Raw genomic sequence first — 49,112 nt, forward strand, 5'->3', positions numbered from 1 at the left:
GGACTGCCTGGTCTACGCAGTAGCCATCGCAAAGGCTTTGAAGAACTCGCAGGCCGCGAGCGTCTTGCCTGCACCGTCCACACCACCCAAACCTTCCTTCGCAGAGTCGGCAAAGCGAATTGCCGCGCTCTCACAGCCCATGAGGTAACTACACCATGCGTGAATATAAGAAGCCTGCCGCCGTCACTGGCGAGGCGAACGCCGCAATCGCCAGCGAGCGTATGCGGATCAGGGACATTTAGGAAAGTGCTGAAGCAAAGCGCAATCCAGCGATGGCGCAAAAGCTGGCGTTAGACGCCGCGCTCGATGCTGAGACCGCGAAGAGCATTCTAGCCGCAGCGCCTGCCGCTAATCCGTACCTCGCTGCGATGGAGCGCGAAGGCCAAGTCGGTATCGGAGCTGCAAGCGTCGAGATCGCGGACGACCCGAAAGCCGTGCGGCTGAAAGAGATCGAAGGAAGCATGAAGGTCTTCAACGCCACAAACCGCCGCGCGTCGGGCCGTGTCGCGAAGGAATAAGCAGCCATGCCCAAAACTAAACTACATAAGACTGCCCCTAAAGTCGGCCGAGCTTCCAGCTCCGGCGCTCGGCTGAGATCAAGCGCGGGGACTAAACGGATTGCGGCTCTTACAAGCGCGAGGGGTGAGCTCCCTTCCGCTGCGATCAGGTCGGCACAAGCGGGCATTCTCGACGGGACTGACGGGAAGCCGTCGCTCGTCTGGGCACGGTACGACGCTCGCCCGTTCACGTCGGGGTATCTTGGGGGCTGGCAGCCTTATTGGGGCATGCCCGGCAACGAGGTAGCGCGAGAACGCGCGCTGGTCTCACAAATCACCTTCGATTTGCTAGCTGGCAATCCCGTCATCGCAGCGTTGGTCGAAGGCTTTGCGACTTACGCAGTAGGCAATGGACTCACGTTGTCTTCGCAACCGAACTACGCCGCGCTAGGCATCTCGCGCGAAGCAGCGCGTGAGTTGGCTCACCAGATCGAAACTGCGTGGAGTGGGTGGATAACAACGCCCGCCGAGTGCGATGCTTCCGGCAGACATTCTTTGCACCAGCTCGCGACAGCCGTCTATAAAAGCTATCTGCTCACGGGCGAAGCCGCGTTCGCTCTCGATTGGCGGCCTGGCCAAGGTGCGGTAACCCGTACCAAGGTCAACCTGTTGGACCCGAGGCAGATCGATCAGAGCATCACGCGCGTCGCTGAAGGCAACAACGGCGCGAGCATCTTCCAGGGCATCCAATTCGATAAGCGCGGCCAAATTGAAGGGTACTGGATCAGGCCGTTCGTTCTCGGTAACGCTGTGACCGCGCCTCAGCCGATCTTCGTCAAGGCTCGCACGTCGTGGGGCCGCCTTCGTGTCGGCCATCTCTTCGACCTCATAATCCCTGGCCAGATTCGCGGCACCTCACCGCTGGCGGCTGCGCTCACACCAGCGCATTCCAAGTCTACGCTTCGCGAGTTTGCGCTTGCGCAGGCTCTAGTTCAGTCAATGGTCGCAACCACCGTCGAGTCCGATTTGCCAGCCCGCGAAGCGCTGAACTCGCTTGCGGTTCCGGACCTCTTGCAACAGTCGCCTGCCGGTGTTTCACCGGATGATTGGGTGCAAAAGCGTGCCGAGTATTATGAGAACGTGAAGATCAACTTGCAGCCTGGTGTGGTGTCGCACCTACTGAAAGGCGACAAGCTGACCATGCACCGGACACAGTCGCCTAACAGCACGTACGATGCGTTCGACAAGAGCTTGTCGCGGGAGGCGGCCAAAGCGGCGGGCGGCAGCTATGAGGATTCTAGTGGCGACTACGCAAACACTTCATTCAGCGCTTCGCGTCTCGCGCAAGAGCTGCCCTGGCGGATCAACAAGCGCCGTCGTGCCGCAATCGTTGAGCCATTCTACCGCGCAGCTTTCAGCGCTTGGTTGGAGGAAGCATGCGAGACTGGACGTATTGAGTTACCGGAAGGTGCTCCCGCATTTTGGGAGGCACCGAACGCGTACGCGCAGAGCACTTGGCGCGGCGACGCGAAGCCCGTTGCTGATCCGCTGAAGGCCGCACAGGCTGACATTCTCGAAGTTGAGAATGGCCTGGCCACTCTCGAATCCAAGCTTGGAGAACGCGGGCTCGACTTCGAGGAAGTTCTGGCGCAGCGCAAAAGCGAGCGCGAGCAATACGAAGCGGCTGGGTTGCACTATCCCGTGCCGAAGAACCGCGACGACTGGACGGCTGAAGCCGATCCGCCGACAGACTAAGGGACCTTACACACCATGAACTACGCACCGAGCGGGACGAACGTTCCCGCTATCGACACTCCGTGCGCCATGCTAGCTCAGCTTCGGGCCGCCTATTACCAGCTCCTAGCGGGCAAAGCGCTCGCGCAGGTGAGGAACGGCGATATGTGGACGACATGGCATCGCTCCGACGCGAAGGCCTTGCAGCATGAAATCCGCCGCCTCGAAGTCATCTGTGAGTCCGGTATCAACACCGGCCGCGCTGTTCGCGTGGGACCGCTCCACATGCACCATCCGCGCGTTCGCTATTGAGGATCAGACAATGACTACCGTGTACGAACACCCTGAACAGCGCCGCAGCGTGCTGACAGCCTCCGGCGAATCCATGTCGCGGGTGGACGCGGAAGCGTTGGGCTACGCCATCGCCCCGTATGCCGATCTAGTCGCACAATCCGCCCGGATCGCGACACGGCATCCCGAATACACCGACCTTGTGAGTTTGCCGCCGTTTGGACTGACGGTCCAACCCGGAACAGCGAAAGCATTGGGGTTCTCGGTATCGAAGGTCACGGCCGCTTCACCGCGTGCCGTCCCATCGCGACCTGACCCGAAAGCCTCTTGGCGGTCTTCGGTCTACGCGCTGACAGAAGCGCAAGAGCGACCGGCCGCGACGGCAGAGCTTCTCACGTCGCGCACCCCGCTAAACCTCACGCTAGACCAGGCCCGCGCGTTCTTGCGGGGCCTGCCCGTCGAAGCCGATCACACCGACACCACGGAAGAGACCACCATGACGACCACTGACGATCCGCGCTCCAAGCGCCTCGCGGAGATTTCCAACTCTATGTCCGCTTTCAACCGGGCCAATGGATACAAGGCCGCGAAGGCGAAGCCGTCGCTCAGCGACATCGAGCCCGCGAAGCTGAAGCGGCTTGCAGAGATGAGACTGTCGGCTCTCGCCGCGAAAGGTCAGGCGCACTACAGCGAAGCGAAAGCTATTCGTTGGGCGTTGGATACCCACGACAAGATGGGTACTCCGCTGACCAAAGCGTTTGCTCAGAGCGGCTTCGACGTTTCAACTTTACTCCCGTCCAACCTCTAATCCCACGAAAGGCTACGCCGATATGGCCACCACTTTCAAACTTTCCGAGCCCCTGAAAACCCATGATGGGGACGTTACCGAACTGAAGCTAAAATCGCCGAAGGCCCGATTGATCGTCAAGTATGGCGACCCGTTCACCATCCGGCCGATCAAGAATGCCAAGGGAGAGAACGAAGGCTACGAGTACATCTACGACAACGAAGCAATGATGAAGTTCGCTTCAGACATGACCGGAGTCGACGACCTTCTACTCTCCGACCTGTCTGTCTCCGATTTCATGAAGCTCCGTGGTGAGATCACCAACGTTGTTATGGGGCTTGTGTCAGACAAAAACCCTTCCGAACAGCCCGTCGCTTGATCGCTTGGATGATTAGCACCCATGGCCTCGACATGCGCAGTGTCAAGGCCATGCGGCTGGCTGAACTAATTCGCTGCGCCGACATGTTCGCGGACTTCGATAAATTCAACCGCGACCAAATGAAGGGGATGGGGCGATGAGCAACCCGTCAGTTACAGCAACAATTTCCGCCAACGACCTCGCGAGCCCAAAGATTCGCGAGTTGATGGCCACTCTTAAGCAGGCCGAAAAGCTCGCTAAGGACGCCTTCGACGGCGGCAACATTGGCGGCAGGTACGCCAACAATATCAATCAAGCGACGCTTGCCGCACAAAAGCACGTTGGCGTCCTGAATCAGATGCATGCTGCCCACAAGGCCATCGCTGCGACGGTCGCAGGCTACGCGGGAATGAAGATGGTGCATGGTGGCGTTGATGCCATCAAGCACGCGTTGCCCTATCTGCGCGAGGATACCGCGATCAAAGCTCGCACGGGCTACAGCGAGACGGACATGGCCGCGCTGCGCAAGCAGCAAAACGAGCTGGCGTCGATTTACGGGGCGACCGTCGAAGCGACGCAGAAGGCTCATGAGACGTTCGGACGCCTGAAGTACGACGCCGCGACCAATCTCGCTATCACGCGCCCAACGGCCATCGGCGCGCGGGCGATGGGCGTCACGCCCGAGCAGAACGCCGAGTTGATGGAATCCATGATTTCGCAGTACGGCGTTCATTTCGATGGTCCGTCAGACGCTCAACGGAAGGTGACACTCCTAAACGACCTCGCCGCAGTCGCGACGAAGAAATCGAATATGAAATTTGAGGACGTGCTGGAATACGAAAAATATTCCGCTGCGGCCTCTAACGCAGTGGGCGTCAGCCCCGAGCAATCGCTTGCAATGGGGATGGCGCTTCGTCGTGGCGGCATCGTTGGAAGCGAGGCGGGTGTGTTCGCTCGCCAGTTCTATGCGCGAATGCTCGCGCCCACTCGAAAGGGTCGCGAGGCGGCTGCACAGGAAGGCATCAACCTTGACGAATACGCTTCTCACGGCCTCATCACCGGAGAGGGGCTAAGCGACAAGCTCGCGCGGACGTTCGGCAAGCGCCTGAGCAAGGAAGCTGTTGCGGGCATCAATAAGGAGCTTGAGGAAAACGGCGGCGAAGTGTTGTCAGATCGCGGCAAGTTCGCGGAGATGGTGCGGGGTGCTGCCGAGAAGAGCGGCGAGTCGCTTTCGAAGACCGATCAGAAGAATCTCGCTAAGGCCGCAAACGAATATTTCGACATGACCAAGCAGGGATTGCAGGGCGGCGCTTTGCTACAGCGCTTCCTCGATGCCAACAATCCCACGCTTATGCAGAACTACCTTGGCGACAAGCAAGGCGCGCGGGGCGTCACGCTCTTGCAAGAACGGAATAAGTATTTCGAGGCGCTCAACGACCTCGGCCATGCGGGCGGGTTCTCTACGAAGGTCGCGGACGAAATGAACCAGGGGCTCGCGTCCGCAGTCGACAGGCTAACGGCGTCTGCTGAAGCGCTGTCCAATACGATGGTGAAGGCCAACGAAGGTTGGCTGACGGGCGTTGCTAACGCCGCGAACTCCGTTACGACAGCGCTCACCAACTTGAGCCCGGAGGCCCAAAGAGCCGCTGGAATCTTCGCGGGCATCGCGACCGTGGCGGCTGGGGGCGGCTTGGCCTACAGCATGGTTACGTTCATCGGTAGCGTCAATTCGGCTTCGGCCGCGTTGCAGGTATTGGCTGCGCGCGCAGCGATCCCCGGCGCACCAGGCGGCTTGCCTAGCGCAGTCGCCCCCATAGTGGGCGGCGGCACCGTGGTCGCTGGCATTGGCGTAACCGCCGCGCTCGCCGCAGCGACTGGCCTATATTTCCAGTCCAAGAGCATCCGGACCAGCACGGACGAACAGCTCGACCGCAACATAGCTGATTGGGCTGATCCGGACTGGGCCGTTGCGAATGCCATCGAAAGGCAGCGACGGCGGAAGGCCAATATATGGGATGGTGTATCCGTTCCGCAGTCCGGGCCGTTCGATAGGTTCCAGCGCCCGACGCTTGACGACGTGTCGAGCCGGTATCTCCGCAACGGCGGCGATGGGGACGTAACGTCGGCAGGCTGGCAGGACTCAACTCGTTCAATCGGTCAGTCGTCCGGCTTCAAAGACGTTGCGGTTAGCGGCACCGTGACCGGCGAAGCCGAGCTGCACAATAACATGCAGATCGAAGTGAGGCCGTCGCAATACTTCGAGGGCCTGGTGAAGCGAGCTGAGAGCATGGCGACGTTGTCGCTGAACGGCCAGCTCGGCACCAGCATGCAAGGCCCTGGCGACAACAGCACCAAGCCCGCAGCGGCAAACGCTCTTACAGGGACGAAGTAAATGACGACACTGTTTCCAGAAAACAATTGGCGCGACCTGATGCAGAATACGTGGGCGGCGATTGAAGCTACCATGGGTGAAGGCGTCACCGTTACGCCTGTCAGATCGGGCGGCGTGAACTTTCCTACGATACCGGAGCCGGAGAAGACCGTCACCGCTACTGCGGTATTCACACGAAAGGCAACGAGCGCCCTGGGTGGGGGCAGGCTGCACAATATGCAGGCGATCACTCCGCTTGTGTCGACCAGCAAGCCAATCTTCCAGTTTGGCTATAACGCCCTGCCATTCCCACTTCGCCAGTACTATCGCATCAAGCTGTTGCGTACGGGTGAGATATACGAAGTGACCGATATAAAGGCCGATGGGGTCGCGTGCATCACCGTTGATGTCGTGCAACTCGGTCGACAGAAAATAGACGGCCCGGGAATCGTTGCCACACCAGTCCCGCCAATCGTCATGGGGCCGTGATGAGCAACGTCATCAAGCTTCAATTCGCACCCCGGTCGGCCGCTGTTGATACTGAAATGCCGGACGTGCTCGCGCTTGCGCTCGCTAAGCTGAAAGTATGCAGGGACGCCATCGACGTGTTGCAGCTCACGGAGGCCTTGCCGGACAAGCTGCTTCCGTACCTCGCGTGGGCAGCATCGCGCCGACAGGACGTTCCTGCGCGTTACGTCAAAGTTCTCGTGAAGTGCTGTGGGGAGCTGCTTCTTGAACGTGCGCTTGGCCGTGCGCGTTTGAGACAACTGAAGCAACGATTTCCAGTGAGCGAACCCTTCGCGGCGCTGTGAGGCCGTCAGGACTGTCAGCTATTTCGCCTGACACATATCGTGTTGCGTCCTTACAAGTGTTCTGCCACGCTCAATTGAGCCGAAGGGGAGTCATCACCACCCGGAGAGCCTGGACGCCAACAGGCTCTCCACCCAAAGGCAGGGGCCATGCAGACCATCGCAATTCGACGATACGACAACTACGATCCCACAACCCAGCAAGCCTATCCGCTTGTGGACCGCATGGTCCGCAAGGCCTGCGGCTCTTTCTTCCTGATCGAAGGCCCGGAGCGGCCTGGTGATCCTGAAGTCGAAAAGCCTTACAGCCTTGAGCACGTGTTTGAGTGGTTGCGGGATTGTCCATGGCAGATCGAGCGGACGGTGATCGTCGCCTGAACGTGCCTTTACCCGCGGACCTGAAGCGCCTCATGGACCTGGTGGTGACCAGGCACGTGTGGGGCCGGAATCTCAACGCAGAGCAGATGCAAGAGAAGCTTGCGTCCGCTCTCGATGAGGGCCGCCGTCATCTAGTCACCGTCCATGAGCAGGAAGACGGACGGCTAGGCATCGAGTTCGCCCCCGAGCTGGGCGACGTGGGGCGCGCGTTCACTGAAGCATCCAAGAGCGCTCCGAGCAATCGGCCAAGTTAGATGCGAAACGTTATAGCGGGTTGGTTCGCAGGTAGTCCAACTCTTTGCCGCGTATCCTCCCGGTTACGACCAAGTATCGCGGCATGCCCATAAATGCGAACAAGCGTATCCCGATCAACAAATGCGGCACTCCGGTTACGATGCAAGCTTGAGGATACACGTCGTGTAGAGCGTCGGGCTGATCGACAAGCGGGGCTCCACTCTTGTCACCCCCAATGAGATAAGGGGCGTTAGCATCTTTCCCCAGGATCAAATCCGGAAGCAGTGGCTCAAACGTTGTCTCGCCCAATCGCGCTACCGCATAACTATGAGCGATCTTGGCGAGCATGCGTGCATAGTCGAGCGGTCGAACCCTAGCTATCTTGATCGCCTCACCATCCTTTATGTATTTTTCAATTTCCCCCTTTGGGTGGCGAACGACTAGTTCTCCCTCAAATTCTGTTGCAGGATCGATATGACGAAGAAGTCCAGCTTCAGCCCAGTTGAAGCCCAAACAGGAAGTCGGAAAATTTGCTAGTGGGACAACGCTGCTCTCTAACCGGCCGTCCTCGCGAAAATTCATTGTCCGTTCGACCGTAGATTTTGCTTTCCTGCGACTCTTCAAGTTTAGCTTTGCGCGAAACGGCCCCAGAGTGCCTTGCAGACAGGACCCTTCGAATCCCTTTGTAATGTTGGCGCACTTGTCGCAGCTAGCCTTCGGCAGGAACCAGTCACCACCCTTCGGCTGAAGGCCATAAGGGATGATGTGTTCGTCTGAAAGACTCTCGGTTGACCCACAGTAAATGCAATGCCCAACAGGAGGGTACTTTTTGGCGTGCCATTGCCCGAAGATCGCATCTGTCGACTTCTCTGGCATCGAGTCCACCACCTTCGAGTCTCATAAAAATCGTCCGGCCCTCAACAAACGTCGTAGCTGAACTCAACGTTTAGCTTTGGGCAGGTGGCGTAGCGGGGTCGAGTTCGAAATATTGGGGATATAACGGCCCCGTCTTCGCCGCTTCGCGTAGAGCATGTCTGGCGGAGTGTGCGAGGCCGCGCATCGGATTTAGAACTTCGTGAGCCATCTGCCGTACAGTAGCTTCAAGCGCGCCTTCGACCGGGAGAGATACTTCGCTATCCGCGCTCGGCTTGTATAGAAATCCGGTGCCTTTCACGTAGACGGCTAGATAGGTCTCATCCTTGATGTGGTCATCCAAGTGTGCCCCGCCGTCCTGGTCGCGCATAATCCGAACTACTTGAAGCCGGGTCAATGTAGTGGTGGCTCCGATGCCCGACAGAACCCCTTCGTTCCACCAATCCGGCACCGGGAGACGGCGGCCCGCACTGAGAGGCTCGTGGCCAAATGGAACCGATTCAATAAAATATCCGCCTTGCCCATCGTCTGTTGAGTACGGCGTCGCTTCGACTGCTATCAGCGCGGTACCATGGGGGCCGCGCGAGTCGGCTGTAGAGGGCACTGTAAGCTGTCCATCCAAAACACCCAATTGGCTGAGGACTGATTTGTGGTTTCTCATGTCAGGCCCGAGCAACACGAAGATCGCGTTGGCGATCCGCACGGCCTCACTGCGATGGCCTGCATCGAACATCGCAGACGAAAGGCAAAGGGCGTCATACTGAACGAGCAGCGAATATTGCAGACCCAGTCTCGTTCGCCTCAGCACGTTTTGTCTCCCGTTGATCGCAGCCGAACGGAACAAAGAAAAGCGATTCAACCGAGAGTATACTTTAAGGGAATGTGCGACAAGGCAGGTCTAGGCTATTCCGATGCCCTCGGGGAAAGAGTATCGCGAGGAGAGGGGACGTGTGGAAAGGGATGAAGTGCCTGCCGATAGTGTTGGCTCTCGCTGTGATAGGGACGACCAGCGGGACGCAAGCGGTTGCCGATAACGGAGCACAGTCTGCCGAGTGCAAAGAGATTACTGCGCGCCTCATCGAATTGACCGGCACGACTTTCGATCACTACTCGCCCTCCGGCGACAACGTCTTCTTTAAGAAGCCCGATATGCATCTGAGCTGCATGAACCATCGAATTACTGGCGTTTCGCTAAACTGGGACGACAGTGGCTTCCCACCAAACGCGTGGTTCACTCTGCTCGCAACGGCGGGCAAGGCGGTCACAGGTGTCGACGCTAGGACGTTGGAATCCGCGTCGCACAAGTGCCACCGTGCAGCGTTGAAAGAAAAATCTGAATTGGCAGACCTAGACATCCCGAATGCAAAAATCGAGTGTCAGGCGTTCACGCGCGACGGAGGCGGGGTGAACATCCATATTTGGATCAACGACCATGAAGCGCGAAAGGGCATCGAGGAGCCGAAATGACTGATGCTTGGGGAACGGTAGGGGTGTTTGCGTTGGGAGGCATCGGCTGGATTGTTACGTCGTTTGTCGGCCAGCCATTTAGACGCTTCTTTGACCTGCGAAACGAAGTGATCCACAAGAGCGTGCTTTACGCCAACGTCCGCGCGGCACAACAGGCGAAGGTTGATGGCACAACGGAGCCCGTCGACGTGGACGATGACGAGCGGGCGAGATTGCGCGAGGCCGAAGATACTTTCCGAGACCTCGCGGCTAGGATGCGTGCATTTGCACTCAATGAACGCTTTGCCGTTTGGTTCGTTAGACTTTGGAGATTCAACCCAATGACAGCCAGCACGGCTCTTCTTGCGGTCTCAAACACACTGCACAGCTACGGAAAAGATCGAGCCTCAGCGAAAAGCCAACTCGAAAATGAACTCCGCTTCAAAACTGTCGCGGATTAGGACGGTCGTTTTTTTAGAGCAGGGAAGCCCCATGTCGCCATTGGAAGAAATCGTCGGTTGGATAGAAAAGCAAGAGTCCGAAATACAAAGTGAGATCGCTGGCTGCGCCGCATACTTATTGTTTGAAACCGACGACGTTCTGGCGCTCGGTGGGCCGGAGCAACTTGAGGCAGTGAAGCGTTGGCTAGGTGAACCGCACCTTCCACCGTATAGGGCCGTAGGCCGCGGGGTAAGATTCCGGGCGTGCTTCGAGTACTTTGCGGAGGGCAGATTCACCGAGTCTGGTTGGAAGCTGTCGGAGGACTTGCTCCGTGAAACTATCGCAGAGGCTACACGTGATCCGAACTCAGAGGCCGCTCGGTTCGCTCTGAATGCTCAGCGAAGGCTAAACAACATTCCCGCTCGGAAAGAGAAGTGGCGTCAGGTGGGGCACTCCTGGCGCGAGCTTGTCCAAGCCCATCTGACCAACGAGGCGCTCAGCGATTGGAGCGCTTCCGAGACATCGAAAGGTATGCAACCGGAGCCCATCAACGTCACGGGCACCGTGATCAAGCCGGGCTCCTAGCCGCGCCGTCATGCGGGTGGTCAAGCAGCCCGGTAAGTCTTTGAAAACAAAGGCTCGAATTGTGTGGGGGACCGTACGTAGCGCTCCCCTGACTCGAACCCCCGACAGGCCAACTGCTGCTTCCACGAAGATGGAATTAGATTGCAATTTCAATTACATACGAGTTCGCAGTTTTATTCTGAATGGCGCGCTATTCAATTCAAGCCCTTCAAAAAATGACCGGACGTTAAAGCGGTTCTTCAAACGGCGGATCGTTGTGACGGCTTGCCGTGAGATCTCGCGCGATCAGTGGCGGACAGTTGCCCCAGTTAAGAAGCAAGTGCGTTGTGATTGGTTGTTCGGCGTTCGCCGTTTCAGGCTTCTGGTTTGGTGGCCGGCTGCAAAACGGGGGTTCGAATCCCTCCCTCTCCGCCGAGCATTACCCTAAGTGCCTGATTAATTGAATCCCTCGGGAAAATAAGGGCTTTCGTTACCGGCCGTTGGTACAAAAGGTTGGTACAACGCATGGTCCTGATCATGGCGCGCCCCTGGCCGCATCCCGCCACCGGCATTTTCTGGTTTCGCATGGCCGTGCCGCTCAAGCTACGGCCGATCGTCAACAAGCGCGAAGAGAAATGCTCGCTGAAGACGCGCGATCCCGAGGAAGCCAAGATCCGCCACGCGCTCAAGGCCGCCGAGGTGCGGCGACGCTGGAGCGGCCTGAAGGAGGGCGTGCGGTCGCTGAGCCAGAAGGAGGCGCCATTGGCGCTCCCAGCGCCGCGCCGGCCCTGGATTCTCCTCATGGCGTGCCACCATCTCGCGATAGAACTTGCCGGCCAGCGCGACCGCAACGCCAATGACGACTATTCGGAAGATCCAAAGGCGACGCGGTTTCCCGAATGGCAGGGCGGTGCCAAGCCTGAGGTCACATCGATCGTCGCCGCGTTCAAGGTCCACGGCTGAATGCCTTTTCGTATTGGATATTTCTGGCCGGCGGGGCAATGCTTTGGATTGCGTTCGCGCTCGACATGGGTCCCGACGTCGGTTGGTTCGCTTATGTGCCACTGTCCGGCCCGCAATATGGCGCTGGTAAGCGCGCCGACATCTGGGCACAGATGATTACTTTCACCGAGATTGCGGCGCTGGCGGTCGCAATAGAGATTGTGGTTGCCGTTCTCAAGCAGCGCGCGCCCGGAATGTCACTTGACCGCATTCCACTTTTCGTCTGGTCGATGCTTGTTACCTCGTTTGTTGTCATCATGGCGATGCCGGCCATCGTGCTCGCAAGCACGAGTCTCATTCTGGATCGGTTGGTTGGAACCCATTTCTTCAATCCGGCGGAAGGCGGTGATGTGCTGCTATGGCAGCATCTGTTCTGGTTCTTCGGACATCCCGAGGTCTACATCATCTTCCTTCCGGGGGCCGGAATGGTGTCGACTATCGTCGCGACGTTCGCCCGACGCCCGCTGTTTGGCTATCTAGCCATGGTCATGGCGCTGATCGCGACAGCTGTCCTGGCGTTCGGATTGTGGGTCCACCACATGTTCGTGACGGGATTGCCGCGGCTTGGCGAAAGCTTCTTCACGGCATCCAGCATGTCGATCGCGATCCCTGCCAGCATCCAGGTTTTCTGCTGGCTGGCGACACTTTGGGATGGTGCGCTCACATTCAGGACTCCGCTGCTGTTTGTGATCGGCTTCATCGTGACCTTTGTCATCGGTGGCTTGACGGGCGTCATGGTGGCCTCCGTGCCCTTCGATACCCAGGTGCATGACACCTACTTCGTTGTGGCCCACTTCCACTACGTGCTGGTCGGCGGTGCCGTATTCCCGTTGCTGGGCGGCATCCATTACTGGTTTCCAAAAATCACCGGCCGGATGATGAGCGAAGGCCTCGGCAATGGGCATTCTGGTTGATCTTTGTCGGCTTCAACCTGACGTTCTTCCCGATGCACATCCTGGGCCTTCAGGGTATGCCGCGCCGGATATACACTTATCAGCCAGATATGCCCTGGCACGGTCTCAACATCTTCGTGAGTGCGAGCTCGGTCATTCTTGTCATTGGATTTCTCATCGTCTTCGCCGACGCGATCCGCTCGGCGCGCGCCGGCGCATCTGCGGGTGAAAATCCCTGGCACGCGCCGACGCTCGAATGGGCAACCGCGTCACCGCCGCCCAGCTACAATTTTTCGCAAATTCCGGTCGTTGACGGATCAAATCCGCTTTGGGATCGGCCCCGCAATCTTGCGGTAGCGAGCGGGCTCCGCGCGGATCGCCGCGAGTTGATCGTGAGCACCGTAGCAGCAGCAAGCCCGCAGGTGCGCGAGGCCTCGCCGAGAAATTCGATCTGGCCGTTCTTGGCTGCCGTCGCGACCACGGTGATGCTGATCGCGCCGATCTTCACGCCATGGGCGGTCGTCTGGGGATCCATACCGGTGGCCGTGGCTCTGATCGGCTGGTTCTGGCCCAAGGCAACGCCTGAGGATGAATCATGAAGGTGCAAGTTGTTGCCGATCTTTCCAAACTGCCCATGCATGGCTTGCGCACTGCGAGCGTGACTTGGTGGGGTACTCTCGCCTTTGTGCTGATCGAAGGGACCGGCTTCGCGCTCACGATTGCCGTTTATTTCTATCTGATGAACCTCGCGTCGACGTGGCCGATCAATGCGCCGAAACCGAACCTGCTGCCCGGAACGCTGGTGACAGCGATCCTTCTGGTCAGCGTTGTACCCAACTATTTCATCTCGCAATGGGCTGAGAGGGAGGACTTGCGCAAGGTCAGAATCGGCATCGTCGTAATGTCCGTTTTGGGAATATTGCCGGTAGTCGTTCGGGTCTTCGAATTTCCAGCGCTTAACATCAATTGGGACAGCAATGCGTACGGCTCAGTCATATGGACGTTGCTGGGTCTGCATACGACTCACTTGGTAACCGATCTGATCGACACCTTTGTATTGGCGGCACTGATGTTTACACAACGCGGCAATAGTTCGCGCCGCTTCGGCGATGTCCAGGACAACGCAATGTATTGGAACTTTGTCGTTCTGACGTGGCTTCCGATATATGGCTGCATCTATTGGATTCCCCGCCTATGAACCTCAATAGAAACCGTCTTGCTCTGGAGGTTTGCGCCGGCTTTTCAGTTGCGGCTGCGGCCTGGATCGTTAACACCCAACTGGGGCAGATCCTGCCCTATGTCGATTGCCAGCATCAGGCGCGCTACTCCGCGGCAGCATCATTCGCAGGCGCGATCGCCGCTTGCGCAGCGGGGGCGCTGTCGTGGCGCGCGGTGCGCCGCTCGTCCACGGCGGAGCCACTGCCGCCCGTACTGAGCTTCCTCGGGGCAATGAGTGCGTTGTCGGTATCGATTTTCGCTTTTGCTCTCTTGATGCAGGGGATGGCTTCATTGGTGCTCAGCGGATGCGAACGATAGTCATCGCAATCGTCATACTGGCTTCATCGATTGGCCGCATCTTTGCGCATGGCCAGGAGATACACCACAGCGGCCCGAGTTGGACGTTCGATCCCTGGGTTGTCGTTTCCTTGCTTGTTCTGGCCGCACCTTACGCCATCGGCAGCTTGGTTCTTTGGCAGCGCACCTTGATTGGATGGAGACATCAAGGACGGCAAACATTGACCTTTCTCGCCGGTTGGCTGACGCTCGTTGCTGCGTTGGTGTCGCCATTGCATTGGCTCGGCGAGCGTCTCCTTAGCTTTCATATGATCGAGCACGAGATCCTGATGGCCGTTTCGGCGCCATTGCTGGTAATGGGCCGGCCCATTGCAGCATTGTTGTGGTCGCTGCCCCGCGGTATTCGGATTGCAGTTGGCCGATTTCTGAGGCGGCCTGCGATCAGTCGGACATGGGCATGGCTGAGTGCCGGGCGTAGTGCGACGGTTCTCCACGGTGTCGCGATCTGGGGCTGGCATGCTCCGATTCTGTTCAATGCGGCGGTGACCAACGAAGCGATCCATCGCCTGCAGCATCTGAGCTTTCTGCTCACCGCTGTCTTGTTTTGGTGGTCAGTCCTTCAACGTGATAGGGCCGGTCCGGCGGCCTAGCATCTGTTCATCACTATGCTGCATACGAGTGCTCTGGGCGCGCTTATGGCGCTCGCGCCACGCGTTCTCTATCAGCCCGAGACCACAGCAGTCGCAGCCTGGGGCCTTACTCCGCTGGAGGATCAGCAGCTTGCCGGGCTTATCATGTGGGTGCCGGCAGGGACGATCTATGCCGGTGCTGCGCTGGCGCTGATCGCCCTGTGGATCAGGCACTCAAGCGAGGTCGGCGGAGGTGGCGATGCCGCCCGCGCAATCTAGCCGTCGATGGGCAGCCTGCGGTGCACTGGGGGTCGTCATTGCGTCCGGAGCGACGATTGGAGTGATTTGGAGTTCGCGGCTTCAATCCGAGACGGTTGCCCGTGCCATGGCCGGCGGCGATCCGGCGCGAGCGCCGTCGATCATCAGGCGTTACGGTTGCTCGGGCTGCCACGTCATTCTGGGTATTCCCGGCGGTGACGGCCGGGTCGGTGGACCCCTGTCCGGAATCAAGCACCGCGTCTACATTGGTGGCGTTGCACCGAATTCGCCGGACAACCCGGTGCGATGGATCGTCTCGCCACAAACATTTTCGCCGCGATCGGCAATGCCACGACTGGAATTTCGGAGCCCGAAGCGCGCGACGTCGCGACTTACCTCTATTCGCGATGAACATTGCTATGGCCTTGGCGTCTCGCGCGACGGCAGTGACTTGATGTAAACCGCAATGGCATTGCGGTCGCTCTGAGGCAGCATTGCAGTGTTGGTTACAACGTCGGTCATCGAGGATCCGATACGGCCATGGTTCGGCGTATTGCCAGACTTCAGCAGCTCGGCGATGTCCGCAGTGGTCCAGCCGCCAATCCGTCCTGGTGTTATGTTGGGGATATAGCCGACACCTTCCGGATCCACGCCGCCCGCGAATCGCGTGTCGGGCCGGATGGCCCCGAGCAGGTTTCGGGACGAATGGCATTCCGCGCAATGCGCCACGGCTTCGGCAAGATATTGGCCGCGATTCCAAGCAGCATCTCGCTCCTTATCGGCAACGATCGGCTCCTTGTCGAGAAACAGGAGCTTCCAAAGGCCAATCAGGCGTCGAACGCGGAACGGCGGAGAAAGAGCATGGGGAGGCGGCTTGCCAGATACCGCGGGCAGGGTTCTCAAATAGGCCATGAGGTCTCGGATATCGCCGACCTGCATTTTAGAGTAGCTCGAATATGGGAACACCGGATAATAGTGAAATCCGTCCGGAGACACTCCGCTCAGCAGGGCGTTGGCGAGATCGACCGTGCGCCACGAGCCGATTCCATCCTTGGGATCCATCGATATGTTGGGCACTCGAAAGGTTCCGTAAGGCGAGGCCAACGCCAATCCCCCGCCGAGGCGAAGTCGGTTCGACTGCCCCGGCGATGCATGGCACGACGCGCAGTCGCCGGCTACAAAGATGAGTCGTCCTTTGGCCGGGTCGCCGCCTTCGTTGAACGCAGCGTCCGAACTGTGCGAAAACGCGGGGCGCGGTTCGGTGAGAACCCAGACCGCGGCTATCGCACCGACAGCACCCGCCGCAAGCAGGATCGCCAGCCAGGAGCCCGCACGCACCATATAGCCTCGCTCAAAAAACAGACTGCTCAAGAATGCGGCTGCCGCCGTCGGGTTCGCGAGCGAGGGCGGCAGTTCTAGGCGATGAAGTCCTCCGGTCGGCTGGTGCACCAATGCGCTAACAAGGACCCGAGCGGGGACACCTCATTACCGCGCCAAGGCTGGGCGCGACAGTGCGTTCGACCGCTGTCGTGACCTGGTATGCGATCCGCTGTCCGGTCGCCGTCGGACTCGTTCGTCAGTGAAAAGCCTTAGCGAGAAATAGTTGATGGTCGCGCGCAGTCCCTCGTCAAGACTGATCTTCGGACTCCAACCGAGTACATCGCGCGCGCGTGAAATGGCGGGGCGGCGACGTCTGGGGTCATCACGAGGTAGCGGATGATACTCGATCGTGGACTTCGACCGCGTTTGCGCGACGATCAGATCGGCAATCTGTCTGACAGTTTGCTCCTCGGGATTGCCGAGATTGAACGGGCCGATGATCTCCGGTGGACTTTCCATCAGAAGCTGGAGACCGGCCAATAGATCGTCGATGTAGCAAAAGGATCGTGTCTGCGAGCCATCGCCATAGACTGTAATGGGCTCGCCTTTGAGAGCCTGCACGACGAAGTTCGAGATGATACGGCCGTCGTTCTCCAGCATGCGCGGACCGTAGGTATTGAAGATGCGCGCGACCTTGATCGGTATGCGATAAATGTGATGACAATCAAAAAAGACAGTCTCCGCAGCACGCTTGCCTTCATCATAGCATGCGCGAGGCCCAACTGGATTGACGTTTCCAAAATAAGTCTCCGGCTGCGGATGAATATCCGGATCGCCGTAGACCTCGCTGGTCGAAGCTTGTAGGGCTCGTGCCCGCTTCTCTCTGGCCAGCTCGATGACATGGCCTGCACCAATGACGCAGGTGTGCAAAGTGCCAATCGGATCGCGCTGATAATGACGAGGAGAGGCCGGACACGCCAGATTGTAGATACGGTCGATCCGACCGGCTATCTCCAAAGGATCGCGAATATCGTGCTCGATGAACTCGAAATCGGGATGATTCAGCAGAGGCCGAACGTTGGAGAACGTTCCCGTTACGAGGTTGTCGACACAGTATACGCGATGACCTTGTTGGATGAGCCGGTCGCATAGGTGCGAGCCTATGAAGCCTGCTCCTCCTGTCACGACAATATTCAGCTTCGAGGCGAAGCCCATTATGCTTCCCTTTCTTCGTTTGCAAGCCACCTGCAACAACATTTGCGATCGATCGACACGTCCGCGTTGCGGAGGCTTGGTCGCCGTCCACAATGTACAAACGAATATTTCGTGCGACCGTTCCTAACCTCGATCCAAGCCGCTGCGTGGAATGGAATTTCGGAAGATGTCGCCCTATGCAGGGTGTGCACGGATGACAACATCCCGACGAAACGGGAAGGACGGGCGGACTGGACTAGTGTAGCAACTACACCGCCGCGACGGATGGTATATCGGCGGGCCGGCTGATTGCCGTTCTCACGTATTGTTCAAATTCGATCGCCCGCGCTTCGGCCGTGTGGCCGTTAAGGACACGCTCGCGTGCGGCAGCCGCAAGGTTGAGGCGCTGGCGGTCGTCCGATCGTGAAAGGATTCTCACAACGTCGTCGGCATTGCTCGCGAGGAGAATCTCACGATCTGGGACGAAGAACTCCTGAATGCCTGGCCAGTGATCGCTGATCACCGGGACGCCGCATGCTGCAGCCTCGAACAGTCGAACGCTCGGCGAATAGCCCACCGCCGCCATGTGCTGCCGCGTCACATTCAGCGTGTACCGTAGGCTGCAATAGAAGGTCGAATGCGAGCCAGGCGGCAGATGTTCGATATGCTGGACATTGTCCGGCCAGGCCACAGTGCTTGGATACTGAGCTCCCACCACGACGAACCTGTGCTTCGGCAGCCGGCGGGCGGGTTCCACGAGAAGCTGCTCCAGGAGCGGTTGCCGATCCTCGCTGTACGTGCCGATGTAGCCGAGCGTCCACTGCGTTGGCACATTGACGGGTCTGTGAACGTCAGTGTCCGCAGCGCAGTAGAGTGCGTGTGCCCGCGGGCTTCCGTACATGCCCTTTATCAACTCGAGGATTGGACCTCCGGTGAACGACAGATACAGGTCAAAACGAGGAACGATCGCAGCGCTGATATATTCCGCAGTATTGGTTGCGAGCTTGCTGACGGTTACGGGAGTGTCGATGTCATAGAAGACGGTGACGCCTCGCGCGATACTGGTAATCCATTCGCCGAGAGCGGCGCCATCCGGCACGAATGAGCCAAGCACGACGACGTCGGCCGCCGACACCGTCGAGCCACACTGTTGCGATACGTCTTTCAACGAATCGTAGAGCTTGATGCGACAATGCGCTGAGCTGGTTAGGTCCCGATTGTCGCGATACCAGGGCACGTCGCGTTCGAGAAACGTTATGCGATGGCCTCGTGCGGCAAGCGCTTTGATCAGCGCACGATATGTAGTGGCATGACCATTACCCCATGAGGAGGTTATGGAAAGTCCTAACATCACGATGTCGAGCTTCATTCCGCTGCCTCGCTGTTGCTGATTGCGACGTTTAGGACCTCCATCAACTGCTTGGCTCGCTGCGAGTAGGTGTGCTGACTCAGAATGCGCTTCCGCGCGGACTGACCGATACGCTTTGCCTGCTCTGACCCGAGCCCGTCGAGCAGTTCGACCACGTCGTGGCTGCCCCTCACGACGAGAATTTCCTTGCCCGGCTCGAGGAAGTTGTCGATGCCTATCCAGGCGTCGGTAACGATGCACGCACCGGCGCCGGCGGCTTCAAAAATCCGTGTCGGTGGCGAAAACCCGAAGCGTGCCATGCTGTCGCGATTGATGTTCAATGTGGCAAGTCCGGAGCAAAGGAACACGTTATGTTCGCCGCTGCCGACGTGGCCTGCTATCCTGACGTTAGCCGGTACTGCCTTGCGGTCCCAACCCGCGCCGCCAAGCAGAAACTTGCGATGAGGACGCATTTGCGCGGGCGTGAGGAAGAACTCGTCGACCCGTGCCTCGCGATCCGGAAGTCGGTTGCCGAGGAAGCTAAGATCACATGCACAGTCGCTTCGAGCGGGGACAGGATAATGGGTCTGAGGGTCCAACGCGTTGTACACGGGGACACATTGGCGTGCGCCAAAGCGGCGATAGCTCTCGACCACCGGATCGCCGCCGCCATAAGTCAGGACCAGGTCATAACGGGGAACTGCCCGGTGCAGGTGATGAAGTGGGTCGCTCGCCATGCTTTCGAGGGTCGCCGGAGCGTCGACATCCCAGTAGACTTTCATCAGCCCGGCGCGCGTGAGTTCGGAGACCGCCACGTCGAGTTCTTTGTCGAATACGCCGACACCGCTTGCCTTCGCGATCAAATCGGCGTCGCGCACCGCTTCGTCCAGCGAGCGATGCCACCCGTCGTCCGCTGCAGGATAGACCACGACTCGGGCCCATTCCGGGTCTGGAATATCCCGATGCTGCTGGCGGCCGAATGCATCGGGTTCGTAGAAGGTGATCTGCTGGCCGAGCGCGGCAAGCGCCTTGAGTAAACCGCGATAGTAGGTTGCAGCACCGTTCCAGTAGGACGACACCAGGCTCGATCCAAAAAAAGCGATCTTCATGACGAAACCATCCGTTCTGCTACGGGGCCGGCGTCGCTTCGCGTCTGATTGCCTTTGATCCCAAGCGCTCGCGCGATCGCAAGCAGCTCGTGGGCGCGATGAGCACACGTGTGACGCGCGCGGATCGTATCCAACCCTCTGCTTGCAATCTCGGCGGCAAATTCACCATCCTGCACCAGCTTGCGGAGAGCTGCAGCCGCCGTTTGCCCATTCTTCACCGGGACGAAACTTCCCGGCGGAAACAGCCCTTCCGCATCATCCCACGGTGCGCTGACGAGCGGGATTGCGCAGGCGAGAGCCTCGAACATGCGTATGGTCGGAATGCCGGGAAGCGCCTCGACATAGGGGCGGCGGGGTACATGAACAGTCGTCCGGGCGCGGGCAAATGCATCCGGCACGCGATGGTTCGGAAGCCAGCCGTGGAAGTCGATTCCGGCAGCTTGCAACCGATCGCGCGCGGGCTTGGGATAGCGTACGCCAAAGGCTTGCGTCCTGAGGCCTGTTTCCACGACCGGCCCGACAAGGAATTCCTGCAGCTCACGGTCCCGTTCATCGTCGCCCCAGTTTCCGATCCAGATCAGATCGAATTCCTTGGTCGTGTACGGCCGAGGTCTGAACAGCGCGACGTCGGCCGCTTCATGCCAGGTGAATGCTCGCCGGCCCCAACCTAGGCGCTCATACACCTGGCGCAGCACCTCGCCGAAGGCGAGAACTGCATCGTAGTCGCCAAGCTGGAATCGACCGATCTGGTGGGGCGCCGTTATGGCACGGTGATGCGTGTCATGGAACAATAGGATAAATCGTCCGCCGCCGCGCCGCTTCGCACCGAGCCATTCGATCAGGATAGGGTCATTCCATTCGTGCGCGATAACGAGATCGGCTTGATCCAGCGCTTCATCGAGGTCGAGGGTCGCCAGATCGTAGCTCCGTAGAACTGCGCCAGGTACAAGCAAGGCGGCTTCACGCAGGTACTCGCTGCCTCCGTTCTGAATCGCATTGAGTCGGCTCCAGCCGTCGCGCGGCTCGTATACCGTGACTTGATGTCCGAGCCCGAGCAACTCGCGGGCGATGCCACGCAAGAAGTGGGCATTCCCGTGATTCCAGCACGATGCGAGCGAGTGGTAGAACATGACGAATTTCACTGCAGCACCTCGGCAGACCGTTCATGGGGCTCCGATGTCTTGGCGTGACCGGCGCTTGCCAGTTCGTGATACAATTCGAGATGCGCATCGACCGTCGCCCTCAGCGGGTAGCGTTGCGCCCTCCGGACGGCGCGCGTTTGAAGGTCCGTGCGCAGGGCATCATTGCGGATCAAACGGGCGAGCGTCGTCCGAAAGCCGGCCTCGTCGCGAGGGGCCACGAACAGAGCCGCTCCGTCCCAAAGCTCACGAAAGCTTGAGATATCGGACAGGACCAGAGCACAGCCGGCCGCCGCGGCTTCGAGAACAGTAAGACCAAATGGTTCGTAGACGGCGGGTGACGCCAAGATTGAAGCCCGCCGCATCGTCTCGAGTAGCTCGAGACGCGACAGCTCAGGCGAGCTTCCGGTCGGACGATGTTTGTCGTGGCAAACGGCGAGCGCTCCGTTCGTCTGGATCGGCCAAGATAGTTGTGGTGCGAGGTCGGCCAGCATGGACAGGTTCTTGGCTTCGTCCCATTGTCGGCCGGCAGCGAGAATGAAAGGCTCCTTCCCGCTGGGCGCAAGGTGCTCCTCGAGTCCGTTCCGGATCACAAGGCCCGCCCTCTCGGGCTGGTAGAGCTCGGTCATCCTGTCGCGGAAACTCCGCGTCGGCGCAATCCATCGATCCGCCGCGGCGAGCCCGGCATGAACATTAGCCATGTAAGGGAACCACCGCGGTTCAGTCGGCTCTTCTCCGCGACAGGCAAGCCACCATGAGCGCACACAGGAATGGGCGGCGACAATGACGGGAGCGTGCCAGGCGCTCATGGCCTCGCGGTAGCTGTTCAAATGCACGACGTCCGGCCTGACGCGATCCTCGATCGACGCAAGCCGCTCGGCGGCGCGCGACAGATCCAGACCTTCCGGATCGATCCATTCGAGCGCGAGATCGGTTGTCTCCAACGTCAGGCCGGGAGTGCCGCTGACGACCTCGACCTGGTCGCTACGTGCCGCAGGACCGAGCGTCACAAGCGAGACTTCTAGTCCCCTTCGGCACAGCCCGCGTGCCAAGGTCGACGCGTAGACCCAGACGCCGCCGACCGTATCGGTCGTCATCAGGATCCGGAGCTGTCGACACGGTGGCATCATCGCCTCAGCTCCGAGGCCAGCCTGCGAGCCATGCGGGAAGTCGCCGCCATCATATCCGCGCCTCCAGCAGTTCCGGAGACAGGGCGCTGGTGCTCACGTGGCCATCCAGCCAACGCTCCAGGCGTTGCAGGCCCTGCCGTACCGGCACCAGCGGTTTCCAGTTGAGCGCCTGCGATGCCGCGCGAACGTCGGAGACGTACCACGGCTGATCTCCGGGCCGCCAACTATCGAGGCGGACATCCGGCCGGTTGCCGCGCAATTCGGTAATGAACTCGAGCAAGTCCCAAAGGCTGATTGCGTTGGCAGGCCCTCCGCCGAGATTGAAGATGCGGCCAGGAACCTCATCAATGTTGTCGAGCGCTCCGATCCAGGCATTGACGGCGTCATCGACAAACAGGGCGTCGCGCACTTGGTGTCCGTCTCCGTAAATCGTAATCGGCCGCTGCTGAATGGCCTGGAGCAGAAAATGCGCGATCCAGCCCTGATCCTCGTTACCGAACTGCCGCGGGCCGTAGATGCAGCTCATGCGGAGTACGACCGACCGCAGTTCGAAGACGCGGGCATAATCGCGAACGTACTGGTCCGCCGCCCCCTTCGAACATCCGTAGGGGCTGTACAGATCGAGCGGCGTGTCCTCTCCCACACCATGAGCGAGTCGCGGCTCGTCGGGTACGTAGCGGCCATCGACGTGGTGCACCTGAGAAGGGTCGAGCAACTTGCCGTAGACTTTGTTGGTCGATGCAAAGATGACCGGCGCACGCGGATTGTGCCGACGGATCGCTTCCAGCACATTGAGCGTGCCGCGCCCATTGACCTCGAAGTCCGAGATCGGATCGGCGAGACTGGTGGTAACTGCCACCTGGGCCGCGAGATGCATGACGGCACTGCTCGCCGAGACCAACGCGTCGACGGCCTCTGTGTCGCGGGTATCGGCCACCTCGATCGCAACGTTGTTGCCGTGTCGGTGCCTCAGCCAGTCGGCGTTCTCTCGGGATCCTCGACGCGACAGGTTGTCCATTGCCAGGACGCTGTGCCCGCGCGCAGCAAGGCTGGCTGCGATATTGCAGCCGAGAAATCCGCAGCCGCCGGTCACCAGCACGCGATCGGACGTTGTCTTGATGTTGGGAGCGACCAAGCTCATGCCACCAGCCCCCGATTCTCCAGCTCTCGCGTGGCGGCCTCAACCGAATCGGTGGCCGCTTGACCGGTGAGCCATTCCGCGAGCTCCCTCAATCCGGTGTCGAAATCGACTTTCGGCGCATAGCCAAGCTGATTACGCGCCTTGGTGATGTCGGCAAAGCAATGGCGAATGTCGCCCGCCCGATACTTGCCGGTCACGCAGGGAGCAATATGCGGTCGATCGGTGACGCGGGCGAGATCGATTGCGACGGAGTTGATCGTGCGGCGCTCACCCGAGCCGATGTTGTAGACTTCATTGACGCCATCTCGACATTCAAGCGCAAGCTTGCACGCACGCGCGACGTCCTGCACATGCACAAAGTCGCGGCATTGGTTGCCGTCCTCGAAGATCAGGGGAGTGCGGTCGTTCAACAGTCGCGACGCAAATATCGATAGAACTCCGGTGTAGGGATTGGAGAGCGACTGCCGTGGTCCATAGACATTGAAGAACCGCAGCGCCACGGTCGGAATGCCATAGGCGCTGCCGACAATCAGGCATTGACGCTCCTGATTGTATTTGCCCAGGGCGTAGATCGAACTCAACGAAGGCGATTTGCTTTCGGGAGTCGGCAATGGGTTCAGCGGTGCGCCGTCGTTATCCAGGACCTCCCAAACGCCGCGACGAAGTTGTTCGATCGATCGCTGCTGTGGCGCGATTTCGTCTCCACCGTTGCGGCTCGCCAGACCTTCGCCATAGACACTCATTGAGGATGCGCAGACGAGCTTCTCGACCGGCCGCGCGGCGATCGCTTGCATCAGCACGGCAGTGCCGAGATCGTTCGCACTCGTATATGAGACAATCTCGTACATGCTCTGACCGACGCCGACCGCAGCGGCGAGATGAATTACGATGTCCGCGCCGACAAGCGCCCGCTCGACATCGCTCTCGTTCCGTACATCGCCGACGATAAGTTCGACCTCCGAATTAAGATAGATCGGAGGCGCGCCATCTCGGTGGACTTGCGAAGTGAGCGCGTCCAGCACCCGCACCGAATAGCCGGACGAGAGCAGAAGGTCGGCGACATGGGAGCCGATGAATCCGGCGCCGCCTGTGATCAATACGCGTTTCGACATCGTCGCTCCTGAAACTGCTGTCCTGATATTCATCAAAGGGAATTCGTCGATCCGAGAAAGAACGCGCTAGTCTCATGAAAGGCGCATGTTCTGGTCGCAAAGCCGACGCAGCCTCGCGGAGCACACAGGCGTCGAACGCGGAGCAAAATTGTTCGTTCCTGAATTTGTGATGAGGATTGCGCGCGGCTGACGGGAGCTGCTCGCGCGGCACTAGAACTCAGATGCTAGTCGGGTTCAAATTCATTATCATATGTTAGCTGGCCATCGACCGTAATTGCGCGATCCTCAGTTATGCAACATGCCGCGCGCCGTTCCCGCCGACATTGGCGCGAGCGCCAAATGTGCGGATACGGCCGCAGCGACATCGGCATAGGTCTCGCGCCGGCCCAGTGAACCGGATCCGGTCGATGGTCCGAACAACAGCACCGGAACCTGTTCACGCGTGTGATCGGTACCGCGCCAGGTTGGATCGCAGCCGTGATCGGCGGTGATAACAATGATGTCATCCGGGCGCATCATCTTGCGGATGGCCGGGATGCGCGCATCGAAATCCTCCAGCGCCGCGGCATAACCGGCCGGATCGCGGCGATGGCCGTGAATGGTGTCGAAATCAACAAAATTTGCAAACAGCAATCCGCCATCAGGCAGCGCGTTCATTCCTTCGAGGGTCCGGTCAAACAATGCACCATTGCCGTTCGCCTTGAGCACGCGCCCGGTGCTGCGGTGCGCAAAGATATCGCCGATCTTGCCGACGCTGAGGACACAGCGGCCGGCCATAGAGGCGTGATCGAGCACCGTTGGAGCAGGTGGTGGAACGGAGTAGTCGCGCCGATTTCCTGTGCGGACGAAGCCTTCGGTTGACGAGCCGACGAAGGGTCGCGCGATGACCCGCCCGATCCGAAGCGGGTCGACCAGCTTTCGGGCGACGGCGCAGACGTCGTAAAGTCGCGCCAATCCGAAGCTCGTCTCGTGCGCGGCGATCTGAAAAACGCTGTCGGCTGAGGTATAACAGATCGGCTTGCCTGTCGTGACATGTTCGTTGCCGAGTTCGGCGATAATTGCGGTACCCGACGCGTGGCAGTTTCCCAGAAGGCCGGGAACGTTCGCCTGCTGACACAGCGCCGAGATGAGCTCTGGCGCGAAGCATGGCACTTGACGCGGAAAATAGCCCCAGTCGAAGAGAACGGGCGCGCCAGCCAATTCCCAATGGCCCGACGGCGTGTCTTTCCCTTTCGAGATCTCTGCCGCGCAGCCGTACCGTCCAATCGGAGCGGCGTCACCTTCCAGTCCGGGCGGCACGCGGCCGGTGGCCATCCGGCACGCCTCTCCCAGGCCCAGCTCAACCAAGTTCGGCAACCGGAGCCGACCGGCGCGCAGGGACACTCGATCGGCCTCCCCACGCGCGCAGACCTCGGCGATATGGCCAATCGTATCCGCGCCCTCGTCGCCGTAACGAGCGGCGTCTGGGGCGGCGCCGATGCCGACGGAATCCATCACGAGAATGAGGGCGCGAGCCATCCCAATTTCTCTATTCGCACACAATCTGAGGCCAACTCCCGATCATCTTGAACGTTCCTACGCGCCGAAGTTCTGCATCAGGAAGCACGTGCCGTCCCAGAGCGTGAATTCTCGGGACGCGCTATACTGCAAGCTGAGCCCCGAATTCTGCGCGAGGTGCCGCAACTTGCCTCTCTCTGCGACTGGATCGCTATCGTACGCAAAGTTCAATATGATCAGATGGCCGCCAGGCCGCAGGACGCGTGCAGCTTCGCTGAAGTGGCGCTGCGCGACGCCGGACATGACGAAATAGGGAAACACGTCGACGGCACAAGCGAGGTCGACGGAGGCGTCCTTGAAGACGGAGAGACCGTGTCCCGAGGTACGCACGAAGTGAGTGTTGGGCAGGTCGGCACAGCGCTCATGTGCAGCCTGAAGCATCTGCATCGAAACGTCGGTGCCGATCACGGCTTTGACATGGGGTGCAAGCACTTCGGTCATGCGTCCGCTGCCGCAGCCGATGTCGAGGACGCAAGCCCGAGGCGCCAGTAGATTCCGCGAGCGCATCCATTCCACGATTTCATCGGACGCGGCGCGTAACAGGTCCGCACGACCAAGACTATACAAGGCGACACTCGCTTCGTGTGAGACACTCGCGGCGGCATCGAAGATCGTACCCCATGTTGCCGGTGCCGGGTGCGGATCGCGAGCGTTCGGGTGATCGAGCGTGCGCGTGACCGCCTTGACGTTGGCAAATGCGTCGGGCGTCTGATCCCATAGCTCGCGCATCCGCTCAAGCCGCGTCAGACCTCCGCTAGTCGCGCGCGGATCGGAGGTGATTTCGCGGATGGCTGCATCGAGTGCGCGGCTGGCGTCGTTCGCGCAGGAGGCGGCCATGAAGAGCTGAACCAGCGCCACATTTTCGGGTGTGTGGCCGTGCGCGCAGCGAAGAGCGGGCGAAAGCAGCCGCCCGACGATGGGGTCGTCAGTCTCGTCGTGCGATGTCATGGCAGCTCGCCTTGCTACGATGAAACACGCGACACTTGTTCCAGCAATCGCGTGCTCCCCATCCATACTTGTATGGTTCCCGGCCGCGAAGAAAGTGGTACTCGCGCGTGGCCTCGCGACTCGCCTCGTCAAGGACGAACCCAAGCAGGATGACGCTGGGGGACTCATAGGCGTAGGCCGGGTCGAAACCAGTAAGGTAGCCATACGCCTGGTTGCGATGCACTAAGCCGTAATAGGCCGCAGCGGCGTGGCCCGCAATCTGCAGGACATAAAGTCGCAGCAGACCTGCATCCATCAGAGCCGGCAATGCATCACGGTGAAATTGCCGCACGCGGGAGTCGGCAAGGACACCCGGTTCGCCGCGCGAGTTCCAACGCTGTCGGTGAAGCGCAACAAGGATCTCGAAACTCTCCAGAACGGAATTGCGATCGGCCGCCAGGATCTGCAAAGAACCCCGCCGCTCGGCGCGGTTGCGGGCGGTGCGAAGTGCGCGACGCGTTCTTGCCGGAATGACCCGCGGCGGTCCATCAAACACATCCGGTAGACCGAGGACAGGACACGCACTGGCGTTGGCAGTGCGCTCACCATAACCGCCCGGAGCTGGCATCCGCAGTGCGGAAGCATTGGGCGGCAGCTCGGCCAGTTCGAGCACGTCCCAGAAGTCGGCGTCCGTAAGGTGCGACCTCAGCACCGCCAATGCCGGGCCCTCAAGCGTGGGAGCGATCAGGAAATCTTGATAGTCCGTCACCGGGAACCCCATCAATCGAACGAGCCGACCCTGCGCTCTCCGTTCGCAGTACAGGGGCGCGAGTCCGACCAGCCGTTTGCCCGTTCGAATGGCGAGAACGCAAGCCTCACCGTCCGCCAGGTTATTCCACCACGGCAGCAGCCACGCCGGCGACTGGAAAGGCGTCGCCGCCGGCGAGGTTCGCCACAACTCCCACCATTCGGGCGCAAGGGCCGCGAGCTCGGCTGCGTCGGTAATCATCCGGCAAGTGAACGGAGCCGTCATGCCACACCCGGTATCGTCACACGACTGAGCTTTTGGTAGACGGAAAGGTAGCTCTCCGTCATCCGCTCAAGAGAAAATCGCTCGCGCGCCGAACGTCGACAAGCGCCCGAATCAAGTTCAGAGGCGCGTTCGATCGCTTGCGCCATCTGGCTCTCATCACCGACCAGAAAGCCCGTCCGACCGTTCTCGATAATTTCCGCGAGCGCGCCCCGGTCAAATGCGATGACGGGCGTACCGCACGCAAGCGCCTCGCGGGCAACCAGCGAGCTGGTCTCGGACGCGAGTGAAGGTATGAGCACGCATCTGGCCATCGCGAGCAGCCGGCGCTTGCGTGCGAGATCGACGGGGCCGATGAAGCGACGCCACCGGTCGAGGGCCGGCTCGACCTGCGTCTCGAAATAGCGCTGATGCGCGGCGTAAGGAAACACTTCCCCGCCGATAATAAGCGCGATGTTCGCGCGCTTGGCTGCTTCGATCGCGAGGTGAACGCCCTTTTCGGGACAGATGCGCGCGAGCATCAAGGCGAACTTGCGTTTGGCGCCATCCGCTTCAAAGAAATGGTCCGCGATTCCATTTTCAATCGGTGCCAGCATGTGCGGCTTGGACGCCGAGGTCACATGCTGATATCGCGAGACAGAGTTGAACCAGACGTTGGATCGGCGCGGGGTAAGGGCCTCTCCCGGATACCAATCCACCGGAAGATGAAGCGTCACGAGCGCGGGCGGACCATCTCGCGGCAGGTAAGTATGAAAGTCGATCCCATGCAGGTGAACAACATCGATCGGCCAACGGGTGAGCGCAAGAGCTATGGCCTGGCGGTGCCGGCGTTGCGCGGCCTCGATCTCGATCTGGTGCAGGCTTTCGGACGCGCGGCGAACGCAGACGTGTGTGCCCGCTGAACGAGAGCCCGCGCACGCGACCAGGATCGAGCGATGACCGGAATGCACCAGCGCCTCGTCGAGCTGATGGATAACCTGCTCTGCACCGCCAACCGAATCGGGGCCCACTGGCGCAAAGGGATACGCGACGTTGAGCACCGTCAGAACCATCGTTCATCCGCCAGATCGAGCTCGCCCAGTGCGGCGCGGGACAGTTCAAGCCAACGCTCACCGGCGAGCCCCCAATCGTAAGCTTCGTAGAGCAGCTCTCCTCCATTGGGCAGCGAGAGGAAATCATAGGCCGGCGCCAATCGGAAACACTCGAACTCGGCATTGAACAATGACAGGGTCGCGCGTTGGCTTGTATGTGCCGCCAGCATGCGACGCTTCCAGCGCTGCTCGGTGGGACTCAGTCGGACGGTGGTCGCCGGCTGTTTGAGGTGACGAGAAAAGCACTGCGTCATCCAGCCGTCGTCTTCCCGGTGATAGAACGGCATCTCGATCACGTCCAATGCTTGTCTGCGGCGTCGTCTCAATACGGCGGCTGCGTGCACGGCGAACGCCGTGGCGTCATGGTCGGGATGTCCCCCTTCAAATGCGTGCGTCAGCACAACTCTGATATCTCGGGCCGCAACGAGAACATGGATCGCACGCACCAGATCGGCCAAATGAAGCGCCGCTGCCTGATCGGAAAGGCCGATCTCTACAATTCTGCTCTTCGGCAAGTTCGCCAGAGCCAGGGCATCACAGAGTTCGCGTTCGCGGGCGGCCGCATAAGAAGCCCTGCTTGCATAACCGTGCGCCAGGGCATCTTCGCCGTCACGCGGCGCACCATTCGTCGCGACCACGACCGTCACGTTGTCGAGCCGGTGGAGCTGAGCGCCGCAGCCGATGGTTTCATCGTCGGGATGGGCGACGATGACGGCGACGCGATCTGCCGCGGCGTGAGCGCGGCGCCGATTGGCCAGGATGTCAAGCAGCGCCGCGCCGGTTCCTTCTCGCCGGGCAACGTCCCGCTCTGCAATCGCCATAGCTGCCATGGCGCCGTTCCGTCTACTCGGCCACAGCCGACCGCAAAGGTCGAGCCGCAAAGGTCTGCCCGTGCGCATAGCGTTCCGTCATCGCGGCACAGAATTCGGCGAACTCTTCCGGTATTTGAGGTGCGCTCGTATGATGCGGTGCGATTCCGCGATGCTCGGGCGTGAAACAGTACGTCAGTGTAAGATCGAATTCCGACAGCGCCTCCATTTGACGGTCAAACCATGAAAGCGCGTTTGGACGGAAACTATCGGACCATGAGAGGCCGGTACGCAGATATCGGACTCCCAGGCGCTTCATCCAGGCAACGGCGTCGTCGAGCCGATGATCGTCGAAATGAAACCACTGACAGATGCCAAGAGCGGGTGCGTGGGACGGAAAGCGCTCGGCGGCTATCTTCGGTGATCCATCCTCCCGCAACAGGCCCATCGAGAAATGGCGGTAGTAAGATGAACCCTCGGCCTCCTTGTGCCGTGTCGTGGCCGGCCATGCTCGGGGCAGGTCGTAGAGACTGTACCAATGGATGCGCGGCGATTCTCCGATCAGCAGCTGCGCGGTGCGGTCCAGCCCCCACGCCTGCACCTCCTCGGCGCCGAAGCTGGATACGCCGACCTCTGATACCCAGATCGGGAGATCAGTGACCGTCTTGATCTCGCGGACCTTGGCTGGCCATTCATCGATCTGCCACAAATTCCAGTCGAGTGGAAAGCCGTGCACGGCCACCGCATCGACGTGATCGAGCACACCCTTTCCAATCATATTGGCGATGAAGGAAGGATCGATCGGCGAGATGCCGCCGAGCACGCGAGGTAGTGAGGGGTTGACTTGTTCTATCGCCCTGCCGGCGCCGATCGCCATCCGGGCAAACAGATCCCAATCGGGATCGATTTCCGGATCCCAATGCGATTTGTTGTTGGGCTCGTTCCAAATCATGATGGCTTCGATCATGTCGGGCGACCCTTCGTCGGGTAGACTGCGCCGGCGCCGGCTGGCGCCTCGGTCCGGCGACAGATGTAGACTTCGTCCTCGGGATGCAGCTCTATCTCGAACCCGCTACTGCGCAGCATCGCCTCGACACAGGCGTTGTTTGGGATCCACCAGTTTGTTGGATCATTCGCATATCGACGTTCGACGAAGTGCAATTTTGGATAGCCGGGACGGCTGAAGTGATCGTCTTCCCAAAAGTCATAGTCCTCGCTTGGCCGCTCCACTTCGGAGCTGCCGCGCAGCATTGACTGGAATACAAGGAGATTGCCCGCGACATGCTCGTGTATCAGATCCAGCGCGAGCAGCGGATGGCGCAAATGATAGAGCACTCCGAGAAACAGCACGATGTCGAAGCGCTCTCTCAGCATGCCAACGTCGTAAACGGAGATGTTGCGGAATTCGATGTCAAGGTCGTTCACCTCGGCGGCAAAGCGCGCCTGGCGCAGATAATCTTCGTCATTGTCGATGCCGAGCACACGCGCCGCGCCGCGTCGTTTCATTTCGATCGAATAGAAACCTGCGTTGCAGCCGATATCGAGGACGGTGTGGCCTTCGATCTCCGGTATGATCGACTGAGAAAATTGGCGCCATTTGACGGACGGGTAGTCGCCGAGAAAGTGCGTTGGCGCGGTTCTAACGCCCCTGAGCTCCATGTTGTGGAACCATGGTCCCAGTTGCTCGATCCGGAGACGGATATCGTCCGTCGTAAAATGTCGATTGCTCATCACATTCGCCCCCTCTCGTTGACAAGCGAGTGGTCGCCGTGCCGCCTTCGAGGCGCTGCCGCAGGACCACTGCCGTTCGGCGGCGAGCTACCCTGAACGTCCTCGAGCAAACTCATTGCGGCCCGATATCCGTGCAGGGTTCCGACATCGACATAGGCGCGGCCGCTTTTCGCTGCTACCGCCTTGCCGCCCTGGACAAGGTAGGCATTCACAAGTGTGCCGAAGTATTCGTCCGCTCTGTTCCGCGCCAGCCACAGCAGACGCAGTTCCTCGAATACGTGTCCCGGCATCTTGAAAGCACCCCAGATCCAGTGCGAGGCGGGGTTGGCTTGCTTGACCTGGATCTCGCGCACGTGCTCTCCGTTGAGGACGACGGCGTCGAAGAATTGGGGTCGTTCGACAGGAAACAAGAGGAAGGACAGAACGTCATCGGGCAGTGCGGCCAGGCCGTTCTCAGGAAACCAGACGGTGTCCGGCAGACCAATGACCACAGGCGCCTTGCAGTCGATGACCGGCTCGGCGGAAAACACCGCATCGCACAGCCCGACCGGCTGTTGCTGCACCACGTAGACGATCGGTGTTGAGCCGTAACTCGCGCCGAAATATTCCATGATGTCGGATTTGCCGGGCGATATGACGAAGCAGATCTTGTCGGCACCCCCGCAAACCATGCGTTCGACAAGATATTCGCTGACGGCACAGGGGCGCTCGACGCCGTCTTCGATGCAACTGCCGACCGGGAGCAATTCCTTTGAGAATGCAAGCGGTTGAATCCGGCTTCCGCGTCCTGCTGCGGGCACGATACCCCACATGACTATGCCCTTTCCAGTTCATCGCGCGCCGGCATCGGCGTCGTCGCGGACAGCGCGGCGATCAATTCGTGGGCTCGACGTTCCGATGTGTGAGCGGCAAGCGTATGCTCACGTGCGGACGTCGCAATACGCCGAATCTCAGCATCGGACAGTTCAAGCGCAGCGAGTGCGTCGGCCGTGTTGCGGGCCACCAGGATTTCATTCCCCGGAGTAAAGAAGGTCTCCAGCCCCGCCCACGCGTCGGACAGAACCGCCACGCCGCAGGCGGCCGCCTCGAACAGCCGCCCTTGGGGGCACCAACCGAGATCGACCATGGGCCGGCGAGTGACATTCAGGGTAAGGCGAGACGAGCCGTAGAATGCCGGATGATCGGTGGGAGGCAGATGATGAAGGAAGAAGATATTTGGACACCACGGAAAGTCCTGCGGATACTGCGCGCCGCCGATCACGAATCGTAGATCGGGTCGCGCCCTCGCGGCGGCGGTGAACAGCTCATCAAGTGCACCCTGCCGATCGGCGGAATAGGTTCCGAGATATGACAACGCGAACTTGCGTTCCGGCATTGCTTCCGCCGGGCGGTGCACGTCAGGATCGACATGACCATAGATCGGAACGACCCGGCGCGCGCCGAGATCGTCGCGAAGTGCCTCGAGCGCCGCGCCCCCTGTGTAGCTGAGCACGAGATCGAAATCTGCCAGCCCTCTTGGGCCGATATACGGAATGGCTTCGCCGCGGCGAAGCCGCGACAGCGTAACAGGCGTATCGAGATCATAGAAAACAGTGAGTGCGCGCCCCGCAGACATCACGAGGTCAGTTGCAGCCAAGGCATCGGGGGCATACGACGTGATAATCGCAGCGTCTGCCTCACGCAGCTCGCGCTGAACTCTTGATTGGACGGAGCTCCAATCGGGGTAGATCACGAGTTCACCGCCAGGCAAGGCGAAGAGATCACGATTCATCGCATAATAGGGCATATCGCGCTCGAAGAAGACGACATGATGGCCTTGCCGGGTCAGCGCTGAGCACAGTCCGCGCCAAAGCGTGGCGTGGCCGTTTCCCCAAGATGAGCTAAACGTTAGGCCGAATATGACGAGCTTCATGACGCAACCGATTGGTTCAGCGCGACGACTGCAATGGCACGTCGATCAACTTCGAGGGTGCTGATCGTGGCGGGAGCAATTTCCACGCGGTGATAGTCGTCGAGTGAGAGCTTCAGAGCATGCAAGACGACGGCGCGGATTACTTCGGCGTGGCTGCACAGGGCGACGTGTCCGTGCGGCAGCCAAGTCGCAATTCTGTTGAGATGGTCGAGCGTCCGTGCCTGCAGCTCCAACATACTCTCGCCGTTCGGCGGGCGCGTTGCGCCGCGCCTCGTATTCCACGAAGACCAGAGCGGGTCTCTGCCCAGCGATGCGAAGGAGCGGCCTGTCCATTCGCCCACGTTCAGCTCGTCTATTGCAGCGACGAGTTCGATCGAAAGCCCCAGTCGTCGCGCCAGCGGTTCGACTGTTTCCCGCGACCGCAGTTGCGGACTCGACTGCACTGCTACGATCTGCTCGCCGCACAGCCAGTCGGCGATCCTCTGAGCCTGGTTGCGCCCGCACGCGTTCAACCTGATGTCGGCCATGCGTCCAACGAGCATACGGCCGACGGCGTCGTGGGTCCCGTGCCTGATCAGCGAGAATGTCGTCATGGCCGACTCCGGCTCAGCCGGTCCCTGCGATGAAATCCAGGGTTCTGCCGCGAGCTTCGTGATCCGAAAATTGCTGCGGCGGTGACTTCATGAAGTAGCTCGAGGGGCCCACCAGCGCGCCGCCGATGCCACGGTCGAGCGCAAGCTTGGCGCAGCGCACGGCATCGATGACGACACCGGCAGAGTTAGGAGAATCCCATACCTCGAGCTTCAGCTCGAGGTTGAGCGGCACGCCTCCAAAGGTTGTGCCCTCCAGCCGGATATAGGCCCATTTCCGATCTGCAAGCCAGGGAACGTGATCGCTCGGGCCGACATGAATGCCGCCATCGGCCATAGGTACGTCGAGCTGACTGAGAACAGACTGTGTTTTCGAGATCTTTTTCGACTCCAGTCGCTCGCGTTCCAGCATGTTCTTGAAGTCGGAGTTTCCACCGAAATTGAGCTGATAGGTGCGATCGAGTTGGACGCCGCGCTCGCGAAAGAGATTGACCAGCATGCGATGCAGGATGGTCGCGCCGACCTGGCTCTTGATGTCGTCACCGACAAGCGGAAGCTCGCGATCTTCGAACCTGCGGCGCCAGACCGGGTTCGAGGCGATGAACACCGGGATGCAGTTGACGAAGGCGCATCCGGCCTTCAGCGCACAGTTCGCGTACCATTCGCTAGCGCGTTGCGATCCAACGGGAAGATAGGAGACGAGCACATCCGTCCGCGTGCTCGCGAGGCGATCCGCTACGTTGACGGGAGGCCGGTCCGATTCTTCGATCTCTTCGCGAAGATAGCGTCCCAATCCGTCCAGCGTAGGACCGCGCTCGACGGTGACGCCGGTCAGCTTGGCGTCGGCGAAACGGAATGTGTTATTAGGTGGAGCGTAGATTGCCTCGCAGACATCACGTCCCACCTTCCTTGCGCTGACGTCGAACGCGGATGCTATCTCGATGTCGCGAACATGGTAGCCGCCGAGGTCAACGTTCATTAGGCCGGGAAGCGGCTCGTTGGCCTGAGCATCTGCGTAGTGGCTGAGACCTTGCACGAAAGAAGAAGCGCAGTTGCCGACGCCGACGAGTCCGACGCGAACCTTCTGAGATGATGTTGCTTGTTGCATTTGCGGGCCCGGGTCGCTGGATGCGAGTGCTGCGGTCCGTAACGCATGCGAAGGATTGTTTGTTCCTCATTGTCCGGGCGGAGCATGCGAGCTCTCTACCAGGTTGCATCGGAAGAAGACGATGATGAGGAAGCTTGTGACGGCGAAGAAGATGATGAAGAAGAAGGTGATGAAGAAGAAGGTGAACAAGAGGAAGAAGAACACGAAGATGACAGCTCATCGATCGCAGCTGGAGTGATGGCCGAGATCTCGAAATAGGAGGCCGGGTAAGTCCTGTAGTCAGGAACGCCTTTTGCAGTCATCGAATTGAAGCCGATATCGACTGACGACTGCGAGGAGGCATTCCCCGAGCGGGTCGAGAAGAAGGCAGGTAGATGAGGAGACGGATCATGTCGAAAGGTAATGTCACAACGGACCACAAGAAGATCCAGCACTGGGCTGAGGAACGCGGCGGCATACCGGCAACTGTCAGGCGAACGAAGGGAGAGGGCGAGCCGGGAGTCCTTCGCCTCGACTTTGAGCCACGCGACAAAAGCCTCGATCCGATTGGATGGGATGAGTTCTTCGACAAGTTCGACAAGGAGGGTCTTGCATTTCTCCATCAGGACCGAACAGAAGCCGGTGAACTGAGCCGCTTCCACAAGTTCGTGAACCGCTCATCAAGCAAGTAAGCGACCGATCATCGGACCCGTGTCCGACGCCGCGTGAAGTGACATGACGGGTTGAACCGGGAGATGCGCGGGGTGGGATCCTTGTTGCCGGTTCCGTGGGGGTCGATGGGCAGGCGGACAATTCGGTTATGTCTACTGGGATGAGGGCCACGCTTGCGAGGTGGCTCTCCACGGCACCTGCAACACTGTCGCGCGGAGACGGGAACGCGGGGCGGGGACAGAAGGTGCCTGGCTCGCGACGGACCTGCAGGAGAACAAGCCGAGGCGATTGTACCAGGCGGTGCGGTTTACGCGGCCGCAGAGGCACGCGATCGCCGTCATCATAGGGCGCACCCTCACCATCGCAGTGCTCAATGCCGTCGAACCTCTCGTGATCAAGACGGTATTCGACGAGTTGATGGCGCAGTGCGCCAAGGTGCTTGTGCTGAGCATCGTCGCCTTGTGCTGCTTGGCGCTGTCACCTGAGGTTCGCGACGGTGCGGCAGACTGGCTGACCTGGCGTACGCGCATTGGTCTGCAATATGCGCTTCTCGAGGCAACTATCGGCAAGCTTCACAAGATGCTGCTGGATCCATCCGCCTTGATGGAACCGAGCATACCGATTATTCCGCTCCGGTCCCGCGGGGGCGGGGATGATGGCTGTCCGGCGTGCGTGTGCGTCGATCGGCAGAGAAGGCGGTTCATCAGTTTGCGGCCCCACATGCGCTGTTTGCATCTGACGCGCGCCGGGGTGCTTGCCACGGCGCTCTTGCTTGCGGGTGCGGTCGCCACCGGTCAGGTTCCGCTCTCGTTCGGGACGGCCGGTGGCGATGCATGGGCCTTCTCCAAGTCGATCGTCATCACGATTCCCGAAGCCCGCTGTGATCAGATCGTGGTGACGTCGCCCGTCTCGTCCGTGACACTGCCGGCCGAGCGCGGACGGGTCCACGCGCTAGTTTCGCTTCAGCCTGGCGACAATCGGATCAGAGCCGAATGTCGTGAGCACGGCGTCACACGCGGCGCGGCGCAGCAGACCTGGAATGTGCGTCTCCGCAACGTCCCGACCGCATCTGTTCGCGTCTCCGAGAGCGACCGCGGCCTGACGCTGGATGCGCAAGGAAGTGTACCGGCGGCGGTGCGAGCCAGCGCGATCAGTCGTTACGAGTGGCGGGCGCGCGACGGCAACCCGGCACAGCTCGCCGATTTTCCGGCGAGTCGGCCACGCATCGAACTCTCGGACGGGGTGCCCGACGGCGAGTACTACGTCACGCTCAAGGTCACCGACCACGACGGCCGTTCCGATGAAACGACAATCATGTTTCGTGCGCTGGGCGGTATCCTGCGAGCCGTAGATGTCGATCGCGAGCATGCCCTCTGGATCGACCGCGCGGTAATCTACGGTGTCGTTCCGGCCCTGTTTGGCCCTCGCGGCCTCGCCGATGTCACAGTGCGCCTCGATCAGCTCAGGGAGCTCGGAGTAACGGCGCTGTGGCTCTCGCCGATCACCGGAAGTCCGCCAGGCGATTTCGGCTATGCGGTAACCGACTATTTCCATGTGCGGCGGAGCCTTGGAAACGAAGGCGAGCTACATGACCTGATCCAGGCCGCCCATGCGCGCGGAATCCGTGTGATCATCGATTTCGTGCCGAACCATTTGTCCGATCAGCATGTCTATTTCGCAGACACGGTCGGACGCGCACATTTCTCGCCCTATTTTGGCTTCTTCGATCGCGCCCAGGATGGCAGTCCCAAGCACTACTTCAATTGGAGCAACCTCAAGAATCTCAACTATGCAAATCCGGAAGTGCAGCGCCTCGTCATCGAGGCTTTCGCATACTGGGTTCGCGAGTTCGACGTCGACGGCTTTCGTGTCGATGCTGCATGGGGCCCGAAGCAGCGGGCGCCGGAATTCTGGCCGCGTTGGCGTGCCGAGCTCAAGCGGATCAAGCCGGATCTGTTGCTGCTTGCCGAAGCCTCCGCAGGGGATCCCTACTATGGCCGCCATGGGTTCGATGCAGCCTATGACTGGACCGGGAAGCTCGGCGAATGGGCCTGGCAAGGTGCCTTCGATGATGAGCCGAATACGGCACGCCGCCTGCGCTTCGCGATCGAAGCATCCGAATCGGATGATCTCCTGATCTTCCGCTTCCTCGAGAACAACGATACCGGGCCCCGTTTCCGCTCACGATACGGACTGGACCGAACCCGAATTGCCGCGGCCATGCTGCTTACGCTACCTGGCATTCCCGGCATCTTTACGGGCGAGGAGGTTGGCGCGGCCTACGAACCCTACAAGGACGCACACCCGATCGCGTGGGATGACGGTTACGGACTACGGAACTGGTACGGGCGTCTGATAGCCTTGCGCCGCGATCACCCCGCATTGCGCTCGCGCGACATCCGCATGCTTGACGTTCCCGACGACCGGAATGTGCTGGCCTACCTCAGATCGGACAGCAAGTCCTCAGATCGCGTGCTGGTGCTTCTCAACTATGGTGCATCGCCAGCACGGATCTCTATCGCAAGCGATCTCGCGGGTAGGCTTCACGGCAGGCGGATGACAGATCTGTTGAGCGGCGAGGAAGTCGCGCTTGACGATGCGAGCATCACAATGCCAGGCAAAGCCGTTCGCATGCTGAAACTCCGATGAGCGCCTGTGCACGAGGCTTTGTGATTGCTGAGAGTCTTCATCACCTGCCATAGATACGGTCAAGAACGGCCGCCACGTCGATGCATCGCTCGACGGAAGGATCGAAGTGCTGTCCTGCAGCAAGTCTCTGCGCCCAATCGGCGGCTGCCCGTCCGAACCAGGCATCGGGTGGTGCCGCCAGGCATTCGCATGCCGTTCCGCGGTACAGTTCGGCGACAAAGTCGTAGAACGATCCGTTGATATTCCGCATCGCCGCGCCACCTTGCGTGCCGTAAAAGGCTGCAGAGATCACCGCGTCGCGGCCGGCCGGCAGCCGCCATGAGCAGGTGAGATGCACGGCCGTGCCGGTCTCCAGGTCCAGCGTTGCGAGTGCATAGTCCTCGGCCCGGTCGGCTGGCGCCGAAAGCAACTGGCCGTCCGCGAACAACCTTGATGACGTCTGCACAACCTTCGGGAAATCCAGCACCCACAGCGCGAGGTCGACCAGGTGGACCCCGAGATCGATGACGCAGCCGCCACCCGCGAGGGCCGGCTCGTAGAACCATGGCTTGTCCGGCCCATAGGCGTTATGGAAGGTCAGCTCCACGGCGTAGACATGTCCGAGCTCGCCGTTGTGTACCAGTTGGCGAATTTGATCCATCGCCTCGGTAAAGCGGTACGACAGGTCAACTGCAAGCAATCGGTTGGCCGAGCGGGCCGCATCGATCACCGCGCGGACTTCCGCAGCCGTCCGTCCCAGCGGTTTCTGGCAGAACACAGCTTTGCCGCGGGCGAGCGCGCGGATGGACTGCTCGGCATGGAGCGCCGTCGGTGTTGCGATAACGATGCCATCGACATCCCCATCGAAAAGCTCGTCGAGCATCGAGAGAGCTTTCGAATTGGGCGCAAGCTGCGCCGCCCGGGCGATCATCGCTGCGGAGGGATCAGCAACGGCGGCGACCTCGACTTGGCCTGTTTCCGCGATCGCGCGCATCCGATGGTGTCCGATCCAGCCGACGCCGAGAAAGCCGACCCGCGGGCGCGTTGCAGTCTGCGCGAGATCGCCGTCAATCGAGACTTGTGTCATGTGCACGTCACCAGCGCTTTTAGGAAGCCGTCCGGACGGACACGTGTGGCATTCAGGGCGTCGTCCAGGCGGTCGAGGGGAAAATAGTGCGTGTAGAGCGAACTTGGATCGATTTGGCCCGTGACGACGGCCTCAATGGCGTCCCGGATGCCCTGGATATAAACGCCGGCGCGACGTTCATGCGCATTGATCACGTCGATGCCGCGCCAGTTCCAAAGCTGCATGTTGACTTGTCTCGGGCCGTCCTGATGATAGCCGGCGATGATCAGTCGGCCGCGCTCGCACGTCAGCTCCGCGGCGAGATCCAGTGGCCGCTGCTTGCCGGTCGCCTCGATCACCCGGTCGCACAGCGCGCCTCCCGTGAGGGCCCTAACCTGCTCAATTCCGCCGGCGTCGCCGGCGATCGGGATGCTCTCGGCTGCTCCCATCCGGCGCGCCACCTCGAGCGAAAATGGCCGTCGGGACACCGCGATCACCCGTGCGCCGGCGTTTGCTGCCAGGCGCGTCAACACGGCGCCGAGAAATCCAATTCCGACAATCGCGACCGTATGTCCTGCGCTGATCTCGCTTCGTCGAAAGATGTTCATGGCGCAGCCAAGCGGCTCGGCCGGAACGGGTTGCCGATCAAGCGCCGCAGGTAACCGCACCACCGCGTTCGCGTCGGCGACGTCATATTCGGCGTAGCTGTGATAGGACAACGCGGCAACGCGCTCGCCGACCGACAGATCCGTAACGCCGTCGCCAACGGCATCGATGATGCCCCAGCCTTCGTGGCCAAGCCCGCCCGGCTCGGTGGGAAACGTCATCCATTCCGGTCCCGCCCAAACGGCCAGATTGGATGCGCAAACGCCACAGCCCTGCAGTCGAATCCGCACCTGACGAGATGCGGGCTCCGGCAGGGGGACCGTTTCGACGCAGGCTTGACCAGGCGCGCCAATAACGACAGCACGCATGTTTCGAGCGACAGGAGAGGTGTATTTCATTGACTGTGCAATCGCGTAACCCTCAGCGATCAAGGGCTCGCGCGCTCAACAATTATCGGTTCGCTTTGGTTCCTTGAACCGAAGCACCGCAACGCGGAGCTTTCGCGCAGGCCGCTGCTCGAGCGCTAATTGATTCTGTCGGCGAACATGTTGCGGAACGCCGCTGTGACGGCCGCTGTCCCGCTTATTTCTTGCATGAGCGCGATTTCGCCTTGCTGTTCGTGTCGAATCGCGTGAGCCATGATCCGCAGCCGAGGGTCTCCGCGGCCGCGCCATGCCTGATCGGCCATCTTCACGGTCCCCTTATGATGCAAGGTCATCATTGCAACGAAACGTGCGTCGAATTGCTCCGGGGAAGCGGACCTGACCTGTTGCATCTGCGCGGGCGTCAGATAGCCGGGCATGGCTGCGCGCTCCTCCCCTGTGCATTCCGGCATCGGTGTTTTGAACCAGCTTTGCCACCAACCGTCGAATATCCTGTTCTCGCCGCTCTGGCTCGCCGCCATCAGCATGGCGAGCGCGCGGAGATGCGAATCGCCGGCGCGATCGACGCCAAGGCGAGCCAGCTCGATCCCCTGGACGTGATGTCTGGTCATGTGGCGAATATAGGTTTGATCCGTATCCTCATCGCGTCCCATCCATGGCAGTTCGCGGCCAAGGACGCTTAGCAGTGCCATGCCGGCCAGTAGGACGATTGTCGCCAGCGCCGCCGTCGCCCAGATCCTGGCGAAGCGAGCATCGGTGTCGGGCACGCCACCACGCGGCCAGCGCAGCCACGCGAACAGCGGATAGATGAACGCGGAGGCGCCGTGCACGAGCAAGCCGATCCAATAGGGCTGCTGCAGCGTGAACAGCGGCTGCCAGAACGGAAACAGCGGCACCAGCAAGAACCATTCCGTTGCCGACGACACCACCGCCCAGGGCAACGCAAGGAACAGGATCGGGATCGGACGGAGATCGGCGGTCCAGCGGCCAAGCACGCCGAAAAACATCATTGCCCAGGAAAAATCAGCCCACTGGTGAAAGGCAATCCCGGCGAGGACAGCGGTCCACGAAGGCTCGATGCTGAGTACCCAGTCGCGGCCGGGAATTGCGGCGACCGTCATCCAGTCGACCCAGGCGTCACGACCGATGCGGGCGGCGAACAGTTGGCTGACAATAGTCGAGAATGTGCTGCTGATCAGGCCAAGCTCCGCCGCGGCAATCCAGCGCGACCGCGGTTGCACATCTGTCAATAGGACGCCTCCAGCTCCGCTAGGGTTTCATCACTGCCTTGATGCACCCATCCTGCTTGTCCCGGAATGTCCTGTATAGCTCGGGTCCCTCTTCGAGCGTGGCACGGTGGGTAACGACGAAAGAGGGATCAATCTCTGCATTCTCGATCAGCTTGAGCAGCTTCTGCAGATAGTGCTGCACCGGCGTCTGGGCCATGCGAAAGGTGAGGCCGCGGTTGATCGCCGAGCCCATCGGGATTTGGTCAAGCAATCCCCCGTAGACGCCGACGATTGAAACCACGCCAAAATTGCGGCAGCAGTGGATGGCCTGACGCAGGACGTGAGGGTTGTCGGTGCCGAGATAAGTAGTGGTCTTGATGCGATCGACGACGGCATCGAAGCCGGAATGGATACTGGGTTCGGTACCGACTGCGTCGATGCAGGCATCGGCGCCGCGGCCATCAGTCAGTTGCTGGATGCGGTCGTAGACGTCGTCCTTCCTGAAATCGAGCGTGATGGCACCGGAGGCTGCTGCCAGCGCCAGCCGCTCCGGCACGGTGTCGATCGCGATCACCCGCTCGGCGCCGAGCAGGAGCGCGCTCTTGATCGCCATTTGGCCGACCGGCCCGCAGCCCCAAATCGCGATCGTCTCGCCGCCTTTCAGGTTGCAGAATTCAGCGGCCATATAGCCGGTCGGAAAGATGTCGGAGAGAAAAAGCACCTGCTCGTCCGTCAAGCCGTCGGGTACCTTGATAGGTCCGACATCGGCATAGGGCACGCGCAGATACTCGGCCTGGCCGCCGGCGAACCCCCCAAGCAGGTGCGAGTAGCCAAACAGGCCGGCGGGCGAGTGCCCCCACAGTTTCCCAGCGGCTTTCGCGTTCGGGTTCGACCGTTCGCAGCCGGAATAGAAGCCGCGTTTGCAAAAGAAGCACTCTCCGCAGGCGATCGTAAACGGCACCACGACGCGGTCGCCGATTTTCAGGCTCTCATTCTCCGATCCGATCTCCACCACCTCGCCCATGGTCTCGTGGCCGAGCACGTCGCCCTTCTCCATGCCGGGCATGATGCCGTCGAACAGGTGCAGGTCCGACCCGCAGATGGCACAGGCCGTCACTTTGATGATCGCGTCGCGCCCGTGCTCGATCTTCGGTTCCGGCACGGTATCGCAGCGAATGTTGTTCTTGCCCTGCCAGGTCAGCGCGCGCATCAGATGACCTCCAACCGGCAAAATAGTTGAAGCTACAAACGGCCAGATCGCGAGTGGTTCCTACTTCGCGCCCACGCCAGAGAGCAAGAACGGGGTCGAAAACAGCATTTCGACGCGCCGCAGCGGCGACGTTCGTTCTCAAGGCAAGGTCGCCGGTAGGCCTTGAGTTGGACGGACCTGCGATCCACGAGCGGAGCTCACGGGGTCGACTCGGAGATGAAACGGCCAAACTGGGTCTTGCGAGCGGCCTGAAAACTCCGGGCTGCCTGCGGTTTCACGAATACTGAAACAACCTGGGGATGTTTTGAGCGAATGCGCTGCTCAAGCGCTTCCACGCATCGCTCGATCTCGGGTGTACGGAGATCGTCGGAAAACTCAAGGCTCAGCGTGACCACGATCTGGTCCGGTGCAAGATGAACGGTAAGTGCGCCATTTGCCTTGTCGACGCCGGGCTGGCTTTCGGCAAGCGCCAGGATCGAGGTGCTGATAGCCTCATGCGCGCGCTCGCCGATAAGCAGTTCCTTGCTCTCTCGCGCGAGAATAAGTGCCATCGCGGCCAGGATACCGCCGATCAGGATCGAGCCAACGCCGTCGATGGCTGGATTCTCGAATCGTTCCGCAAGGAAGATGCTGAGCGCAGCAATCGAAATGCCGATGAGGGCGGCGGTATCTTCCAGCAGGATCATGAACGAAGGTGGATCTTTGCTGCGCCTGATCGCCTCCCAATAGCCCAGATCGCTTTTCATTGTCCGGAACGTCACGAGCGCGAACCACCACGAGACCCCCTCGAAGAGCGCGGATAGCGCCAGCACGACGTAGTTGACGGCGACGTTCTCGATACGGGAGGGCACCGCGATATGGGTGATCCCTTCATAGATCGAGATTCCCGCGCCAAGTGCAAAGAGCAGGAGCGCGACGACGAAGCTCCAAAAGTAGAGTTCTCTGCCGTATCCCAATGGGTGAGTTGGATCTGGCGCCAGGCGCGATCGGTAGTAGCCATAGAGCAACAGCGCCTCGTTGCCGGTATCCACAAGGGAATGAGCGCTTTCGCTCAGCATGGAGGAACTGCCAGTCAGCAGGGCGGCCGCGAACTTGACGACCGTTACCATCAGGTTGCCCAGAATGGCGACTTGGACGACTCTCCTCGACTTTGAGCGCGTACCGATGGCCATGCTCTTTCCCGACCGGTGATCTCCGCCCGGAACGATGGGTTTCGAAGTTGCCTGATTGGAACGTCATCCCTGCCGGGAAGTTCAACGCGGAGCAGATTGAGAGCGGAGCGGACAACAATGGCAGGTTGACTGGACGGAAAGGCGGCAATCGTAACTGGCGGAGCCACCGGAATCGGCGAGGCCATCGCGCATAAGTTCGCCAGAGAGGGTGCGAGAGTCGTCGTCGCCGGATTTCCCGCCGATCCCGTGGACGATGTTGTCCAGGCGATCCGGGCGCGGGGTGGCGTCGCCGAACTGTTCCTTGGCGACGTCGCAGATGAAGTGGACGCACAGGCTTGCGTCGCCTTGGCGGTTGACGCGTTCGGCAAGCTCGACATCCTGATCAACAACGCCGGCGTATTTCCTGAGATCGCCGAATGTCAGGATCATTCGGTCGAGATGTTCGATTACATTGTCCGTAACAACATCCGTTCCGCTTTGCTGATGACCAGGTTCGCATTGCCGCATCTTCGACGCTCACACGGTGTCGTAATCTCGACGGGGTCGGAGGCTGGCGAAATGGGCGAACCGACAGCGGCGCCTTACGGCGGCTCGAAGGGCTTTCTTCATGCGTTTATGCGGGGCGTAGCTTACGAGCAGGGCAAGTACGGCGTGCGCGCGCTTTGCGTGTGCCCTGGCCCGGTGGATACGGCCTGGACGCATAAGGAGACCGGGCCAATGAATGCGCAGATGGAGAAGCAGACCCTTTCCGGTACGGTCCTTGGGCGGCGCGGCACTCCGGAGGAGATGGCTAATGTCTTCGCCTTCGCCGCCTCCGATGAGGCCAGCTTCATGACGGGAGCGCTGGTCTTCGCCGATGGCGGCACCACGATCGCGAAGGGCGCCCCTGGAAAGATGGCACAAAGCTTCGTGAGGGAGCAGCCCAAGCCGACGCTCGGCCTGAAACATTCGCACGACGGCCTGAAGGGCAGGCCCGTCGAGAATCGCATGCAGTAGATGCATGCAAGGTCAAGGAGCGCGTGGTTGCCCGGATCGACGCGGTCCCGGCGCTCAATCGTGATCGCGCACCGTGCTGAGAGCGCGCGAACGGAGAATCACCTCCGGTATCGGTAACGGTGCGAGTGATGCGAATGGCGCCATCGCCCCCGTGCCCATCCGTAACTTATGTACGGATTGCCTGGGCCGTAGTTCTGGCAATTCGCATTCGGAAAAACTGCTGCACACCGGCCGGGGTTTTCGACGACCGGAGGCGCTGCGAGCACTGGCGCAACCGTCAACAATGTGGTGGCCAAAGCACTCAGCGCCAGCGTTCTTGCCATGGGCCTCCTCCTTCTCTCAGGGTCGCCAATGCCCGAGACCAGAGCGAGGTTCCAATGTCTGTCGCTCCGAACAGGTGCACCGCATCCCTGAAGCACATACGCCGCTCCCTTGACCTTCCGGCTGCGCAACCCCTGTTTTGAATGAGCTGCTCGCTAGATTTGAGGTTACATTCTTTATCGCCAAATCGAAAAAGCTCTGATCCATGGCGGTTTTGGCGTTGAGATCGTCCTCTCTGGCGAAGAAGCCATCACTCTTTTGCTCGACGGCAATAAAGCTTACAGGGCGCTCGTTACGGACGTTCGTCTGGGAAGCCATCTGACCGGATGGGAACTCGCAACGCGGATAAGGAAAAGAACGCACATTCGCTGTCGTCTACCTGACGGCCTCCAGCGCGTAGGATTGGGCGGCGTACGGCGTTCCCAACAGTATGCTTGTATCGAAGCCCTTCGCTCCTGCTGTTTCCAACCTCCTCAACGCCGGAACATGGCCGAGAACGTAAGGTCGCTGAACTGCCGGCGGAGGCCGTGCAGCGCCAGCGGGCAGCCGGCGGGGACAGCACGTTCTACGTCTTGGACGGGTGATGCTTGGCGACATAACCATGTACGTCCGCGGCCCCACAGGCATGCACGAACGCCAAGGCATCGCGCCACAAGATCTGCAAACCCCCGACCATCCGGCCGAGCCGTTCGAGATTTCCATGTTCAGCCTACTAGCCGTTTGACGCGTCGGCACGCCGGGTGCTGAAAGCATTAGGAACCTTGGGCGCGGAGCAAAGTTTGGCGAGCGTGCAGGCAAAGGACTGTGGCAAATGGCGTCTGCGGAGCGCGTTTTTTATTGTCGCCGTGCGAAGTGGCGAGAACCTCGGATATGACCGAACCAGACGTTCGCAAGGGAATGCCCCCGGTCAAGTTGTCGCGTGAGGAATTCGCAAATCGCTATAAGCGTCAGTTCGCAGATCCGATCTTTGCTCCGCTACAGCGAGAGCTTGATCGCATCATAGCCGCGGCATGGGATGCTTGCAGCCATTCGCGCAAGGCGCCGATAACGCAAAAGGCGGGAGCAGGCTTTGCAGATCCAGGTTACGAGATCGCACTCGACTGGCTCGCGGCGCACACAGCCGTTCTGGAGGCACAGCAGCGCCACGACGACGCAAACGAGGCGCCGCGCGTCCTGATCATCAACGGCGCGGCGCGCAGCGAACACACCTGTCCCGGCGAAATGTCAAAGACGTGGCGTCTCGTCAAGCTTGCCGAGTCGGTGTTCGCTGAGATGGAATTCGTCGTCGATATCCTCGACCTGTCTCGATTGTCTTCCGAGTTTGGCAAGAGGATTTTCCCGTGCAAGTCATGCGTAGCGACCGCCATGCCGCTCTGTCATTGGCCTTGCAGCTGCTATCCCAACTATTCGTTAGGACAGACCGGAGACTGGATGAACGATATCTATCCGATGTGGGTTGCGGCTCACGGCATTCTGATCGTAACGCCGGTTTATTGGTATCACCCACCCTCCGGATTGAAGGCGATGATGGATCGTCTGGTGTGCGCCGACGGAGGCAATCCGGATCCATCTTCGACACACGGGAAACGAGCGGACGAGGCGAAGAGGCTGGAATTGCAGGGTTGGCCCTACCCTCGTCATTTGGCAGGTCGCCATTTCGGCGTCGTTGTGCATGGTGATAGCGTCGGGGCCGAAACGCTGCGGCGTTCGCTGTCGGACTGGCTGACCGATATGGACCTCATATCGGCGGGGCGAGCTGCCGAGCTGGATGGCTATGTTGGCTACATGGCCCCTTACGCGACTTCGCATAACGAGCTGGATCGCGACGAAGCGTTTCAAGAGCAGGTGTTGAACACCGCCCGCGCACTCGGCAGGGCGGTCAAGCTCGCGCGGAGCGGCCAACTGGAGGATCCTGGCGCGGGTCTCGAGGAGCCGAGGCCGAAATAGCAACCGAATGCGCGAGCGATACGTGGCAGGAGCTCTCAGCGGAGGTGGAGTCCTGCGGTTGCCCCGATCCGCCCGCTGCCCCATACACTAGATCGAGCCTAGCTCGGCTGGCTGACCGGCACGACCAAGGGGAGTCTGGCTGCCGAATTTCTCCAGTTTCTCCATCGAGGCGCCGCCGGACACCTGAAGCGGAGTCCAGATTGGGCCGGGAGCAACGGCGTTGACGCGGATACCTTTCGGACCGAGCTGCTTGGCAAGCGATTTCACGTAATTCACCGTTGCCGCCTTGGTCTGGGCATAGTCGTAAAGGTCGGATGACGGATCATAGGCTTGTTCGGAGGCGGTGCCGATGATGCAGGAGCCGGGTTTGAGGTGCGGCAGGGCCGCACGCTGCTGACCAGCCGGAAGTTGCTCAAGCGCAAACTGATCGACCTCGAAAACCACATTCGTGGTGCACTGCGGGCCTATGGGTTGCTCGTCGGAGCCGTCGCCCGCGGTGCCTTTGAAGCCCGCGTCCGCGAGCTGCTCGTGCGCAGCGATCCGATCTTCGTTATGACCATCGAGGCCTTGTTGGATGTGCGCCGCGCCATCCTTGAGGGTTACGATCGGCTGCATCGTGTGCTGCTGCAAGTGGTCCAGCATGATGCTGTCTGCCGCCGCCTGATGACGGTTCCAGGCGTCGGTCCCGTTGCGGCGCTGTCGTTCAAGGTCGGCGATGACCCTCATCGCTTTGTCAGATCGCGAACGGTAGGTGCGCATTTTGGCTTGGCGCCGAGGCGCCACCAGTCCGGCACGTCGATCGATTACGAAGGACGCATCAGCAAACAGGGCGACGTTGCCGTACGCGAGGCGCTTTGCGAGGCGGCCGCAAGCCTGCTGCTACGGGTTAGGAAATGGTCGGCACTGCGAGCGTGGGGCCTGCGGAGCGCCAAACGGTCGAGCATGCTGTGCGCGATCACCGTAGTCGCGCGGAAGCTTGCAAGCATTCTGCATCGGATGTGGGTCAGCGAGACCGACTTCCACGTCGGCTTCGGCGCCAAGGTCACGCAGCGGCTGCGGTTAAAACCGGCACGGTAGCCGCGGTGCAGATGACGACGGATTAGCGCTAGGTTTGCGCCCGGCATGTTGAGGAGGAGCGAAATTACAGATCCGCGCGCGCGGTGAGCGTCCCTTGGCGGGGCCGCGAAACGGGGAATGTCCGCTATCTCTTGCCTGCTGCCGCCCTTCGGGGACGAGAGCGCCGGACTGCTTGGACAGCCCTGTTTACGAACCTGATGAAGAGCATGCGACGGCCCAAGTGCTGAACGCGAAGGAACGCATAGACCCCGCCTGGTGAATGCACGTCGCGTACGCGGCTGTGGTGAAGTTGCGCGTTGTTGGTGCAGGGAGTGGTAATGGCTGAAGTTGGAAGAGTCGAAGAAAAGCGTAGGAATGAGTTGACTTTGCAAGCCCGATTAGGACTGCCGCCCGTAATCGGTCTGCGCCGGGAGTTGCGGCGGCCGCGCAAGTGGCCTGCGCGATGAATAACCCGCACACTGCGCGCCTTGAGCAACGCGGGAGGCGCGCGATGGAATT

48 protein-coding genes and 4 pseudogenes (1 of these 52 cut by a window edge) are annotated in these 49,112 nt (G+C 60.4%); 25 read left to right on the top strand and 27 right to left on the bottom strand.

Translation table 11 applies throughout. The features are described 5' to 3' along the window. The 10 genes from MTR72_RS24895 to MTR72_RS24940 form a co-directional block, all read left to right on the top strand. Positions 1–148, top strand: the end of a protein-coding gene (locus MTR72_RS24895; RefSeq protein WP_341511351.1) for a phage terminase large subunit family protein. Its footprint begins 1,664 nt before the window's first position; 148 of the gene's 1,812 nt are visible here — the last part of the coding sequence; its start codon lies beyond the left edge, outside the window; it ends in the stop codon at positions 146–148. A gap of 124 nt (positions 149–272) precedes the next feature. Next, positions 273–518, top strand: a complete 246-nt coding sequence (locus MTR72_RS24900; RefSeq protein ID WP_341511352.1) for a hypothetical protein — start codon at positions 273–275, stop codon at positions 516–518. Between the two features lie 6 nt (positions 519–524). Continuing rightward, positions 525–2,252, top strand: coding sequence for a phage portal protein (locus MTR72_RS24905; protein ID WP_341511353.1), 1,728 nt, complete (start codon positions 525–527; stop codon positions 2,250–2,252). A 15-nt stretch (positions 2,253–2,267) separates the two neighbouring features. After that, positions 2,268–2,543: a gpW family head-tail joining protein gene (locus MTR72_RS24910; protein ID WP_341511354.1), complete on the top strand. Its 276-nt coding sequence runs from the start codon at positions 2,268–2,270 to the stop codon at positions 2,541–2,543. A 10-nt stretch (positions 2,544–2,553) separates the two neighbouring features. Continuing rightward, a complete protein-coding gene (locus tag MTR72_RS24915) occupies positions 2,554–3,330 on the top strand; it encodes a hypothetical protein (RefSeq protein WP_341511355.1) in 777 nt (258 codons plus the stop codon). A gap of 22 nt (positions 3,331–3,352) precedes the next feature. Next, on the top strand, positions 3,353–3,688 hold the full coding sequence (locus MTR72_RS24920) for a hypothetical protein (protein WP_341511356.1): 336 nt from the start codon (positions 3,353–3,355) through the stop codon (positions 3,686–3,688). 136 nt (positions 3,689–3,824) lie between these two features. Continuing rightward, positions 3,825–6,059: a phage tail tape measure protein gene (locus tag MTR72_RS24925; RefSeq protein WP_341511357.1), complete on the top strand. Its 2,235-nt coding sequence runs from the start codon at positions 3,825–3,827 to the stop codon at positions 6,057–6,059. After that, on the top strand, positions 6,060–6,527 hold the full coding sequence (locus tag MTR72_RS24930; protein ID WP_341511358.1) for a hypothetical protein: 468 nt from the start codon (positions 6,060–6,062) through the stop codon (positions 6,525–6,527). It abuts the gene before it with no gap. Continuing rightward, positions 6,527–6,850, top strand: a complete 324-nt coding sequence (locus tag MTR72_RS24935; RefSeq protein WP_341511359.1) for a hypothetical protein — start codon at positions 6,527–6,529, stop codon at positions 6,848–6,850. The genes MTR72_RS24930 and MTR72_RS24935 overlap by 1 nt, the downstream gene beginning before the upstream one ends. Positions 6,851–6,997: 147 nt before the next feature. Further along, a complete protein-coding gene (locus MTR72_RS24940) occupies positions 6,998–7,225 on the top strand; it encodes a hypothetical protein (RefSeq protein ID WP_341511360.1) in 228 nt (75 codons plus the stop codon). A gap of 264 nt (positions 7,226–7,489) precedes the next feature. Here MTR72_RS24940 and MTR72_RS24945 read toward each other — a convergent pair whose 3' ends face one another. Together MTR72_RS24945 and MTR72_RS24950 are read right to left on the bottom strand one after the other, a co-directional pair. Continuing rightward, positions 7,490–8,335 carry a hypothetical protein gene (locus MTR72_RS24945; protein WP_341511361.1) on the bottom strand — a complete coding sequence of 282 codons (846 nt, stop codon included), beginning with the start codon at positions 8,333–8,335 and terminating at the stop codon, positions 7,490–7,492. Between the two features lie 70 nt (positions 8,336–8,405). Beyond that, on the bottom strand, positions 8,406–9,140 hold the full coding sequence (locus MTR72_RS24950; RefSeq protein ID WP_341511362.1) for a hypothetical protein: 735 nt from the start codon (positions 9,138–9,140) through the stop codon (positions 8,406–8,408). Between the two features lie 140 nt (positions 9,141–9,280). Here MTR72_RS24950 and MTR72_RS24955 point away from each other — a divergent pair, with 140 nt between their 5' ends. From MTR72_RS24955 to MTR72_RS24995, 9 genes and pseudogenes are all read left to right on the top strand, one after another. Beyond that, complete coding sequence (locus MTR72_RS24955) at positions 9,281–9,799, top strand: hypothetical protein (RefSeq protein ID WP_341511363.1); 519 nt, start codon at positions 9,281–9,283, stop codon at positions 9,797–9,799. Next, positions 9,796–10,239, top strand: coding sequence for a hypothetical protein (locus MTR72_RS24960; protein WP_341511364.1), 444 nt, complete (start codon positions 9,796–9,798; stop codon positions 10,237–10,239). Before MTR72_RS24955 ends, MTR72_RS24960 begins: the two co-directional genes overlap by 4 nt. A gap of 31 nt (positions 10,240–10,270) precedes the next feature. Beyond that, positions 10,271–10,804, top strand: coding sequence for a hypothetical protein (locus tag MTR72_RS24965; RefSeq protein WP_341511365.1), 534 nt, complete (start codon positions 10,271–10,273; stop codon positions 10,802–10,804). Positions 10,805–11,320: 516 nt separating this feature from the next. Further along, positions 11,321–11,746, top strand: coding sequence for a DUF6538 domain-containing protein (locus tag MTR72_RS24970; RefSeq protein ID WP_341511405.1), 426 nt, complete (start codon positions 11,321–11,323; stop codon positions 11,744–11,746). Continuing rightward, positions 11,731–13,277: pseudogene (locus MTR72_RS24975) on the top strand (cbb3-type cytochrome c oxidase subunit I); the annotation flags it as partial. The gene MTR72_RS24970 and the pseudogene MTR72_RS24975, both read left to right, overlap by 16 nt. Continuing rightward, on the top strand, positions 13,274–13,876 hold the full coding sequence (locus MTR72_RS24980) for a cytochrome c oxidase subunit 3 (protein ID WP_341511366.1): 603 nt from the start codon (positions 13,274–13,276) through the stop codon (positions 13,874–13,876). The pseudogene MTR72_RS24975 and the gene MTR72_RS24980, both read left to right, overlap by 4 nt. After that, positions 13,873–14,214 carry a hypothetical protein gene (locus MTR72_RS24985; RefSeq protein WP_341511367.1) on the top strand — a complete coding sequence of 114 codons (342 nt, stop codon included), beginning with the start codon at positions 13,873–13,875 and terminating at the stop codon, positions 14,212–14,214. The genes MTR72_RS24980 and MTR72_RS24985 overlap by 4 nt, the downstream gene beginning before the upstream one ends. Then, positions 14,202–15,101: pseudogene (locus tag MTR72_RS24990) on the top strand (cytochrome c oxidase assembly protein). The gene MTR72_RS24985 and the pseudogene MTR72_RS24990 overlap by 13 nt, the downstream one beginning before the upstream one ends. Further along, a pseudogene (locus MTR72_RS24995) lies at positions 15,082–15,491 on the top strand (c-type cytochrome). The pseudogenes MTR72_RS24990 and MTR72_RS24995 overlap by 20 nt, the downstream one beginning before the upstream one ends. Positions 15,492–15,497: 6 nt before the next feature. Here the strand turns inward: MTR72_RS24995 and MTR72_RS25000 are convergent. From MTR72_RS25000 to MTR72_RS25090, 19 genes are all read right to left on the bottom strand, one after another. Then, positions 15,498–16,421 (bottom strand): c-type cytochrome, encoded by a 924-nt coding sequence (locus MTR72_RS25000; RefSeq protein ID WP_341511406.1) that lies wholly within the window; start codon positions 16,419–16,421, stop codon positions 15,498–15,500. Positions 16,422–16,565: 144 nt separating this feature from the next. Then, a complete protein-coding gene (locus MTR72_RS25005) occupies positions 16,566–17,615 on the bottom strand; it encodes a UDP-glucuronic acid decarboxylase family protein (RefSeq protein ID WP_341511368.1) in 1,050 nt (349 codons plus the stop codon). 247 nt (positions 17,616–17,862) lie between these two features. Beyond that, complete coding sequence (locus tag MTR72_RS25010) at positions 17,863–18,963, bottom strand: CgeB family protein (protein WP_341511369.1); 1,101 nt, start codon at positions 18,961–18,963, stop codon at positions 17,863–17,865. Continuing rightward, the gene (locus tag MTR72_RS25015; RefSeq protein ID WP_341511370.1) at positions 18,960–20,051 is read right to left on the bottom strand and encodes a CgeB family protein; all 1,092 of its coding nucleotides are present in this window, start codon (positions 20,049–20,051) and stop codon (positions 18,960–18,962) included. The genes MTR72_RS25010 and MTR72_RS25015 overlap by 4 nt, the downstream gene beginning before the upstream one ends. Continuing rightward, positions 20,048–21,193, bottom strand: coding sequence for a CgeB family protein (locus MTR72_RS25020; protein WP_341511371.1), 1,146 nt, complete (start codon positions 21,191–21,193; stop codon positions 20,048–20,050). The genes MTR72_RS25015 and MTR72_RS25020 overlap by 4 nt, the downstream gene beginning before the upstream one ends. Continuing rightward, on the bottom strand, positions 21,190–22,320 hold the full coding sequence (locus MTR72_RS25025) for a glycosyltransferase family 4 protein (protein ID WP_341511372.1): 1,131 nt from the start codon (positions 22,318–22,320) through the stop codon (positions 21,190–21,192). The genes MTR72_RS25020 and MTR72_RS25025 overlap by 4 nt, the downstream gene beginning before the upstream one ends. A 49-nt stretch (positions 22,321–22,369) precedes the next feature. Further along, positions 22,370–23,461, bottom strand: a complete 1,092-nt coding sequence (locus MTR72_RS25030) for an NAD-dependent epimerase/dehydratase family protein (RefSeq protein ID WP_341511373.1) — start codon at positions 23,459–23,461, stop codon at positions 22,370–22,372. Continuing rightward, positions 23,458–24,573, bottom strand: a complete 1,116-nt coding sequence (locus MTR72_RS25035) for an NAD-dependent epimerase/dehydratase family protein (RefSeq protein WP_341511374.1) — start codon at positions 24,571–24,573, stop codon at positions 23,458–23,460. Before MTR72_RS25035 ends, MTR72_RS25030 begins: the two co-directional genes overlap by 4 nt. A gap of 285 nt (positions 24,574–24,858) precedes the next feature. Further along, positions 24,859–26,091 carry a phosphopentomutase gene (locus MTR72_RS25040; protein WP_341511375.1) on the bottom strand — a complete coding sequence of 411 codons (1,233 nt, stop codon included), beginning with the start codon at positions 26,089–26,091 and terminating at the stop codon, positions 24,859–24,861. A 57-nt stretch (positions 26,092–26,148) separates the two neighbouring features. Then, complete coding sequence (locus MTR72_RS25045) at positions 26,149–27,078, bottom strand: class I SAM-dependent methyltransferase (protein WP_341511376.1); 930 nt, start codon at positions 27,076–27,078, stop codon at positions 26,149–26,151. Further along, complete coding sequence (locus MTR72_RS25050) at positions 27,056–28,090, bottom strand: GNAT family N-acetyltransferase (RefSeq protein WP_341511377.1); 1,035 nt, start codon at positions 28,088–28,090, stop codon at positions 27,056–27,058. The genes MTR72_RS25045 and MTR72_RS25050 overlap by 23 nt, the downstream gene beginning before the upstream one ends. Next, a complete protein-coding gene (locus MTR72_RS25055; protein WP_341511378.1) occupies positions 28,087–29,139 on the bottom strand; it encodes a glycosyltransferase family 4 protein in 1,053 nt (350 codons plus the stop codon). The genes MTR72_RS25050 and MTR72_RS25055 overlap by 4 nt, the downstream gene beginning before the upstream one ends. Continuing rightward, positions 29,130–30,008 carry a PIG-L deacetylase family protein gene (locus MTR72_RS25060; protein WP_341511379.1) on the bottom strand — a complete coding sequence of 293 codons (879 nt, stop codon included), beginning with the start codon at positions 30,006–30,008 and terminating at the stop codon, positions 29,130–29,132. Before MTR72_RS25060 ends, MTR72_RS25055 begins: the two co-directional genes overlap by 10 nt. A gap of 13 nt (positions 30,009–30,021) precedes the next feature. After that, complete coding sequence (locus MTR72_RS25065) at positions 30,022–30,954, bottom strand: beta-xylosidase (protein ID WP_341511380.1); 933 nt, start codon at positions 30,952–30,954, stop codon at positions 30,022–30,024. Next, the gene (locus MTR72_RS25070) at positions 30,951–31,718 is read right to left on the bottom strand and encodes a TIGR04290 family methyltransferase (RefSeq protein ID WP_341511381.1); all 768 of its coding nucleotides are present in this window, start codon (positions 31,716–31,718) and stop codon (positions 30,951–30,953) included. Before MTR72_RS25070 ends, MTR72_RS25065 begins: the two co-directional genes overlap by 4 nt. Then, a complete protein-coding gene (locus tag MTR72_RS25075; RefSeq protein WP_341511382.1) occupies positions 31,718–32,530 on the bottom strand; it encodes a sugar phosphate nucleotidyltransferase in 813 nt (270 codons plus the stop codon). Before MTR72_RS25075 ends, MTR72_RS25070 begins: the two co-directional genes overlap by 1 nt. A 2-nt stretch (positions 32,531–32,532) precedes the next feature. Continuing rightward, on the bottom strand, positions 32,533–33,630 hold the full coding sequence (locus MTR72_RS25080) for a CgeB family protein (protein ID WP_341511383.1): 1,098 nt from the start codon (positions 33,628–33,630) through the stop codon (positions 32,533–32,535). After that, complete coding sequence (locus tag MTR72_RS25085; RefSeq protein ID WP_341511384.1) at positions 33,627–34,223, bottom strand: histidine phosphatase family protein; 597 nt, start codon at positions 34,221–34,223, stop codon at positions 33,627–33,629. The genes MTR72_RS25080 and MTR72_RS25085 overlap by 4 nt, the downstream gene beginning before the upstream one ends. A gap of 13 nt (positions 34,224–34,236) precedes the next feature. Beyond that, positions 34,237–35,328, bottom strand: a complete 1,092-nt coding sequence (locus MTR72_RS25090; protein WP_341511385.1) for an inositol-3-phosphate synthase — start codon at positions 35,326–35,328, stop codon at positions 34,237–34,239. A gap of 84 nt (positions 35,329–35,412) precedes the next feature. Here MTR72_RS25090 and MTR72_RS25095 point away from each other — a divergent pair, with 84 nt between their 5' ends. The 3 genes from MTR72_RS25095 to MTR72_RS25105 all read left to right on the top strand — a co-directional run bounded on the left by MTR72_RS25095 (position 35,413) and on the right by MTR72_RS25105 (position 38,628). Continuing rightward, complete coding sequence (locus MTR72_RS25095) at positions 35,413–35,586, top strand: hypothetical protein (protein WP_341511386.1); 174 nt, start codon at positions 35,413–35,415, stop codon at positions 35,584–35,586. A gap of 131 nt (positions 35,587–35,717) precedes the next feature. Then, positions 35,718–35,999 (top strand): hypothetical protein, encoded by a 282-nt coding sequence (locus MTR72_RS25100; protein ID WP_341511387.1) that lies wholly within the window; start codon positions 35,718–35,720, stop codon positions 35,997–35,999. A 268-nt stretch (positions 36,000–36,267) separates the two neighbouring features. Further along, positions 36,268–38,628 (top strand): alpha-amylase family glycosyl hydrolase, encoded by a 2,361-nt coding sequence (locus tag MTR72_RS25105; RefSeq protein ID WP_341511388.1) that lies wholly within the window; start codon positions 36,268–36,270, stop codon positions 38,626–38,628. A 40-nt stretch (positions 38,629–38,668) separates the two neighbouring features. Here the strand turns inward: MTR72_RS25105 and MTR72_RS25110 are convergent, their stop codons facing one another. From MTR72_RS25110 to MTR72_RS25130, 5 genes are all read right to left on the bottom strand, one after another. Further along, the gene (locus MTR72_RS25110; RefSeq protein WP_341511389.1) at positions 38,669–39,694 is read right to left on the bottom strand and encodes a Gfo/Idh/MocA family protein; all 1,026 of its coding nucleotides are present in this window, start codon (positions 39,692–39,694) and stop codon (positions 38,669–38,671) included. After that, complete coding sequence (locus tag MTR72_RS25115) at positions 39,691–40,647, bottom strand: MDR/zinc-dependent alcohol dehydrogenase-like family protein (protein WP_341511390.1); 957 nt, start codon at positions 40,645–40,647, stop codon at positions 39,691–39,693. Before MTR72_RS25115 ends, MTR72_RS25110 begins: the two co-directional genes overlap by 4 nt. A gap of 155 nt (positions 40,648–40,802) precedes the next feature. Continuing rightward, entirely contained in the window at positions 40,803–41,903 is a 1,101-nt protein-coding gene (locus tag MTR72_RS25120) for a DUF305 domain-containing protein (RefSeq protein WP_341511407.1), read from the bottom strand. Between the two features lie 28 nt (positions 41,904–41,931). Next, positions 41,932–43,101 carry a zinc-dependent alcohol dehydrogenase gene (locus tag MTR72_RS25125; protein WP_341511391.1) on the bottom strand — a complete coding sequence of 390 codons (1,170 nt, stop codon included), beginning with the start codon at positions 43,099–43,101 and terminating at the stop codon, positions 41,932–41,934. Positions 43,102–43,298: 197 nt separating this feature from the next. Further along, the gene (locus tag MTR72_RS25130) at positions 43,299–44,267 is read right to left on the bottom strand and encodes a cation diffusion facilitator family transporter (protein ID WP_445819636.1); all 969 of its coding nucleotides are present in this window, start codon (positions 44,265–44,267) and stop codon (positions 43,299–43,301) included. A 153-nt stretch (positions 44,268–44,420) separates the two neighbouring features. Here MTR72_RS25130 and MTR72_RS25135 point away from each other — a divergent pair, with 153 nt between their 5' ends. After that, the gene (locus MTR72_RS25135; protein WP_341511408.1) at positions 44,421–45,269 is read left to right on the top strand and encodes an SDR family NAD(P)-dependent oxidoreductase; all 849 of its coding nucleotides are present in this window, start codon (positions 44,421–44,423) and stop codon (positions 45,267–45,269) included. Between the two features lie 1,191 nt (positions 45,270–46,460). Next, on the top strand, positions 46,461–47,537 hold the full coding sequence (locus MTR72_RS25140; protein ID WP_341511393.1) for a flavodoxin family protein: 1,077 nt from the start codon (positions 46,461–46,463) through the stop codon (positions 47,535–47,537). A 55-nt stretch (positions 47,538–47,592) separates the two neighbouring features. Here MTR72_RS25140 and MTR72_RS25145 read toward each other — a convergent pair. Next, positions 47,593–47,927, bottom strand: a pseudogene (locus MTR72_RS25145) (SDR family oxidoreductase); the annotation flags it as partial. Between the two features lie 273 nt (positions 47,928–48,200). On the opposite strand from MTR72_RS25145, the gene MTR72_RS25150 reads away from it, so the two are divergent. After that, positions 48,201–48,614 (top strand): transposase, encoded by a 414-nt coding sequence (locus MTR72_RS25150; protein ID WP_341511394.1) that lies wholly within the window; start codon positions 48,201–48,203, stop codon positions 48,612–48,614. The last annotated feature ends 498 nt before the right edge of the window (positions 48,615–49,112 follow it).

Source organism: Bradyrhizobium sp. ISRA442 (assembly GCF_038085055.1).
Taxonomy (GTDB): domain Bacteria; phylum Pseudomonadota; class Alphaproteobacteria; order Rhizobiales; family Xanthobacteraceae; genus Bradyrhizobium.

Bases quoted from the DNA above. Each gene is read 5' to 3' on its own strand.
- MTR72_RS24960 (WP_341511364.1), top strand. From the start codon at position 9,796: ATGACTGATGCTTGGGGAACGGTAGGGGTGTTTGCGTTGGGAGGCATC.
- MTR72_RS25085 (WP_341511384.1), bottom strand. From the start codon at position 34,223: ATGACGACATTCTCGCTGATCAGGCACGGGACCCACGACGCCGTCGGC.
- MTR72_RS24905 (WP_341511353.1), top strand. From the start codon at position 525: ATGCCCAAAACTAAACTACATAAGACTGCCCCTAAAGTCGGCCGAGCT.
- MTR72_RS25025 (WP_341511372.1), bottom strand. From the start codon at position 22,320: ATGATGCCACCGTGTCGACAGCTCCGGATCCTGATGACGACCGATACG.
- MTR72_RS24915 (WP_341511355.1), top strand. From the start codon at position 2,554: ATGACTACCGTGTACGAACACCCTGAACAGCGCCGCAGCGTGCTGACA.
- MTR72_RS25030 (WP_341511373.1), bottom strand. From the start codon at position 23,461: ATGAGCTTGGTCGCTCCCAACATCAAGACAACGTCCGATCGCGTGCTG.
- MTR72_RS25055 (WP_341511378.1), bottom strand. From the start codon at position 29,139: ATGGTTCTGACGGTGCTCAACGTCGCGTATCCCTTTGCGCCAGTGGGC.
- MTR72_RS24900 (WP_341511352.1), top strand. From the start codon at position 273: ATGGCGCAAAAGCTGGCGTTAGACGCCGCGCTCGATGCTGAGACCGCG.
- MTR72_RS25070 (WP_341511381.1), bottom strand. From the start codon at position 31,718: ATGAGCAATCGACATTTTACGACGGACGATATCCGTCTCCGGATCGAG.
- MTR72_RS25050 (WP_341511377.1), bottom strand. From the start codon at position 28,090: ATGACGGCTCCGTTCACTTGCCGGATGATTACCGACGCAGCCGAGCTC.
- MTR72_RS25005 (WP_341511368.1), bottom strand. From the start codon at position 17,615: ATGGGCTTCGCCTCGAAGCTGAATATTGTCGTGACAGGAGGAGCAGGC.
- MTR72_RS25065 (WP_341511380.1), bottom strand. From the start codon at position 30,954: ATGATCGAAGCCATCATGATTTGGAACGAGCCCAACAACAAATCGCAT.
- MTR72_RS24935 (WP_341511359.1), top strand. From the start codon at position 6,527: ATGAGCAACGTCATCAAGCTTCAATTCGCACCCCGGTCGGCCGCTGTT.
- MTR72_RS24970 (WP_341511405.1), top strand. From the start codon at position 11,321: ATGGCGCGCCCCTGGCCGCATCCCGCCACCGGCATTTTCTGGTTTCGC.
- MTR72_RS25000 (WP_341511406.1), bottom strand. From the start codon at position 16,421: ATGGTGCGTGCGGGCTCCTGGCTGGCGATCCTGCTTGCGGCGGGTGCT.
- MTR72_RS25125 (WP_341511391.1), bottom strand. From the start codon at position 43,101: ATGCGCGCGCTGACCTGGCAGGGCAAGAACAACATTCGCTGCGATACC.
- MTR72_RS24965 (WP_341511365.1), top strand. From the start codon at position 10,271: ATGTCGCCATTGGAAGAAATCGTCGGTTGGATAGAAAAGCAAGAGTCC.
- MTR72_RS25140 (WP_341511393.1), top strand. From the start codon at position 46,461: ATGACCGAACCAGACGTTCGCAAGGGAATGCCCCCGGTCAAGTTGTCG.
- MTR72_RS24985 (WP_341511367.1), top strand. From the start codon at position 13,873: ATGAACCTCAATAGAAACCGTCTTGCTCTGGAGGTTTGCGCCGGCTTT.
- MTR72_RS24910 (WP_341511354.1), top strand. From the start codon at position 2,268: ATGAACTACGCACCGAGCGGGACGAACGTTCCCGCTATCGACACTCCG.
- MTR72_RS24925 (WP_341511357.1), top strand. From the start codon at position 3,825: ATGAGCAACCCGTCAGTTACAGCAACAATTTCCGCCAACGACCTCGCG.
- MTR72_RS24940 (WP_341511360.1), top strand. From the start codon at position 6,998: ATGCAGACCATCGCAATTCGACGATACGACAACTACGATCCCACAACC.
- MTR72_RS25060 (WP_341511379.1), bottom strand. From the start codon at position 30,008: ATGGCAGCTATGGCGATTGCAGAGCGGGACGTTGCCCGGCGAGAAGGA.
- MTR72_RS25080 (WP_341511383.1), bottom strand. From the start codon at position 33,630: ATGAAGCTCGTCATATTCGGCCTAACGTTTAGCTCATCTTGGGGAAAC.
- MTR72_RS25045 (WP_341511376.1), bottom strand. From the start codon at position 27,078: ATGACATCGCACGACGAGACTGACGACCCCATCGTCGGGCGGCTGCTT.
- MTR72_RS24980 (WP_341511366.1), top strand. From the start codon at position 13,274: ATGAAGGTGCAAGTTGTTGCCGATCTTTCCAAACTGCCCATGCATGGC.
- MTR72_RS25100 (WP_341511387.1), top strand. From the start codon at position 35,718: ATGTCGAAAGGTAATGTCACAACGGACCACAAGAAGATCCAGCACTGG.
- MTR72_RS25115 (WP_341511390.1), bottom strand. From the start codon at position 40,647: ATGCGTGCTGTCGTTATTGGCGCGCCTGGTCAAGCCTGCGTCGAAACG.
- MTR72_RS25040 (WP_341511375.1), bottom strand. From the start codon at position 26,091: ATGGCTCGCGCCCTCATTCTCGTGATGGATTCCGTCGGCATCGGCGCC.
- MTR72_RS24920 (WP_341511356.1), top strand. From the start codon at position 3,353: ATGGCCACCACTTTCAAACTTTCCGAGCCCCTGAAAACCCATGATGGG.
- MTR72_RS24945 (WP_341511361.1), bottom strand. From the start codon at position 8,335: ATGCCAGAGAAGTCGACAGATGCGATCTTCGGGCAATGGCACGCCAAA.
- MTR72_RS25035 (WP_341511374.1), bottom strand. From the start codon at position 24,573: ATGTCGAAACGCGTATTGATCACAGGCGGCGCCGGATTCATCGGCTCC.
- MTR72_RS25075 (WP_341511382.1), bottom strand. From the start codon at position 32,530: ATGTGGGGTATCGTGCCCGCAGCAGGACGCGGAAGCCGGATTCAACCG.
- MTR72_RS25010 (WP_341511369.1), bottom strand. From the start codon at position 18,963: ATGAAGCTCGACATCGTGATGTTAGGACTTTCCATAACCTCCTCATGG.
- MTR72_RS25110 (WP_341511389.1), bottom strand. From the start codon at position 39,694: ATGACACAAGTCTCGATTGACGGCGATCTCGCGCAGACTGCAACGCGC.
- MTR72_RS25090 (WP_341511385.1), bottom strand. From the start codon at position 35,328: ATGCAACAAGCAACATCATCTCAGAAGGTTCGCGTCGGACTCGTCGGC.
- MTR72_RS25015 (WP_341511370.1), bottom strand. From the start codon at position 20,051: ATGAAGATCGCTTTTTTTGGATCGAGCCTGGTGTCGTCCTACTGGAAC.
- MTR72_RS24930 (WP_341511358.1), top strand. From the start codon at position 6,060: ATGACGACACTGTTTCCAGAAAACAATTGGCGCGACCTGATGCAGAAT.
- MTR72_RS25095 (WP_341511386.1), top strand. From the start codon at position 35,413: ATGCGAGCTCTCTACCAGGTTGCATCGGAAGAAGACGATGATGAGGAA.
- MTR72_RS25150 (WP_341511394.1), top strand. From the start codon at position 48,201: ATGACGGTTCCAGGCGTCGGTCCCGTTGCGGCGCTGTCGTTCAAGGTC.